Source organism: Sphingobium sp., assembly GCA_023266575.1.
GTDB lineage: Bacteria > Pseudomonadota > Alphaproteobacteria > Sphingomonadales > Sphingomonadaceae > Sphingobium.
Genome location: JAHFPV010000012.1, coordinates 1 through 55,295 on the forward strand (window position 1 = coordinate 1; position 55,295 = coordinate 55,295).

57 protein-coding genes, 1 tRNA gene and 1 pseudogene (1 of these 59 running past the window's edge) are annotated in these 55,295 nt (G+C 64.7%); 31 read left to right on the top strand and 28 right to left on the bottom strand.

Features of this window, described 5'->3' with window-relative positions:
• Positions 1-109 precede the first annotated feature (109 nt).
• A pseudogene (locus Q0D44_RS12470) lies at positions 110-790 on the bottom strand (ArdC-like ssDNA-binding domain-containing protein); the annotation flags it as partial.
• Positions 791-1,406: 616 nt separating this feature from the next.
• The gene (locus Q0D44_RS12475) at positions 1,407-1,652 is read right to left on the bottom strand and encodes a DUF2285 domain-containing protein (protein WP_294136917.1); all 246 of its coding nucleotides are present in this window, start codon (positions 1,650-1,652) and stop codon (positions 1,407-1,409) included.
• A 157-nt stretch (positions 1,653-1,809) separates the two neighbouring features.
• Here Q0D44_RS12475 and Q0D44_RS12480 point away from each other — a divergent pair, with 157 nt between their 5' ends.
• A complete protein-coding gene (locus tag Q0D44_RS12480) occupies positions 1,810-2,046 on the top strand; it encodes a helix-turn-helix transcriptional regulator (protein WP_294136918.1) in 237 nt (78 codons plus the stop codon).
• On the opposite strand, the gene Q0D44_RS12485 is transcribed toward Q0D44_RS12480, so the two are convergent.
• The 5 genes from Q0D44_RS12485 to Q0D44_RS12505 are packed head-to-tail and all read right to left on the bottom strand — an operon-like array spanning position 2,043 to position 5,073.
• A complete protein-coding gene (locus Q0D44_RS12485; protein ID WP_294136919.1) occupies positions 2,043-2,552 on the bottom strand; it encodes a DUF2285 domain-containing protein in 510 nt (169 codons plus the stop codon). The two genes, Q0D44_RS12480 and Q0D44_RS12485, sit on opposite strands and share 4 nt — an antisense overlap.
• Positions 2,553-2,577: 25 nt before the next feature.
• Entirely contained in the window at positions 2,578-2,763 is a 186-nt protein-coding gene (locus Q0D44_RS12490) for a DUF6499 domain-containing protein (RefSeq protein WP_294136920.1), read from the bottom strand.
• Between the two features lie 5 nt (positions 2,764-2,768).
• Positions 2,769-3,626: a phytanoyl-CoA dioxygenase family protein gene (locus Q0D44_RS12495; RefSeq protein ID WP_294136921.1), complete on the bottom strand. Its 858-nt coding sequence runs from the start codon at positions 3,624-3,626 to the stop codon at positions 2,769-2,771.
• Positions 3,623-4,225, bottom strand: a complete 603-nt coding sequence (locus Q0D44_RS12500; RefSeq protein WP_294136922.1) for an acyl-homoserine-lactone synthase — start codon at positions 4,223-4,225, stop codon at positions 3,623-3,625. Before Q0D44_RS12500 ends, Q0D44_RS12495 begins: the two co-directional genes overlap by 4 nt.
• Positions 4,226-4,281: 56 nt before the next feature.
• Entirely contained in the window at positions 4,282-5,073 is a 792-nt protein-coding gene (locus Q0D44_RS12505; RefSeq protein ID WP_294136923.1) for a LuxR family transcriptional regulator, read from the bottom strand.
• A gap of 332 nt (positions 5,074-5,405) precedes the next feature.
• Here Q0D44_RS12505 and Q0D44_RS12510 point away from each other — a divergent pair, with 332 nt between their 5' ends.
• Entirely contained in the window at positions 5,406-5,978 is a 573-nt protein-coding gene (locus tag Q0D44_RS12510) for an RNA polymerase sigma factor (protein WP_294136924.1), read from the top strand.
• Entirely contained in the window at positions 5,975-6,949 is a 975-nt protein-coding gene (locus tag Q0D44_RS12515) for a FecR domain-containing protein (RefSeq protein ID WP_294136925.1), read from the top strand. The genes Q0D44_RS12510 and Q0D44_RS12515 overlap by 4 nt, the downstream gene beginning before the upstream one ends.
• Positions 6,950-7,080: 131 nt before the next feature.
• Here Q0D44_RS12515 and Q0D44_RS12520 read toward each other — a convergent pair whose 3' ends face one another.
• Positions 7,081-9,216: an Atxe2 family lasso peptide isopeptidase gene (locus Q0D44_RS12520; protein WP_294136926.1), complete on the bottom strand. Its 2,136-nt coding sequence runs from the start codon at positions 9,214-9,216 to the stop codon at positions 7,081-7,083.
• Positions 9,217-9,222: 6 nt separating this feature from the next.
• The gene (locus Q0D44_RS12525) at positions 9,223-11,820 is read right to left on the bottom strand and encodes a TonB-dependent receptor (RefSeq protein ID WP_294136927.1); all 2,598 of its coding nucleotides are present in this window, start codon (positions 11,818-11,820) and stop codon (positions 9,223-9,225) included.
• A gap of 284 nt (positions 11,821-12,104) precedes the next feature.
• Here Q0D44_RS12525 and Q0D44_RS12530 point away from each other — a divergent pair, with 284 nt between their 5' ends.
• The 13 genes from Q0D44_RS12530 to Q0D44_RS12590 all read left to right on the top strand — a co-directional run bounded on the left by Q0D44_RS12530 (position 12,105) and on the right by Q0D44_RS12590 (position 24,131).
• Positions 12,105-14,147, top strand: a complete 2,043-nt coding sequence (locus Q0D44_RS12530; RefSeq protein ID WP_294136928.1) for a conjugal transfer protein TraG — start codon at positions 12,105-12,107, stop codon at positions 14,145-14,147.
• 2 nt (positions 14,148-14,149) lie between these two features.
• Positions 14,150-14,548 carry a CopG family transcriptional regulator gene (locus tag Q0D44_RS12535; RefSeq protein WP_294136929.1) on the top strand — a complete coding sequence of 133 codons (399 nt, stop codon included), beginning with the start codon at positions 14,150-14,152 and terminating at the stop codon, positions 14,546-14,548.
• Entirely contained in the window at positions 14,545-15,531 is a 987-nt protein-coding gene (gene trbB / locus Q0D44_RS12540) for a P-type conjugative transfer ATPase TrbB (protein WP_294136930.1), read from the top strand. The genes Q0D44_RS12535 and trbB overlap by 4 nt, the downstream gene beginning before the upstream one ends.
• 3 nt (positions 15,532-15,534) lie before the next feature.
• A complete protein-coding gene (locus Q0D44_RS12545; protein ID WP_294136931.1) occupies positions 15,535-15,876 on the top strand; it encodes a TrbC/VirB2 family protein in 342 nt (113 codons plus the stop codon).
• Positions 15,873-16,157 carry a VirB3 family type IV secretion system protein gene (locus Q0D44_RS12550; protein WP_294136932.1) on the top strand — a complete coding sequence of 95 codons (285 nt, stop codon included), beginning with the start codon at positions 15,873-15,875 and terminating at the stop codon, positions 16,155-16,157. Before Q0D44_RS12545 ends, Q0D44_RS12550 begins: the two co-directional genes overlap by 4 nt.
• Positions 16,151-18,616 carry a conjugal transfer protein TrbE gene (gene trbE / locus Q0D44_RS12555; protein WP_294136933.1) on the top strand — a complete coding sequence of 822 codons (2,466 nt, stop codon included), beginning with the start codon at positions 16,151-16,153 and terminating at the stop codon, positions 18,614-18,616. The genes Q0D44_RS12550 and trbE overlap by 7 nt, the downstream gene beginning before the upstream one ends.
• On the top strand, positions 18,616-19,368 hold the full coding sequence (gene trbJ / locus Q0D44_RS12560) for a P-type conjugative transfer protein TrbJ (RefSeq protein ID WP_294136934.1): 753 nt from the start codon (positions 18,616-18,618) through the stop codon (positions 19,366-19,368). Before trbE ends, trbJ begins: the two co-directional genes overlap by 1 nt.
• 140 nt (positions 19,369-19,508) lie before the next feature.
• The gene (gene trbL / locus Q0D44_RS12565; protein ID WP_294136935.1) at positions 19,509-20,831 is read left to right on the top strand and encodes a P-type conjugative transfer protein TrbL; all 1,323 of its coding nucleotides are present in this window, start codon (positions 19,509-19,511) and stop codon (positions 20,829-20,831) included.
• A gap of 3 nt (positions 20,832-20,834) precedes the next feature.
• Positions 20,835-21,656, top strand: coding sequence for a conjugal transfer protein TrbF (gene trbF, locus Q0D44_RS12570; protein WP_294136936.1), 822 nt, complete (start codon positions 20,835-20,837; stop codon positions 21,654-21,656).
• Complete coding sequence (trbG, locus tag Q0D44_RS12575; RefSeq protein WP_294136937.1) at positions 21,653-22,492, top strand: P-type conjugative transfer protein TrbG; 840 nt, start codon at positions 21,653-21,655, stop codon at positions 22,490-22,492. Before trbF ends, trbG begins: the two co-directional genes overlap by 4 nt.
• Positions 22,489-23,694: a TrbI/VirB10 family protein gene (locus Q0D44_RS12580; RefSeq protein ID WP_294136938.1), complete on the top strand. Its 1,206-nt coding sequence runs from the start codon at positions 22,489-22,491 to the stop codon at positions 23,692-23,694. The genes trbG and Q0D44_RS12580 overlap by 4 nt, the downstream gene beginning before the upstream one ends.
• Positions 23,695-23,697: 3 nt before the next feature.
• A complete protein-coding gene (locus Q0D44_RS12585) occupies positions 23,698-23,928 on the top strand; it encodes a DUF2274 domain-containing protein (RefSeq protein ID WP_294136939.1) in 231 nt (76 codons plus the stop codon).
• Positions 23,925-24,131 carry a helix-turn-helix domain-containing protein gene (locus Q0D44_RS12590; protein WP_294136940.1) on the top strand — a complete coding sequence of 69 codons (207 nt, stop codon included), beginning with the start codon at positions 23,925-23,927 and terminating at the stop codon, positions 24,129-24,131. Before Q0D44_RS12585 ends, Q0D44_RS12590 begins: the two co-directional genes overlap by 4 nt.
• Positions 24,132-24,209: 78 nt before the next feature.
• Here the strand turns inward: Q0D44_RS12590 and Q0D44_RS12595 are convergent, their stop codons facing one another.
• The 3 genes from Q0D44_RS12595 to Q0D44_RS12605 form a co-directional block, all read right to left on the bottom strand.
• The gene (locus Q0D44_RS12595; protein ID WP_294136941.1) at positions 24,210-24,815 is read right to left on the bottom strand and encodes a hypothetical protein; all 606 of its coding nucleotides are present in this window, start codon (positions 24,813-24,815) and stop codon (positions 24,210-24,212) included.
• Positions 24,816-24,920: 105 nt separating this feature from the next.
• On the bottom strand, positions 24,921-26,147 hold the full coding sequence (locus Q0D44_RS12600; protein WP_294136942.1) for an integrase arm-type DNA-binding domain-containing protein: 1,227 nt from the start codon (positions 26,145-26,147) through the stop codon (positions 24,921-24,923).
• Between the two features lie 177 nt (positions 26,148-26,324).
• A tRNA-Leu gene (locus tag Q0D44_RS12605) sits at positions 26,325-26,411 on the bottom strand.
• Positions 26,412-26,541: 130 nt separating this feature from the next.
• Between Q0D44_RS12605 and Q0D44_RS12610 the strand changes: the two genes are divergently transcribed.
• The gene (locus Q0D44_RS12610) at positions 26,542-27,297 is read left to right on the top strand and encodes an alpha/beta hydrolase (RefSeq protein WP_294136943.1); all 756 of its coding nucleotides are present in this window, start codon (positions 26,542-26,544) and stop codon (positions 27,295-27,297) included.
• A complete protein-coding gene (locus tag Q0D44_RS12615) occupies positions 27,297-28,175 on the top strand; it encodes a tetratricopeptide repeat protein (protein WP_294136944.1) in 879 nt (292 codons plus the stop codon). Before Q0D44_RS12610 ends, Q0D44_RS12615 begins: the two co-directional genes overlap by 1 nt.
• A gap of 41 nt (positions 28,176-28,216) precedes the next feature.
• Here Q0D44_RS12615 and Q0D44_RS12620 read toward each other — a convergent pair whose 3' ends face one another.
• Complete coding sequence (locus Q0D44_RS12620; protein ID WP_294136945.1) at positions 28,217-28,924, bottom strand: SIMPL domain-containing protein; 708 nt, start codon at positions 28,922-28,924, stop codon at positions 28,217-28,219.
• Positions 28,925-29,026: 102 nt separating this feature from the next.
• Here Q0D44_RS12620 and Q0D44_RS12625 point away from each other — a divergent pair, with 102 nt between their 5' ends.
• The 3 genes from Q0D44_RS12625 to Q0D44_RS12635 are packed head-to-tail and all read left to right on the top strand — an operon-like array spanning position 29,027 to position 30,643.
• On the top strand, positions 29,027-29,461 hold the full coding sequence (locus Q0D44_RS12625; protein ID WP_294136946.1) for a VOC family protein: 435 nt from the start codon (positions 29,027-29,029) through the stop codon (positions 29,459-29,461).
• A 5-nt stretch (positions 29,462-29,466) separates the two neighbouring features.
• A complete protein-coding gene (gene gloB / locus Q0D44_RS12630; RefSeq protein WP_294136947.1) occupies positions 29,467-30,189 on the top strand; it encodes a hydroxyacylglutathione hydrolase in 723 nt (240 codons plus the stop codon).
• A 52-nt stretch (positions 30,190-30,241) separates the two neighbouring features.
• Positions 30,242-30,643 carry a hypothetical protein gene (locus Q0D44_RS12635; protein WP_294136948.1) on the top strand — a complete coding sequence of 134 codons (402 nt, stop codon included), beginning with the start codon at positions 30,242-30,244 and terminating at the stop codon, positions 30,641-30,643.
• A gap of 91 nt (positions 30,644-30,734) precedes the next feature.
• Here Q0D44_RS12635 and bla read toward each other — a convergent pair whose 3' ends face one another.
• The 4 genes from bla to ruvA form a co-directional block, all read right to left on the bottom strand.
• Positions 30,735-31,631, bottom strand: coding sequence for a subclass B3 metallo-beta-lactamase (bla, locus tag Q0D44_RS12640; protein WP_294136949.1), 897 nt, complete (start codon positions 31,629-31,631; stop codon positions 30,735-30,737).
• Between the two features lie 8 nt (positions 31,632-31,639).
• Complete coding sequence (locus tag Q0D44_RS12645) at positions 31,640-33,382, bottom strand: AMP-dependent synthetase/ligase (RefSeq protein ID WP_294137031.1); 1,743 nt, start codon at positions 33,380-33,382, stop codon at positions 31,640-31,642.
• 125 nt (positions 33,383-33,507) lie between these two features.
• Positions 33,508-34,527, bottom strand: coding sequence for a Holliday junction branch migration DNA helicase RuvB (ruvB, locus tag Q0D44_RS12650; protein ID WP_294136950.1), 1,020 nt, complete (start codon positions 34,525-34,527; stop codon positions 33,508-33,510).
• On the bottom strand, positions 34,524-35,132 hold the full coding sequence (gene ruvA, locus Q0D44_RS12655) for a Holliday junction branch migration protein RuvA (RefSeq protein WP_294136951.1): 609 nt from the start codon (positions 35,130-35,132) through the stop codon (positions 34,524-34,526). Before ruvA ends, ruvB begins: the two co-directional genes overlap by 4 nt.
• 127 nt (positions 35,133-35,259) lie before the next feature.
• Here ruvA and Q0D44_RS12660 point away from each other — a divergent pair, with 127 nt between their 5' ends.
• Positions 35,260-35,835, top strand: a complete 576-nt coding sequence (locus Q0D44_RS12660; RefSeq protein ID WP_294137032.1) for a peptidase S14 — start codon at positions 35,260-35,262, stop codon at positions 35,833-35,835.
• Between the two features lie 7 nt (positions 35,836-35,842).
• Positions 35,843-36,478 carry a DUF1345 domain-containing protein gene (locus Q0D44_RS12665; RefSeq protein ID WP_294136952.1) on the top strand — a complete coding sequence of 212 codons (636 nt, stop codon included), beginning with the start codon at positions 35,843-35,845 and terminating at the stop codon, positions 36,476-36,478.
• Between the two features lie 6 nt (positions 36,479-36,484).
• Here Q0D44_RS12665 and Q0D44_RS12670 read toward each other — a convergent pair whose 3' ends face one another.
• Entirely contained in the window at positions 36,485-36,802 is a 318-nt protein-coding gene (locus tag Q0D44_RS12670; protein WP_294136953.1) for a hypothetical protein, read from the bottom strand.
• A 151-nt stretch (positions 36,803-36,953) separates the two neighbouring features.
• Here Q0D44_RS12670 and Q0D44_RS12675 point away from each other — a divergent pair, with 151 nt between their 5' ends.
• Positions 36,954-38,255 carry an isoprenylcysteine carboxylmethyltransferase family protein gene (locus Q0D44_RS12675; RefSeq protein ID WP_294136954.1) on the top strand — a complete coding sequence of 434 codons (1,302 nt, stop codon included), beginning with the start codon at positions 36,954-36,956 and terminating at the stop codon, positions 38,253-38,255.
• Positions 38,256-38,273: 18 nt separating this feature from the next.
• Here the strand turns inward: Q0D44_RS12675 and Q0D44_RS12680 are convergent, their stop codons facing one another.
• Both Q0D44_RS12680 and Q0D44_RS12685 read right to left on the bottom strand, forming a co-directional pair.
• Entirely contained in the window at positions 38,274-39,647 is a 1,374-nt protein-coding gene (locus tag Q0D44_RS12680) for a glutamate--cysteine ligase (protein WP_294136955.1), read from the bottom strand.
• Between the two features lie 100 nt (positions 39,648-39,747).
• A complete protein-coding gene (locus tag Q0D44_RS12685; RefSeq protein WP_294136956.1) occupies positions 39,748-40,494 on the bottom strand; it encodes a 16S rRNA (uracil(1498)-N(3))-methyltransferase in 747 nt (248 codons plus the stop codon).
• A 95-nt stretch (positions 40,495-40,589) separates the two neighbouring features.
• Between Q0D44_RS12685 and ubiA the strand changes: the two genes are divergently transcribed.
• Together ubiA and Q0D44_RS12695 are read left to right on the top strand one after the other, a co-directional pair.
• A complete protein-coding gene (gene ubiA / locus Q0D44_RS12690; RefSeq protein ID WP_294137033.1) occupies positions 40,590-41,492 on the top strand; it encodes a 4-hydroxybenzoate octaprenyltransferase in 903 nt (300 codons plus the stop codon).
• On the top strand, positions 41,489-42,955 hold the full coding sequence (locus Q0D44_RS12695) for a phospholipase D-like domain-containing protein (protein WP_294136957.1): 1,467 nt from the start codon (positions 41,489-41,491) through the stop codon (positions 42,953-42,955). The genes ubiA and Q0D44_RS12695 overlap by 4 nt, the downstream gene beginning before the upstream one ends.
• Here the strand turns inward: Q0D44_RS12695 and Q0D44_RS12700 are convergent.
• From Q0D44_RS12700 to Q0D44_RS12725, 6 genes are all read right to left on the bottom strand, one after another.
• A complete protein-coding gene (locus tag Q0D44_RS12700; protein ID WP_294137034.1) occupies positions 42,952-43,209 on the bottom strand; it encodes a BrnA antitoxin family protein in 258 nt (85 codons plus the stop codon). The two genes, Q0D44_RS12695 and Q0D44_RS12700, sit on opposite strands and share 4 nt — an antisense overlap.
• On the bottom strand, positions 43,190-43,462 hold the full coding sequence (locus Q0D44_RS12705; RefSeq protein WP_294136958.1) for a BrnT family toxin: 273 nt from the start codon (positions 43,460-43,462) through the stop codon (positions 43,190-43,192). Before Q0D44_RS12705 ends, Q0D44_RS12700 begins: the two co-directional genes overlap by 20 nt.
• 117 nt (positions 43,463-43,579) lie before the next feature.
• Positions 43,580-47,023, bottom strand: a complete 3,444-nt coding sequence (smc, locus tag Q0D44_RS12710; RefSeq protein ID WP_294136959.1) for a chromosome segregation protein SMC — start codon at positions 47,021-47,023, stop codon at positions 43,580-43,582.
• Positions 47,024-47,097: 74 nt separating this feature from the next.
• The gene (locus Q0D44_RS12715) at positions 47,098-47,832 is read right to left on the bottom strand and encodes a thioredoxin domain-containing protein (RefSeq protein ID WP_294136960.1); all 735 of its coding nucleotides are present in this window, start codon (positions 47,830-47,832) and stop codon (positions 47,098-47,100) included.
• A 45-nt stretch (positions 47,833-47,877) separates the two neighbouring features.
• Complete coding sequence (locus tag Q0D44_RS12720; RefSeq protein ID WP_294136961.1) at positions 47,878-48,543, bottom strand: thioredoxin domain-containing protein; 666 nt, start codon at positions 48,541-48,543, stop codon at positions 47,878-47,880.
• Positions 48,544-48,588: 45 nt separating this feature from the next.
• Entirely contained in the window at positions 48,589-49,131 is a 543-nt protein-coding gene (locus tag Q0D44_RS12725; RefSeq protein ID WP_294136962.1) for a DUF721 domain-containing protein, read from the bottom strand.
• 26 nt (positions 49,132-49,157) lie between these two features.
• Between Q0D44_RS12725 and Q0D44_RS12730 the strand changes: the two genes are divergently transcribed.
• From Q0D44_RS12730 to Q0D44_RS12745, 4 genes are read left to right on the top strand one after another with little or no spacing between them, the layout of a single operon-like run.
• Complete coding sequence (locus Q0D44_RS12730; RefSeq protein ID WP_294136963.1) at positions 49,158-50,240, top strand: A/G-specific adenine glycosylase; 1,083 nt, start codon at positions 49,158-49,160, stop codon at positions 50,238-50,240.
• On the top strand, positions 50,227-51,144 hold the full coding sequence (gene nudC, locus Q0D44_RS12735; protein ID WP_294136964.1) for an NAD(+) diphosphatase: 918 nt from the start codon (positions 50,227-50,229) through the stop codon (positions 51,142-51,144). The genes Q0D44_RS12730 and nudC overlap by 14 nt, the downstream gene beginning before the upstream one ends.
• Before the next feature lie 42 nt (positions 51,145-51,186).
• Positions 51,187-52,533: a TldD/PmbA family protein gene (locus Q0D44_RS12740; protein ID WP_294136965.1), complete on the top strand. Its 1,347-nt coding sequence runs from the start codon at positions 51,187-51,189 to the stop codon at positions 52,531-52,533.
• Positions 52,520-53,317: a 3'(2'),5'-bisphosphate nucleotidase CysQ gene (locus tag Q0D44_RS12745; RefSeq protein ID WP_294136966.1), complete on the top strand. Its 798-nt coding sequence runs from the start codon at positions 52,520-52,522 to the stop codon at positions 53,315-53,317. The genes Q0D44_RS12740 and Q0D44_RS12745 overlap by 14 nt, the downstream gene beginning before the upstream one ends.
• On the opposite strand, the gene Q0D44_RS12750 is transcribed toward Q0D44_RS12745, so the two are convergent.
• Positions 53,314-54,030, bottom strand: a complete 717-nt coding sequence (locus tag Q0D44_RS12750; protein ID WP_294136967.1) for a GDSL-type esterase/lipase family protein — start codon at positions 54,028-54,030, stop codon at positions 53,314-53,316. The genes Q0D44_RS12745 and Q0D44_RS12750 overlap by 4 nt on opposite strands.
• A 137-nt stretch (positions 54,031-54,167) precedes the next feature.
• On the opposite strand from Q0D44_RS12750, the gene Q0D44_RS12755 reads away from it, so the two are divergent.
• Positions 54,168-55,130 (top strand): acyltransferase, encoded by a 963-nt coding sequence (locus tag Q0D44_RS12755; RefSeq protein WP_294136968.1) that lies wholly within the window; start codon positions 54,168-54,170, stop codon positions 55,128-55,130.
• 4 nt (positions 55,131-55,134) lie between these two features.
• Here Q0D44_RS12755 and Q0D44_RS12760 read toward each other — a convergent pair whose 3' ends face one another.
• Positions 55,135-55,295, bottom strand: partial view of a hypothetical protein gene (locus Q0D44_RS12760; protein WP_294136969.1) — the 3' end only. The gene runs 379 nt beyond the window's last position; only the last 161 of its 540 coding nucleotides appear in the window; the start codon falls outside the window, past its right edge; the stop codon is at positions 55,135-55,137.

Sequence of the window (55,295 nt, forward strand, 5' to 3'; positions counted from 1 at the left end):
ATCAGGACTCCCGTCCTGAAATCGCACAGCAGGCCGTACGATGGTTGGGAAACAGCAGCGCGCAAAGGCCATCGACTGTCCTCGAAATGAGGACACTTGCGATGTTACATACTTCGTGCAGGCAGGTCCGGTAGTAGTTGATCTGCTCGAAGAAGGCTGGCTGCGGCGGCACCGACACGAAATCGGCGGACGGCACATAGAAAGCCTTGCTCCCCCCGATCCGGAAATCGACGCCGGATGCGGCGATCACCTCCTCGGCGACCGGCACGATCTCACGCTCGGGCAGCGGCGCGGGGTCGAGCGCGAGGCCGGGGCGCAGGCCTTCGCATTGCGCGATGTTGAAGACGGTGAAGCGCTTGAGGAACGGCACGGCCTTGGCCTCGCCGCCCTCGCGCGCGGCGCGGGCCTTCTCTGCCTCGGGGGTGAAGCGGTCGGCATAGACCACGGTCTGGCCGCGCTCGCCCTTGATGACGCAACCACCCGCCTCGCGCGCCTGCCGGAAGGTCAGCCAGCTTTGCGAGGGATAGCCATTGGCGATGACCGCGCCCCACAGCAGCAAGACATTGACGCCCGAATAGCTGCGCCCGGTCAGCGCATTGCGCGGCAGCGACGGGCCAGCACAGGCGGCACCGCTCCACGGCTGAACCCACGGGATGCGCCCCGCCTCAAGCTCGGCGATGATACGGGCGGTCACCTCATCATAGAGGTTCGCGCGCGGTTCCTGCTGATCGCCAGCAGCGTTCTCCCCTGCATTGCGGCTTGCACGACGGTTCGATGGTCTGGACACCATAGCCTCCTCATCCGCCCAAAAAGCTCCATGGCCTCCCCCGAGAGGCGGGGGTGGGCGGCGAGACGCGACCAGAGGAGGCCCGGCTCCAGCGGCGCGCGCACCCGGAGGGGCGCAATGCAATGAAGCACTCCGCGCAGCGGAGTTGCGCGCACCGCGACGGGCCTCAGGCGGAAGCGCCGGCCACACCCGCCGACGAGGGAAGGCCCACCACAGAACGCCGCCGCGTCCGCGCTTCAGTCGCGCGATTTGGCAAGCAAATCGCTGGGGCGCGGCGACATCAGATGCGCCATGTGATCGTCACCGCAGGCCGAGACCCGCAAGGGGCTCGGGGTCGCGGCAGCGACCTAGAGCATGGTCGTGGGCGGCGAACCGCGATGCCCTGCGCCGCAAAGGCGCGAACAGAAACGCACCCTTGTACGCGGCCGGCCAGTGCGGCGGCGTGCGCGCGGGCCTGTGGGCCAGCCGCCGCCGTGCTCCACGACCGCGCAAGCGTGCAGACGCGGGCTACTCAAACGCGCGACCCCTGGCGGCAGCGCAGCGGCGCCAGAGTGCGCACCGCAGATCCCGCGTTCGACCAGGCATCGCCGCCATCCCGCGAGGCGCCCCATTTGTCGCGTCATGGCCGCCGATGGGAAGCTGCGCGTGCCTGCTCGCCGAATGCGGCGATTGCACTGCGCAGTCCGGCGCCGGTGATCCACCGCGCCCGCGCGAGATGACTGTCCCAGCAGGTCCGGGCGCGCGTTGCATCCGTCACCGGGTCGATGCCGAGGATATCGAGTGCACCGTCCTGCCAGGCGATGCCGTCTTTCTCGGCGTCTAGCAGCTCGGCATAGGTGAGCAGATGCCGCCGGTCATAGTCCAAGACAATTTCGCCAGTTGGCGCGAGGGTATCGAGAGGATCTGACGACATTGGCCCTCGGCGTGCGTGATGACCGACCAACGGCCACACGCGTTATACATCAAGTTGGTGTAAGAAACAGCTGAAGTCACGGTCCCACATCAATTTGATGTGAGGGACTGTGGCGCGAGGCATCCACGATAGTCGTTATCGCTGGGTGATCGAGCAATTGATCGAGGCCCGCAAGCGACAGGCACTGACGCAGCAGGCTGTGGCGGCGAAGCTCGGCAAGCCGCAGCAGTATGTCTCTCGCTACGAGACTGGCGAGCGCCGGCTCGACATCTTCGAGTTCATGGATGTCGCGGCCGCATTAGCGATCGACGCGCTCGCGTTGGTGGGCAACGCGCCAAAATCCTAGAATCGCTCCGCCAATACGCCGCGCGGACCTGCCCGGACCAAGGCGGCGGCCAGCGGGATCATCCGCCGCACGCGCGATTTCAGGTGCTCGCCATCTCCAGGCCAATCCCCACGGTAGATGCCAAGGCCGATCGCACGTTGGCTGGCGCCTGCGGCGATCGCGTCGCCGACGCGGAGCGCTTCCACCAGTCTGCCGAACCGCGTTCCTAAATCGGTTGGCGGCTCCCGACCTGACAGAAAGGCATCGAGGCGGCGGACCGACTCGAGCTGGGGCTCGAGGTTGCGACCAAAATCGATCAACGCCGAGATCCGGCGCGGCCCGTCATCGAGGGCGCCATCAAGACCGTCCAGCTGCAAGGTTTGCCGTGACAGGTGCAGGAGGACATGGCGCCGATCGCCGGTGCGCGCCGCGCGATGCCCTATTCGTGCGAGATCGAGCGCCGGACCCGATCGCGCCGGGACCACCGTCAGCAGGCGCGGGTTCGCGGCCGCCGTCCAGATCGGCACGGCGTGGGCGCAGTCGAGCGAGGGATCAACCGGGAAAGTGAAGCCCCCACACAGCAGCGAAATGCGCAGCCACGTCGTTGCCGCGCACGGTGCTGAAATCCGAGCGGTAGGCGGGATCGCGCCGCAGTAGTTCCCAGGCGAGCGCCAGCCGCCCGCCGGCGAGCACGGCGGCGTAGGCGGCCGTTTCTCGCCAGTCGGGAAGCCCGGACATCGTCATCAGTCCTGCCGATCCGCGAGGAAGGCGGCGGCCTGCGCCTCCTGGTCGGCTCGCAGCGCGTCGATCGCGCCGAGATACTCGGGGACCGATTCTCCAAGCAGGATTGACGGGCATCGTCCTTCCACATTGCCGAGATTGGGCCGGTGCTGCGCATAGCCGACCAGCGCCGCCAATTCGGGCGAGAAATGCCGTGCTACCGCCGGCGGATAAACCAGCCATTGCAGTTCGAAGGGTTTCAGCCAGCCGAGGCAATAGCTGACGATCACACCACGGCGCGGCGCGCCCGATATGTTGCCGCCACCGCCATGCAGGGTGGAGCCGAGAAACAACAGCGCATCGCCGGGCGCAAGCTTGGGGACGACCGCATCCTCCTCGGGCATTTCGCCGACATCCGGGTCGACATGGCTGCCGGGCCACAGCCGCGTCCCGCCATTGTCACGTGTAAACGGGTCGATCGGCCACATCACGTTGACGAGATATTCCATGCTGCCTTTGGGACCGGCCCACATATCCTGGTCGCGATGGGGCAGCTGCGCCGGTGCGCCGGGATGGATTTCGACGGCCTGCGTCAGGTTGAGCGCGATCCGCTCGCACCAGGGCAGCAGCATTCGTTCAACGATCGCCAGCACGGCGGGGTGGCGGACCAGCGCCTCGGCATGCGGCGAACGGCGAAGCAACGCGCCGAAACGCCGGGTGCGCTGCCCGTAGAAGACGCCTTGGCACATCGGCGTCAGGGCAAAGGCAGGAGCAAGGTCGGCGGCCAGCACACCGATCACGGCGGGGTCGAGTGCCCCGCGCAGCACGCACATCCCATCTCGCGAGAGATCGCCAGCGGCGATATCGATACCCACGGTCATGCCGCCAGCTCCAGCGCGCCGACATAGGTGCCGGTCCAAGCCAGCCGTTCGCAAATGTCGGAGGTGACCTCGATCCGGAACGCGCCGATCGGACCGCCGGCGATGCGGACGGCGGGGCCGAGCGGTTCGGCGCGCCAGCCCATGGCCAGCACCTCGCGCCGGAAGCCCTCGGGGATGACGCCGGTGATGTGCTCGATCCCGCGCGCCAGCGCGAAGTCGGCCATCGCGGAGATCAGGGCGCTTCGCAGTTCCCTCCTGCGGGCCGCACCGTGCCGGCTCGGCAGGCAGAGCCGCGTGCTCTCCCATGTCGTCGCTCCAACCGGTACGCCCGTGACGCAAAGATGGGGAAAGATCTCGCCCAGCAGGTGCGGCAGCCAGCTCGGTAGCATGCGCAATGATGCCTCATGCCGCCCGCTATCATCGATCGCGACGATATAGATGGCCTCGGCGGTGTCGAACTGGTCGATCTCGAAGCGACCGTCGACGACAGGGACGTCCCAGTCGAAGAAGTCCACGAACTGCGCCTTGCGGTCCGTGAACATGGTTTCCAGCGCCGTTTGGTGCGCGCTCTTGGGGTAGTTCTCGATGGTAAGGATCATGTGGTGCTCCCGTGGCTTGATGCGCCACGAGAGGAAGCAGCTTTGGATCGTCAGCTTTAGCGCCCGGAATCCACGGTCCTTGACGGCCGCAATTCATCCGTCCCGATTTCTCCAGCGAGGATCGCCGCGGCCAGCAATTCGGTGCGATCGCTCGCCCCGAACAGGCGACGTGCATCGCGCATGTAACTCTCTACGGTGCGAACGGTCAGGCCGAGGCGATGGGCGATGAGCTTGTCCTTCAGGCCCTGTCCGGCGAGCAGTACACAGTCGCGGTGGCGCGGTTCGAGCCGCGACAACGGACCGAGTTGCGCCGGGCCGGCGAAGCGTCGGGCCTGCTGGAAGGCGAAGGTGCCGAACGTCTGTGCGGGTCCGAGAAGCATCTCGGCGCTACGGACACTCTTCAGGCCGGCGAAGGTGCAGGATCCGAAACAAGCGCCGAGCCTGGCACAAGGGACCGTGATCCCTTCGTTCAGTCCCTCGCGGCGACCAAGTTCAAGGGCAAGCCGGTCATGGCCATCCAGCTCGATGATGGCGGGCAGGTCCGACCACAGGAACGCGGCCTCGGCGAACAGGCAGCCACGCATGACCGGATCGCGGCGATAGCGGCCCTCGGAAACAATGCGGCGGGTGGCTCCTTCCGCATAGTCGCGCAGATCGACGGTGCCAGGCTTCGGCGCACGCAGATCCTCGTGCGTCAGGATCGCGAAGTAACGGCATCCCAGATCGTCGGCGAAGGCGCGCGTCACCGCCCGAAGCTGGGCGCGATCCTCGGTGTCGCGGATCGCGCGCACGATGTCGTCCAGCAGATTGAACGCGCACTCGTTCCATAGCCGGGCTCTTCTAACCATGTGCAGACCTCCTGCCGCGCGGCGTTGCCGCTAGCCCGGGTCCCCCTTCGCCGGTCGGTTGAACATCCTGCCCCGTTCGCGACCATGACAAGGCGAGGCCGGCAAATGGGTAACGTGCCGATCGATCCGTTCAGGCGCCAAACCGCCCCGATGGGGCGTTACCCATATCGATGCGCGGCTGGTCTAACCGGGCATTCGCCGAACCCCAGCCACAAGGATCAAACAGGGTCGGCGAAAAAAATGCGTGGGTAGCCATTTTCGCGTTACCAATTGTGCCGGTGCGGACTGTCATGCCCACTTCGGACAATTGCAGCGAGGTTCACCCCGCCTGAATGATCGAGGATGACGAACTCAATGCATGGTTCGTGCGGGAGGTGCTTCCTCTCGAACGGGCGTTGACGTCCTACATCCGTCGCAACTGGAGGGTGCCCGAAGACGTGCTGGAACTGCGGCAGGACATATATGAGCATTCGCTGATCGGCGCGAGGCGTGCGCTGCCGCTCAATGCGCGTGCCTATGTCTTTACGGTCGCCCGCAATCACCTGATCAACAATGCCAAGCGAGCCCGGATCGTCCCGATCGACACGATGGCCGATCTCGATGCGATGCACCGTGACATCGACATGTTCGAGGCCGAGCGGGCGCTTACCGCGCGGGACGAGTTGCGCCATGCGAAAGAAGGAATCGATAAACTGCCGCCCAAGTGCCGTGAAATCATCCTGCTGCAGAAGGTCGATGGGATGACCGACCGCGAAGCAGCGGCATCGCTGGGCGTCTCGGTGGAGACGGTTCGACGCCAGATCAAGCTCGGTATGAAGGCGCTGTTCGACCATATGGCAGGCGGCTCGGGCAGGATCGTGCGCAAGAGCTATCGGCGGAGCGCGGACCATGAGGTGCTGCCATGAGGCGACAGGAAGCGATCGAGGACCAGGCGCTCGACTGGCTGATCCGCCGCAATGCGCCGGACTGGACCCAGGAGGAGCAGGTCGATCTCGATGCTTGGCTTGACGAGGCCATGGCACACAAGGCAGCGTTCTGGCGCGCGGACCATCTCTGGCAACAGGCGGATCGTATCCGCTCGCTCGGGATCGAGCACGAGGATCGGGCCGACGATCAGGAACCGCGTCGCAAATGGTGGCCGGCCGCGATCGCCGCCAGCCTGATCGCTGCGGTCGGCATCGGCGGATTAGCGGTCGCGCCACGATTTTCGGATCAGCCCGCGCCGCAGGTGCAACAGGCCCGCTTCGACACGCCTATCGGCGGGCGTCGCGTGGTACCGCTGGTTGATGGGAGCAAGGTCGAACTGAACACGCGGACGGTGCTGCGGACGGCTGTCGGCCAGAGGAAGCGCGACGTCTGGCTGGACTCCGGCGAAGCTTTCTTCGACGTCGCCCATCGTGATGGCGAGCCGTTCGTGGTCCACGCCGGCCGGCAAACGATCACTGTTCTGGGCACGAAATTCTCGGTGCGCCGGGACAAGGATCGCGTCACGGTCAACGTGCTGGAAGGGCGTGTGCGGGTCGAAGACGGCGAAGGCACTATGGGGCATGCCGCGATAATCACCGCAGGCGACACCGCGATCTCACACGGAGCGTCCACGCTGATTGCGGCCAAGTCCGAGGAACGCGTCGAGAGTGCGCTCGCCTGGCGGGACGGCATGCTGAGCTTCGATCAGGCACCGCTCACCAAAGTTGTGGCCGAATTCAACCGCTACAATCGCGTGCAGCTAAGCGTTACTGATACGGCGACCGGCCGGATCCCGATCGGCGGCTCATTCCAGGCTTCCAGCGTGGACTCGTTCACCCGCTTGTTGCATGATGCATACGGGCTCAAGGTCGAACGCAGCGAAACCACAATTAAAATCTCCAGGCCGTAGTGATCCCAAAAGCTGTAAAGGCTTTTTCGCCGATATCTGCGGCAGATAGTCTTCCTAGGTGATAGGGCCTCTTTATCTGGACCCTCATAGCGCGTTTGCAAAACTGCATGTCGCACCCGTCTGCAAAGTCCTCAATTCGCAGTTAAGGGCATTTTTGTCCTCATCGGCTTCCAGTGCTCATATTGGCGAATATCGACCGGGTCTGTGTCGTTCCGACCGTTGAACCAGAAATCGAACCATTGCAGGTTTCGATTATAAATTGTGTATCGGTGCTCCGGTTGTCTCTTAATGTGATCTTCGTCTGGAAATATATACATGGCCGATGGGCGATTATATGCCTTTAATACTCCATAACTTTCTAAGGCCATCAAATATTCATTGTCAGAAATCTGCATCAATATCGGTATATTGATTTTTTCAATGTTACTTTCGATCGATACATTAGCCCAAAACTTGGACTGATCCTTGTCTAGAGACGGGTAGCCCATGTCTAGGAGTTGCTTTGCCCAAGCCGAACCGCCGTAAATTTGAGTTGATTTCGGCTCTTGAAAACCCGTTGAAATTGACGCAGCCGCAAATAATCTGGGGGAATTCACCAACGCGAATTGCACCGTCGATACGCCATCACTCAGGCCGGTGATGCCTATGCGATTTGCGTCGATGTTAGCCCGAGTTGTAGCCAACTCGATGCCTTTTACCAAGGCAGACTGAACACTGCGTCGATCATTCCAATCATTTTGGTTCGAGACGCGGGCATCGAGTGCCGTCCGCACCGTTCCATCTTTAACCGTCGTATAATAGTCAGCAGGCCTTTGCAGGCTGAGAACGGCAAAGCCTTTCTCAGCAAATGGGAATATGGGAAATTCATCTCCCACACCACCACGGAGAAAGCCTCTGGTGAGGTACTGAACGACGATCAGCGGTATTTTGCCCGTGCGAGGCTGATCGCGGGGCAGAACTAGATCCCCGAAGGATTCTATACCGACGTCATTGGTCCAGCGCAGGCGCTCGACGCTTCCTTTCCTCAACTCGCCGAAGGATGGGTTGGGATCGAATAGCGTCGTCAAGGCGCCGGTGTCTGTGTTGATGCGAACGATGCGCCTCGGATGGCTGGACGCTTCGTGTAGGCAGATGAGCGTGGCGGATTCCAACTGGCAACCTGTTACCAGATCATTCGTCTTCAAGATGATGGCTGGGGCAGACCGCGTGTCCCAACTGTAGAGTTGCAGTTCGCTTTTCCCCCATCCGGCCCGCCGAAGAAAAAGGATCCTCTGTCCGTTCGCGGTCCACCACATATTGAGGATGCCGTCTGTACAGGCCGGATCGTCGCACCTTCGCCTTCGTCCATCAGCATATTGCAACCACAGGTCACTGGGCGATAAGATGCTAGCGGCGTCTCGCTGCACGATCTGAGCGGTGACGCTTTGGCTTGTCGCCGTGGAGCGGACGAGTTTTCTTGGTGATGCGTCTACGGGCACCTTCATATCTGCGGGCAGTTCCTCACTGCTCGCTGGACGAATGTTGGTTCCACTCGCCGTGGAAGAAAAGAATTCGATCGGAACGGGACCAGGAATGGATGGGCGGGCCTCTCGATTGGGTACGAAGCTGTCATCGTATAAAAAGCCAACTCGGCCTCGCCGGTCGATCTCAGTTTTATGCCGTGCGGCTTCAGGTTCATTCCCAAACAGCAGCCTACCGCCCGGCGTCCATGCAACTTGGCGAACCGCTGTCTCGGAAGTTGTTGTGAACAGCACGGATGCATTCTCAACTGACACAACGCGGGCCTGGGGGGTGCCTTGGATCGATACCAAATAGGCGAGATATCGGCTGTCTGGTGACCATCGCGGACTGTTTATGATTGGCGAGCCGTTGATCATCCGAAAGCCACGAATAGTCGGCGCGCCGATGATCAGTCCATTGCTCATATCGACAATCTGGGCCGGGGCTTGGCTTTCGGCATCGATTGTGACGAGCGCTTGGCAATAATCGTTCATCACCGGATCTGCCCGGCTTATAACGAAGGCCAGACGTGTGCCGTCAGGTGATAGCGCGAGAGGGCTTTCAGGCAGATCGGTCCCGAAGTTCGGGCCGATGTCGCGTAGGCCGATCAGATCGTTCGTGGTGACGCCGCGCTTATCCGCATGCCCATTTGCACCTTCATCAATGAGGTTCCGGCAAACTGGCGGGGTTTCAGTGGCGGCTGCCTCTGCATGAGAAGCAGCACCGATTATGCCGGCGCATGTCGCCAGCAGGACAACAGACTTCATGTCCGTTCACCAGGATTTCGAGATCGAAAAGCTGATGTAACGACCCCATGGTGAGTAATTGGCCGAATCGTATGGCGACTGGCTGACTTGGGTTGTCGCGATTACGGATGGTTTGTTGTTGAAGACATTTTGCGCGGAAAGGGAGAAGTCCATGCCGCGAAAAATCGGCGTTTCACTGTCTATTTTCAGCCTGGCGGTCAGATCGAACGTGGTCATCGAACCGACGTCATATGTCACCGTCGCGCGTCGATCTTTCACTCCCCCGATATAATTCACGATGGGGGTAAGCTTGAAAGGCCCTTGCTCCCATGTGAAGCCGGCGACGCCCCGCAAATGCGGTGGGAAGAATAGGCTACCCGCCAGTTCGGTTTCCGGCTGTAAAGCACTCAGGCGCTGTTGACTTTCGATATAGCTCGCATTCGCCCAAAAAGAGATATCACCCATGGCACCCAGATCGGCGTGATGGCTCAGATTGACATCGACGCCATCTATTTTCTGACGGGCCGCATTGGCATATTGACTGTAGATGATTGCTCCTACTTTCGCGGGATCCCAAGGGCCGCTAGAGTTGTTGAAGAGCAAAGCTCCGTCGAGTGCCGCATTTATCTCATCTGCGGTCGGGTTCACGCTCACTAGATCAGCATAGATTGGATTGCTGAGCGCTTGGGTGATGTAGGTGACTGGCGTTACGATCCGATCCCGATAACGGATCGAATAGTAGGTCACCTCGATCTTCGAATTGGGTGAGAATGCAGGCTTAAGTATCACGGACGCCGTCCAGTTCGTGGATCGCTCCGGTTTCAAATCAGGATTTCCGCCACCGCTGTACAAGCCTACAGTTCCTGCGGGGAAGCCAATTCCGCCAAAGACTCCAATGTTGTAGACGCTTGCGCCTCGTACGCTATGCAACTGGTAAAGCGTGGGCGCTTTGAAGGATTTGCCCCATGAGAGTTTGAAGGTCACGCCATAGCCAGTCGCCAGAACGGCACCAAGCTTAGGTGTCGCCACATCTCCTATACCCGGATAATCTTCATATCGAACCGCGCCGTTCAGAATTAGGGACTGGACGAGCGCACCGTCCTCTTCCGACCGGACAATAGGAGCATTAATCTCCAAGAAACCGTAACGGTTGTCCTGGCTTGCTTCAACGCTCTGACCATTATCTACAAGCCGATTATATGAATGCAGATAATTTTTTCGATAACCCCCGCCAAGCGCGGCCTTAACTGGCCCAGCCCCGAGATCGAGCAGCGTGCCTTTGGCGGTGCCTTCAATACTAAATGCCCTGTTGCAATAGCAAAGTTCGGTTCTCGACAAAACGCTGCTGGTATAGCTATCGGACTTTGAGAGAGTTCGATCTTCAGCGTAAACGCCGGAAAATGCAATATTCCAAGTGTCACTGGCTTGTATATCGATGTTTGGGGCCACGCTGACTGTTCTGGTATTAGTTAACCGGCGGAGGCCTTGTATCCGGTAATCCCCCGCTGCTGAAGACGCAAAAGCTCGATCCGTCTTGCGCTCGCCGTAAAGGCCATCGATGCTGAACTCTACGCCTGGCATGATGTTTTGGTGGCCGCTTAGCAACACGTTGTGGCGATCAAAGCCCGGATAAAGGGTCAGACCTGGCGAACGAGTCGCTGCATAATCGCGTTGACTTGCTAGAATGGGCGTCGAGTGCGCGAAATCGTAGGCAAGGATGAAGCCGCCGGAATTCCATGTCGTTCCGCCGGTGACGCTATAATTCTGCTGTGCGTTCCCTCCATCGGTGGAGGCTCCCCAATATGCGCGCGCTGTTAGGCCGCGATAGTCCTTACGCAGGATGATGTTCGCGACACCCGCTATGGCGTCGGAACCATAAAGGGCGGACGCTCCATCGGTTACGATTTCCATCCGGTCGACAGCAGCAAGAGGAATAGCCGAAATATCGATTGACTGAACCGCCGTGTTGAAAGCCAGCCTGTGGCCATTGAGCAGGGTGACGGTCGCATCGGACCCCAGACCACGAAGATTGATTGAGGTGGCTCCTCCCAGATTGCTGCCGACGCTTTCTGGGACGTTCTGACCGATTCCCGGATTTTGGCCCGCACCTGAAGCAACAGGCAACGCCCTGACAGCTTCGGCGAGACTGTTGTGACCATTATCAAGCATTCGCTCCCGGCTGATGATTTGCGTAGGGGAAGGGGAAACAACCCCTGCGATCAGCGAACCTGTAACAACGATTTCAGCGCTCTCGTCTTTGGACGATGCACCTCCAGATGCCGATTTTCGTAATGATGCAATGCTCTCATCGGCGTTTTGGCCGTTTCCCGCTTTCACAATTGCGACGAGATTACCATCGACTTGGGTTGTGAACCCACTGCCCGCCAATAGATTGGCGAGCGCAGCATCGGCTGAAAGTGGCCCGCGTGCGCCCGGTGAGCGCGCTGAGCGTACTTGATCGGCGCGATAGACCACTTGCCGTCCAGATTGTTGGACATAGGCATCAAGCGCGACCTTTAGCGAACCCGCAGGTATCCTATATTCGCGGGTCTGCGCTGCCGCAGGTGCCGCAAGTGCCACGATACAGGTGCTGGTTGCAAATACCGCTGCGAGTGTCCGAATCATGATGCCCCCAATCTCTAGGCAGATTATCCGCCCACGGGAAAGTGAGACAGTCGAGCCCGAGCTTTGGGTAACGACAAACCGCACCCAGCGAATTCTCTGATCTATCGAACTTGAAACGCTCCGTATTTCGGGCGCCACAACTGCCGTTCAGGGGGCGCCACTAGGCCGGTGTCCCCAACAAGGCAGGCTGGGTCCCCAGCGGGTATCTGCCGCCAATGACGAACCTCTGCGAATTCTCTGCAAGCCCTCGGACACTAATGTCGGCACGCGGGCGAAAGGCTCGCATGACCCCGACCAAACTGCTCATCGGTCAAATTCTCGTGGTACTTGCGATCGTCATCGCGGGTATCTGGATCGCAACGCAATGGGCGGCGGCACAGCTTGCGTATCAGCCAGAACTCGGCCCGCCGTGGTTCATCGCCTTCGATCAGCCAATCTACCATCCGTGGTCGGTCTTCCCGTGGTGGTATCACTTCGATGCGTATGCGCCGGTCATTTTCGACGAGGCGGGGGCAATCGCGGCAACTGGCGGATTTGTCGGCTGCGGCGCTGCGATCTTCGGGTCGCTCTGGCGCGCGCGCCAGTCGAGCAATCTCACCACCTATGGCTCTGCGCGTTGGGCAAACCATCGTGACATCAAGGCCGCTAGGCTGCTCGGCAACCAAGGTGTCGCGCTAGGCCGGATCGGCGGAGACGATCTCCGCCATGACGGTCCGGAGCACGTCATGGCGTTCGCGCCGACCCGATCGGGCAAGGGTGTGGGCCTCGTAGTACCCACGCTGCTCAACTGGACCGGTTCGACCGTCGTACACGACATCAAGGGCGAGAACTGGCAACTGACCGCCGGCTGGCGTGCGCGCTTCTCGCACTGCCTGTTGTTCAACCCGACCGATGCGCGCTCGGCGCGCTACAATCCGCTGCTCGAAGTGCGGCGTGGCGTGAACGAAGTCCGCGACGTTCAGAACATCGCCGACATCCTTGTCGATCCCGAAGGCGCACTCGAACGTCGCAATCACTGGGAGAAGACCAGCCATTCGCTGCTGGTCGGTGCGATCCTCCACGTCCTCTACGCCGAGGAAGAGAAGACGCTCGCCCGCGTCGCAACCTTCCTGTCGGACCCGCAGAGGAGCTTCGCCGCGACCTTGCGCCGGATGATGGCGACCAACCACCTCGGCTCGGCGGACGCGCCGATGGTCCATCCGGTCGTCGCCTCGGCGGCGCGCGAACTGCTCAACAAGAGCGAGAACGAACGCTCGGGCGTGCTGTCGACGGCGATGTCGTTCCTAGGTCTTTATCGCGATCCGACTGTGGCTGCGGTCACGGCCGCGTCGGATTGGCGGATCACTGATCTCGTCGAAGCAGCGCATCCGGTTTCGCTCTACCTCGTAGTGCCGCCATCGGATATCAGCCGCACCAAGCCGTTGGTCCGCCTGATCCTCAACCAGATCGGCCGTCGGCTGACCGAGGAACTGCGCGGCACCGGCAAGGACGGCGAAGCCGCCCCCGGTCGCCACCGGCTGCTGATGATGCTCGACGAGTTTCCGGCACTGGGGCGGCTCGACTTCTTTGAAACGAGCCTCGCCTTCCTCGCCGGCTATGGCGTGCGTGCCTTCCTCATCGCGCAGAGCCTCAACCAGATCGAGAAGGCCTATGGCGAGCACAACGCCATCCTCGACAATTGCCATGTCCGCATCGCCTTCGCGACCAATGACGAGCGCACCGCCAAGCGAATTTCGGACGCGCTCGGCACCGCGACCGAGCAGCGCGCAATGCGCAACTATGCCGGCCACCGGCTGGCGCCCTGGCTCGCGCACGTCATGGTCAGCCGGCAGGAGACCGCGCGTGCGCTGTTGACTCCGGGCGAAGTGATGCAACTTGCGCCGACCGACGAGCTTGTCCTGATCTCGGGTCAGCCCCCGATCCGCGCGAAGAAGCTGCGCTACTACGAGGATCGCCGATTCACCACGCGCGTCCTGCCCGCACCGTCGCTCGATAGCGATGGGTACCGTGACCTTCCCGCCGCACGGCCCGACGATTGGGCCGGACAGATACGCGGTGCCGACATGCGCCTTGCCGCCGGCAATGATACCGAAGAAGGCGCCGATGCCGGCGGTCTCGAACATGCTCGCCATCCTGCGCACGAAATCGAACCGGCCGTCGCGGTCGAGCCTGAGATCGCCGATCCGCTAGGGCTCGGCGAGGACGATGGCGACCAGGCCGCTGAGCGCCGGGCCATGGACCGAGTGCAGCAGCTCGGCACCGCTCGCACGGTCTATGGTCTCGATGCCGCGTCTGGTCGTCCCGACGACCTGCAGCTGGGGTTCTGACCATGGAAAAGGTCCGCCACCAGTTGTTTCTGCCCAAGCCGCTCTCCGACCGGCTGGAAGTGCTCGCCGCCAAGCCCGGCGCCAGCAAGTCGGCGATCCTCGTCGATGCGGTCACCGCCTGGCTCAACCGCCGCGGGGCCTCCGAACTGGAGGATCGGTTCGCGATCCGGCTCGATCGGCTGACGCAATCGATCGGCCGCGTCGATCGTGACGCTTATGTGATCCTCGAGACGCTCGCGCTATTCATTCGCTTCGAACTCGCGATCCAGACGCCGCTTGCCGAGAACGACCAGGCAGGGCGTGCCCTCGGAGCAAAAAGGTTCGAGGCCTTCATTACCCAGGTCGGGCGGCAAGTCTCGACGGGGCGTCGCACGCTCGGTGCGTCGGAGGACGGCGAATGAGCGCTGGTCTTTCCGCGGAGCGTCGCCGACGCATGCTGATCACTGCGCTCGGTGCTGACATCGCATCGGCCATGCGCGATCCGCTGGTGATCGAGATCATGGTCAATCCCGATGGCGCATTACGGCTCGACCGGCTCGGCGAGGGCCGCACCGATACCGAAGTCCGGATCGAACCCGACCAGGTCGAGCGGATCATCCGGCTGGTAGCGAGTCACGCGCGCGCCGAGGTCCATGCCGAGCATCCGATCATTTCGGCCGAGCTGCCGCCGCATATCGAAGGCCGGGCCGGAGAGCGGTTCGAAGGCGTGCTTCCGCCAGTGTCGTCGGCGCCGTGCTTCTCGATCCGCAAGCCCGCGCAAAAGCTGCACACGCTCGACGACTATATCGCTGACGGGCTGATGACGGAAAAACAGGCCGACGCGCTGCGCGCCGCGGTTACGCAGCGCTACAATATCCTCGTTGCCGGCGGCACCAGCTCGGGCAAGACCACGCTCGCCAATGCGCTGCTCGCCGAGATGGCCTGGGTCGATGCCCGCGTTATCCTGATCGAGGACACGCGCGAGCTGCAATGCCCGCTGCCCGACACGGTCGCGCTGCGCACCCGACCACCGCATGTCTCGATGACCGAACTGGTGCGCTCGACCATGCGCCTGCGGCCCGACCGCATCGTGGTCGGCGAGGTGCGCGGCCCCGAAGCGCTCGACATGCTCAAGGCCTGGAACACCGGCCATCCCGGCGGGATCGCGACCGTCCACGCCAACAGTGCGCTGGCCGCGCTCTACCGGATCGAACAACTGGTGCAGGAGACGGTCATCACCGTGCCGCGCCAGCTGATCGCGGAAGCCATCGACATCGTCGTGTTCATTTCCGGGCGCGGCATCGATCGCCGCGTCTCGACCATCGCGCGCGTCGCCGGGCTCGATCCCGACACCGGCACCTACGCGCTCGCCGACTTTCCCACCGCCAGACCCAAGGAGATCTGACCCATGACGCGTGCCCAACTGATCCGACTTCCCGGAAATCGCCCGCTGCTGATCGGCGCGGCCCTCGGCCTCGCACTGACGCTCGCCACCCAGGTCCAGGCTGCCGGCTCCGGCATGCCGTGGGAAGAGCCGCTACAACAGGTCCTGGAATCGGTGCAGGGACCGGTCGCCAAGATCGTGGCGGTGATCATCATCATCGTCACCGGCCTGACGCTCGCGTTCGGCGAGACCGCAGGCGGATTCCGGCGGCTCATCCAGATCGTATTCGGCCTCTCGATCGCGTTCGCCGCCTCGTCCTTCTTCCTGTCCTTCTTCAGCTTCGGCGGCGGAGCGCTGATCTCGTGATCGCCCAAACCGCCTTTGCCGGCCAGCATATCGAAGGCTTCGAGGTGCCGATCCACGGCTCGCTCGGCAGTCCGCTGCTGCTCGGCGGCGCGCCGCGCGGCCTTGCAATCGTCAATGGCACGCTGGCCGCCGCCGTCGGCCTCGGCCTCCAGCAATGGCTGGCCGGTGTCCTGCTTTGGGCAGTCGGGCACAGCGTCGCGGTGATGGCCGCCCGCCGCGACCCGAGTTTCGCGCCGGTCCTGCTTCGCCACATCCGCCAGAAGGGGTATTTCGCATGCTGAGCCTGCGCGAATATCGCGACCGCGCCGAGCGGCTCGCCGACCATCTCCCCTGGGCAGCGTTGGTCGCCCCAGGTGTCGTGCTCAACAAGGACGGCAGCTTCCTTCGGGTGCTGACGTTCCGTGGTCCCGATCTCGAATCCGCCACCGAGGCCGAACTGGTCGGCGCCTGCGCACGGGCGAACAACGCGCTCAAGCGGTTCGGCAGCGGCTGGGCGCTGTTCTTCGACGCCGAACGACGGGAGGCACTGGCCTATCCCGACAGCGCCTTTCCCGATGCGGCAAGCTGGCTGGTCGATGGCGAGCGGCAGGCTGCATTCGAGGCCGAGGGCACGCATTTCGAGAGCCGCTACCACCTGACGCTGACCTGGCTGCCGCCGGCCGATGCGACCGATCGCGCCGGGCGCTCGCTGGTCGAGCGGCCTGATGGCGACAAGGAACGCGACTGGCGCGGCACATTGGAGAGCTTCGTCGCCGACACCGACCGGGTACTCGACCTGCTGGCCGGATTCATGCCCGAGGTGCGAGCGCTCGACGATGGCGCGACGCTGACCTTTCTTCACGGCACGATCTCGGACCGCCGGCACGCTGTCGCCGCGCCGGAAACGCCGATGTATCTCGACGCGGTGCTCGCCGACACGCCGCTGGTCGGCGGGCTGGAGCCGCGACTCGGCGACCTGCACGTCCGCACGCTGACCATCCTCGGCTTCCCGAGCCTGAGCCGACCGGGCATCCTTGATGCGCTCAACCATCAGGATTTCGGCTACCGCTGGGTCACGCGCTTCATCGCGCTCGACAAGACGCTCGCGACCAAGACGCTGACCTCGCTCCGGCGGCAATGGTTCAACAAGCGCAAGTCGGTCACGGCGATGTTGCGCGAGGTGCTCTACAATAGCCCTGCGCAACTGCTCGACAGCGATGCCGACAACAAGGTGGTCGATGCCGATCTCGCCCTGCAGGCGCTCGGCGGCGACCATGTCGCATTCGGCTATCTGACCACGACAATTACGGTCACCGATCGCAGCCGCACTGCAGTCGAGGACAAGGTCCGCGCGGTCGAGCGGATCGTCAACGGCTTGGGCTGCACCTGTGTGCGCGAAGGCGTGAACGCGGTCGAGGCCTGGCTCTCGTCCTTGCCCGGTCATGTCTACGCCAATGTCCGGCAGCCGCTGGTCCATACCCTCAACCTCGCGCATTTGATGCCGCTCTCGTCGGTGTGGGCCGGGCCGGTGCGCAACACGCATCTCGACGGACCGCCGCTGCTGGTAGCGAAGACGGCCGGCTCGACGCCATTCCGGCTGTCCACCCATGTCGGCGATGTTGGCCATATGATGGTGGTCGGGCCGACCGGTGCGGGCAAGTCGGTGCTGCTCAGCCTGATCGCGCTCCAGTTTCGCCGCTACGCCGACGCGCAAGTCTATATTTTCGACAAGGGCAATTCGGCCCGCGCCGCGGTGCTGGCGATGGGCGGCGCGCATCATGCGCTCGGCTCCGCCGAAGCTGATGGCGATGCGCTCGCCTTCCAGCCGCTGGTCGGCATCGACGATGCGACCGAGCGTAGCTGGGCCGCGGACTGGATCGCGGCGCTGCTCGCCGCCGAAAATGTGCCGGTCACGCCGGAGGCCAAGGACGCGGTCTGGACCGCGCTCGGCAGCCTCGCCTCGGCACCGCGCGAAGAGCGGACCATGACCGGCCTCGCGCTGCTGCTCCAGTCGAATGCGCTGCGGATCGCGCTCCAGCCCTACACGCTCGAAGGCCCGCACGGCCGGTTGCTCGACGCGGCCGAACAGCAACTCGCACTCGCCGACGTCCAGTGTTTCGAGACCGAGGCGCTGATGGGCCAAGCAGGCGCGGTCGCGCCGGTGCTAACCTATCTGTTCCACCGGCTGGAGGAGCGGTTCGACGGCCGACCGACCCTACTGATCCTCGACGAAGCCTGGATCTTCCTCGACCATCCGCTGTTCGCCGCCCGAATTCGCGAATGGCTAAAAGTGCTGCGCAAGAAGAATGTCGCGGTGCTGTTCGCGACCCAGAGCCTTGCCGACATCGCCGGATCGGCGATCGCGCCCGCCATTATCGAGAGTTGTCCGCAGCGCATCCTGCTGCCCAACGACCGCGCGATCGAGCCGCAGGGCCACGACATCTATGCGCGCTTCGGGCTCAACGACCGCCAGATCGAGCTGATCGCCCGGGCCACGCCCAAGCGGCATTATTACCTCCAATCCGCGCGCGGCAACCGGCTGTTCGAACTCGGCCTCGGCCCGGTCACGCTGGCGCTGTGCGGCTCGTCCGACCCGGTCGCGCAGGCGCGCATCGACGCTGTCCTCGCCGAGCACGGCCGCTCCGGCTTTGCCGCCGGCTTCCTCCGCGACGCCGGCCTCGACTGGGCGGCCGATCTCGCCGCCGACTTTCCAGCTTCAGAACCGTCCACGTCCCAAGCCCCCCAAGAAGGAGAAGAGTAATGCGTATCCCCACTCGAAAGCACGTCATTGCGGTGGCCCTCGGCCTCGGGACCGTTGGTTCGCTCGGCATGGGCTTGGTGATGTCGGCCACACCGGCGCACGCCCAATTCGGCGGCGTCGTGTTCGATCCCAGCAATTACGCGCAGAACATCCTGACCGCCGCGCGCACGCTGCAGACCGTCAACCAGCAAATCCAGCAGCTCCAGAATGAAGCGCAGATGCTGGTCAACATGGGGAAGAACCTGACCCGCATCGACTTCCCGCAGCTCGATGCGCTCAAGCAGAAGCTCGCCGAGATCGACCGGCTGATGGGACGGGCCCAGGCGATCGACTTCCGCGTCGACCAGCTCGACGACAAGTTCCAGTCGCTGTTTCCGCAGGATTTCTCGTCGGCGCTGCGGACCGATGCCCGCGTCCGTGACGCACGAGCCCGTCTCGATGCGAGCATGGGCGCCTTCCGCCAGACGATGACTGTGCAGGCGCAAGTGGTCGAGAACATCCAGAGCGATACCGAGGCGCTCGCTGACATCGTCGCGCGCAGCCAGGGCGCCGAAGGATCGCTGCAAGCCCAGCAGGCCACCAACCAGCTACTCGCGCTTACGGCCAAGCAGCAGTTCCAGCTCCAGCACATGTTGGCCGCGCAGTTCCGCAGCGAAGCTGTCGAACAGGCGCGGCGCGCCACCCAGGCTGCCGAAGCGCGCGCGGCGACCAAGAAGTTCCTCGGATCCGGATCGGCCTACACGCCCCGATAGCCCCCCCGGGGCCGACAGGCTCGATCCGGACTCGCGACCGGCGGCGTTCCCTCCCGTCCCGGTCGCCGTCGCGGGGCGCGGTCCAGCTCCCCCACCGCGTCCCGCGACACCTCTTCAATCGCCAGCAGGAAGGCAGCCACTTGAACGACCTCAACGTCATCGACCGCTTCCTGCAGGCGTTCATCACCTACATCGACAGCGGTTTCGGGTTGCTGGGTCCCGATGTCGGGTTCCTGACCGCGACGCTGATCGGCATCGACATCACGCTCGCTGGGCTGTTCTGGGCAATGGGCGGCGAGGACAATGTCATCGGCCGCTTTCTCAAGAAGATCCTCTACATTGGCGCGTTCGCGTTCATCCTGAACAGCTTCTCGACGCTCGCCGACATCATCTTCCGCTCGTTCGCGCAGGCGGGACTGACCGCAGGCGGTGGGACGCTTTCGGCTGACGACCTGCTCAAGCCCGGACGGCTTGCAGGCACCGGCTTCTCGGCGGCCTGGCCGCTGCTCGAACAGGCCAGCGAAATGGTCGGGTTCACGACCTTCTTCGACAATTTCCTGACGATCATGGTGCTGCTGTTCGCCTGGGCGCTGGTGATCGTCGCCTTCTTCATCCTAGCCGTGCAAATGTTCGTCTGTATCCTCGAGTTCAAGCTGACCAGCCTCGCCGGGTTTATCCTCGTGCCGTTTGCGCTGTGGAACCGGACCAGCTTTCTCGCCGAGCGCGTGCTCGGCAATGTCGTAAGCTCGGGCATCAAGGTTATGGTGCTCGCCGTCATCGTCGGCATCGGCTCCAATTTCTTCACCGAGTTCACCGAAGCGCTGCAGGGCCAGGAGCCCGACATCGGGCAAGCCATGAGCCTCGTGCTCGCCAGTCTGTCGCTATTTGGCCTCGGGATCTTCGGTCCGTCGATCGCCTCGGGTCTCGTCGCCGGCGCGCCGCAGCTGGGTGCCGGCGCGGCGCTGGGCACCGCCGTCGGCGCGGCCGGCGTGACCATGCTGGCCGGTGGCGCAGCCGCTGGTGGCGCGCGGGCGCTTGGCGGGGCGGCATTGGGCGCAGTGCGATCGGGCACGGCAATGGGGTCGGCCGCATCGACCGCCTACCAGCTCGGCCGCGAGACGGCCGCCACGCCATCGGTCGGCGCGGGCCTCGGCGGTGTCGCGCGTGCTGCCGGCAATGCCGCCAGGTCGCGCGCCGGCAGTGCGCTCGGTCTGGGCGAGGCCACTGCCAGCGGACGCCAGGCGGCATGGAACGCGCTTAACCAGAACTCGACCCAGAACTCTCCGTCGTCGTCTCAGGGTGGACCGGGCGGCGGCGGGGAGACCGGCACGCCCGCCTGGGCGCGCGCGATGCGCGACCAGCAGACCAGCCGGCATCGGCGTCAGGTCGCAATCCATACGCTCCAGCAGGGCGACCGCGGCGGCGCGTCCGCCACCCCCGACATCAAGGAAAGGAACGACTGAGCCATGTTCTTCAAGCGAAGTGCGCAGCGCTACGGGCGCACGCCCCCTCCCGAGACGCCGTACCAGCGTGCGGGCCAGCTCTGGGACGACCGGATCGGATCTGCTCGTGTGCAGGCGCGCAACTGGCGACTGATGGCGTTCGGTTGCCTCGCCCTAACCGCTGGCACGTCGGCGGGCCTTGCCTGGCAGTCGCTGCAGAGCCGCGTCACGCCCTATGTCGTCGAGGTCGACGGGCTGGGTGAGGCTCGGGCCGTACAGGCCGCTGATGTCGATTACCGGCCGACCGATCCGCAGGTCGCATGGCACCTGTCGCACTTCATCACCAATGTCCGCTCGGTGTCGCTCGACCCGGTGCTGATGCGCCGCGACTGGCTTGAAGCCTACGACTTCGCCACCAGGCGCGGCGCGCAGTTCCTCGGCGAGTATGCGCGATCAGCCGCGCCATTCGCCAATGTCGGCGAGCGGACCGTGTCGGTGCAGGTCACCAGCGTCGTCCGGGCATCGGACAAGTCGTTCCAGGTGAAGTGGACCGAGACCGCCTTCGAGCGCGGCTCGCAATCCGGCACCAGCCGCTGGACTGCGATCCTGACGACCGTCACCCGCCCGCCGGCATCCGCCGATGTGCTGCGCAAGAACCCGCTCGGCATTTACGTGGACGCCGTCGACTGGAGCCGCGAACTGGACGGCGAGGCTCCCGTGCGCCCTGCGCCGACTGCGTTACCCGCGGACATACCCTCGACTGTCGCAAGCTCGATCCCCGCCGGATCGCCCCTCGATCCCGCGACCGGCACCCCGGCCATCAACGCCCAGGAGACGCAACCATGAAATCGGCCATCCTTCCAGCGCTCGTCGGCATTCTCACCGCCGCGCCGGCACTAGCCCAGCCTGAAACAACGGCGGGATCGATCCGTCATGTCGCGACCGCCAACCGCGAAGCGACGTTCCGGCCGGCGCCGTCCGGGTTCATCGGCGGCGCGCAGGTCTATCCCTGGAGCGAGGGTACGATCTATATCGCCTACACGGCGCCCGGACTGGTGACCGACATCGTCCTCCAGTCCGGTGAATCGCTGATCGCGGTGGCGAGCGGGGATACCGCGCGTTGGGTGATCGGCGACACTACCAGCGGCTCCGGCGAGACGAAGCAAACGCATTTGCTCGTGAAGCCCTTCTCGGGCGGTCTCGTCACCAATCTTGTCGTTACGACAGACCGTCGCACCTATCATGTCCGGCTGGTCAGCACTTCGGCGACCGCGCTGTCGTCGATGCGCTGGACCTATCCGCAGGATGAGTTGCTGGCGCTCCGACGCAAGGCGGAAGGCGAGCGAGCCGCCGCGCCAGTCGCTACGGGACTGTCGGTCGAGACGCTTCACTTCAACTACGCGATCAGCGGCGACAAGCCTGTATGGCGTCCGTTGCGCGCTTTCGACGACGGCCAGCGGACCTATGTGGAGTTCCCCGCATCGTTGGCGAGTAGCGAGGCACCGCCGCTGTTTCTCGTCGACCGCGAGGGCAAGGCTGAGCTGGTCAACTACCGGCTGAGCGGCCGCTTCTACATCGTCGACCGGATCTTCGACGCCGCGGAGCTTCGTCTCGGCCTGAAGAAGCAGCAGATTGTGCGCATCGACCGCACAGCGCCATCAGCCAAGCGGAGGGGCGCATGACGGAGGCCGCTGCACCTGCGCCAGCCGCATCGGGCTTGCCGCCCCAGTCCCCGCAGCCAAAGCTCGATCCAGAGACCTTGGCCATCCGTTCGCGCCCGGCGCGGGCGATCCGCTTCCGCAAGGGTGCGATCATCGGCATCGCGGCGCTTGGATCAGTCAGCCTGATGGGAATCGCCTGGATGGCGCTTAAGCCGCAGGTGTTCCGACAGGTGGCCCAGGAAAGCGAGCTTTCGCAGCCGATGTCGAAGCCGGCGTCCGACGCGCTATCCGGCTTGCCGTCCAGCTACGGCAACGCGCCGAAGCTCGGGCCGCCGCTTCCCGGCGACCTCGGTCGGCCGATCCTGCGGGCGCAGCAACAGGCGGAGGGCGTCGCCCCACCCACGCGGGTCGATACCGCCGAGGCCGAACGCCAGCAACGCCTCGCCGACCTCAAGGCCGCGCGGGAATCGGGATTGATGACGCAGGTGCAATCCAGCCGTGCTGCTCCCGTTTCGCTAGAAGTCGATCCGGCCTCAGGCGTGTCAGGCGCACTGCCAGCGCCAGCTGCCACCGGCACGCGCAAGGAGCAATTCGCTTCGGCACGCGAAAAGGACGGTGACCTCAACTCAGGCAGCTTGGTCTCGCCGCTCTCGCCGAACAGCCTGCTCGCGGGCAGCGTCATCGCAGCCAGCCTCATCACCGGGCTGAACTCCGACCTGCCCGGCATGGTCACGGCGCAGGTGACCCAGAACGTCTTCGACACGGTGAGGGGCAACATCCTGCTGGTGCCGCAGGGTGCACGGTTGATCGGCAAATACGATTCGGTCGTGGCGTTCGGCCAGCGTCGCGCGCTGGTCGTGTGGCAGCGCCTCATCCTGCCCGATGGCGGCTCGATCCGGCTCGACAACATGCCCGCGACCGATCCGGCAGGCTATTCGGGTCTCGCCGACAAGGTCGACTTTCACACTTGGGCGCTTCTGAAGGGCGTGGCTATCGCCACGTTGCTCGGCGTCGGCTCGGAATTGTCGATCTCGGGTGAAACCGATCTCGTTCAGGCCATCCGCGAGTCCGCCCAATCGAACACGGCACGGGCGGGCGACCAGGTCACGCAGCGTAACCTCGACATCCAGCCAACACTCACGATCCGGCCGGGCGCGCCGGTCCGAGTGCTCGTGACCCGCGATCTTGTCCTGGTGCCGTGGCGCGGCATAACGGGGAGTTGACCAATGGTTGATCTGAAACTCGCCAAGTTGCCGGATCGCACGCCGGTCAAGCTCGCCATCACCATCACGCCCGACTTGCAGAGCGCCCTCAACGATTACGCCGCGGTCTATGCGCAGGCCTATGGCCGCGAGGAGCCGGTCGCCGAACTGATCCCCGCGATGCTGGCGTCGTTCCTCGACAGCGACCGCAACTTCGCCAGGGCGCGCGACGACGCGCGCAGGGGGCGGACATGATCGAGCGGGCCTGGGAGCAGAAGATCGAGCCGCTTACGGTGCGTATCTCGACGGCCGTCCGCATCACCGGTCTCAGCCGGTCGAGGATCTACGAGCTGATCCAATCCGGCGACATCGACACGGTGAAGGTCGGCCGCTGCACACTGGTTCAGTTCGAGAGCCTGAAGGCATTGACCCGCAGTCGAGCGGCGTCAGACGGCTGAGGTTGGCTACCGGCCATTCGCTTGAACCCGACAGCTTATTGCAACCTCCGCGGAAGTCGCCCCGAACTGGATGGCCGCCTACCGATCGATGCCATCGTGGGCGCGGGCGTAGAGTTCGGGACGCGTTCGGGCGAAGTGCAGGCGTGTCGCGCGAGCCTCGGCAAGACCCGGTGCGAACGCCTCCCACGCCGCCACCGCCGAGACGAGACTGCCTGATCGCTCGAGCAGCCGGTCGGCGAGCGCTACCACGACCAGGTTCGGCGTGACTTCGGGCCGGACCACCAGCAATCGTTCCAGCGCCTGCGCCTCATTTCCGGGACCAAGTCGGTCGGCGAGGATCGCCAGCGCTATCCCGGCAGAGCGTCCCACGCCGTGGAAGCAATGCACCAGCAGCGAGCGATCGATCCTAGCCCGCGCGAAGACGACTGCCCGCTCCACGTCTCCCAGCGTCGCCACGCGGATGCCGAGGCTGTCGGTGTCGACGTCCTCGAACTGGAGCACGAGATGCGCCCTTCCGGGATCGGGCGCGAACCGTAGTCGCAGGTTTGGCCGGGCGCCCGGCTGCTCGATCGTGATCACCGCGTCGAACTTGCGCTTGTGGCGCTTCGCCTGCGGCAGGCTTCCGACGGACACGCCGCCGGGCTTGGGCAATGCTAGCGGGGCTGGTTTCGTATATCCCGACATGTTTCGTGCTCACGGAATTGCAGTGAGACCGTTAGGACAATGCCTGCGTCATTTTGGGGAACGTGCCGGTGCCTGTCTGAACACCGGCACGCCCACGGCCGGCGATCAGGCGCGCCGCGCCGCCGGAAAGGCTGGCCGTAGGATCTTCCCACCGCCGCGCAGCTGGTCGAGATAGTCCGACCAGCGCTGCATCATGACGACGCGCTCGTCCCAATATTCGCCGCGAGCATAGGCTCGCCGGACCTGGTTGGTGTCGACATGGGCGAGCTGGCGCTCGATCGCGTCGGGGTTCCATTCGCCCATCTCGTTGAGCAGCGTCGCGGCCATCGCCCGGAAGCCGTGCGCGGTCATCTGGTCGGTCGTGTAGCCGAGCTTGCGCAGGCCCTGGTTGACGGCATTCTCCGACATCGCCTTGCGCGGCTTGCCGAGGCACGGGAACAGGTATTTCCACCAGTGCGTGTGCTCGTGAAGCTCCTTGAGCATCGCGATCACCTGCCGTGACAGCGGCACCCGGTGCGGCCGTCGCATCTTCATGCGCTCCGCAGGGATAAACCAGATCGCCTCGTCGAAATCGATATCGGTCCATTCGGCCTGCCTCAGCTCGCCGGGCCGAAGCAGCACATGGGGGGAGAGCCGCATTGCCATGACGGTGACCTTGTGGCCGCTGTAGCCGTCAATGGCCCGGAGCAAAGCGCCGACCTCGGACGGCCGCGTGATGGCCGCGAAATGCTTGACCTTCGGCACGGCGATAGCACCGCGAAGGTCGGCGGCAACATCCTTGTCGCACCGAACCGTCGCCACGCCATAGCGGAACACGCGGCTCAGGACGCTGCGCATGCGCCGTGCGCTCTCGTATGCGCCGGTCGCCTCGACCTTGCGAAGGACGGCGAGCGCCTCATGCGGTGTGATCTGCGCGATCGGGATCGTGCCGATCAATGGATAGGCCTTGGCGAGAAGCCAGCGGATCTTGTCGACGGTCACCGGCGCGAGACCGTCCCGCTCGCATTTGACGAGCCATTCCTCGGCGACCGCCTCGAAGGTGTTGGCAGCAGCGTATTTGGCGGCGATCCGGGCGCGCTTTTTCTCCAGCGCCGGATCGATCCCCTCGGCAATCTTCTTCTTGGCCTCGTCGCGCCGCACACGCGCCTCCGCGAGGCTTACCGTTGGCCATCCACCGAGATGAAGCTTCTTCTGTTTGTCCAGAAAACGGTAGTTGAAGCGCCACAGCTTCGAGCCGTTGGGCTGGATGACGAGATAGAGATTCTGAGAATCGGTAAGGTTCCAGGCCTTCGCTCTCGGCTTGGCGGCATTGATCTGGATGTAGGTCAGCATGGTCGTTTTCCCAGCAAGGCCGGGTCGATCCGAGGGCACCAAAAAGAGCAGCATTTTGTGGTCGCTGCTGGTGCCCTTAGCCGGATTTCGCCGGACGGTGTCTGGCGATTCTCGGCCTAAAAATGCTGTGAAACCAGCCGCTTACTGGATGCTGCTGGACGTCTCCAGAGCCAGTATTGGTGCCCAGAAGAGGACTCGAACCTCCACGACCTTGCGATCGCCAGCACCTGAAGCTGGTGCGTCTACCAATTCCGCCATCTGGGCACGGGGTAGGAGCGCGCAACTAGCCGCTGCCCTTGGGGCTGTCAACGCAGGAAAGCGGATAATTTTTGTGGTTCGGGCAAAAAGGCGGGTTATGGGCGATCACGCCCTTTGCCCAACAGGATGCCCTGCCATGACCCATGCCGACTTTGTGCCGCCCGCCCTGTTTGTCCGGCCTGACGGGTTGCGTCTGGCCTATCGGCAGTGGAGCGGGATGTGGCCGACGATCGTCTTTCTGCCGGGCTATATGTCCGACATGGAGGGGGGTAAGGCGGTCGCGCTGGATGCCTGGGCGGTGCGTAACGGGCGGGCGATGCTGCGGCTGGACTATGCGGGGTGTGGGGCGAGCGAGGGGCGCTTTGTGGATGGGACGCTGGCCAGCTGGCGGGACGATGTGCTGCTGCTGATCGACGCACTGGTCGAGGGTCCGGTAGTGCTGGTGGGATCATCCATGGGCGGCTGGCTGGCGCTGCTGGTGGCGCTGGCGCGGCCGGATCGGGTGGCGGGGCTGGTCGGGATCGCGGCGGCGCCGGATTTCACCGACTGGGGCTTTACCGACGCGGACAAGGCATTGCTGATGACCGAGGGGCGGATCGAAGAGCCGACCCCCTATGGCGACCAGCCCTATGTGACGACGCTTGGTTTCTGGGAATCGGGGCAGGCGCTGCGGTTGCTCGATGGGCCGATCGCGATCGACTGCCCGGTGCGGCTGCTTCAGGGGCAGCGGGACGATGATGTGCCGTGGGAGACGGCGCTGCGGACTGCGGGGCTGGTGCGTTCATCCGATGTGCAGACGCTGCTGGTTAAGGACGGCGACCACCGCCTTTCCCGCGACTGCGACATCGCCCTGCTGATCCGCACCGTCGCCAGCCTGTTGGATAGTCTCTGATGCCCCTTTTTCTGCCGATCCTGTTGCTGGCTCAGGCCTATGACCCGGAGATTGAGGCGGTGATGAACCGCAGCCGCAAGGAGAAGCAGGAGGCTGCTGCTGCGGCGGTTGCGGCACCCAAGGCGACGGCGGCGCGGGAGGATGGGCGGATTCCGGTCCCGGCCAAATTTGCGGCACCCTTTCAGGCCTGTCTGGATCAGGCGGTCGAATCGCCCGATGCGGCGGTCGCCTTTGCGCAGAAGTGGCGGATCGACGGCGGCAGTTTCTATGCGCGGCACTGTATGGGCTTTGCCTATGCGCGGGCGGAGCGCTGGGCGCCGGCGATCGTCGCGTTCGAGCAGGCCGCCGAGGAGGCCGAGCGCAGCGCCGAGATGGCACAGAGCGCAAGGCTGTGGGCGCAGGCGGGCAATGCGGCGCTGGCCAGCGGAGACGCGGCCAAGGCGCGGCAGGATTTCGACGCGGCGCTGGCGCGGGGACTGCCCGACGGCATGGAGAAGGGCGAGGTGCATCTCGATCGGGCGCGGGCGCTGGTGGCGCTGGGCGACGGGGCGGCGGCGCGGGACTCGCTGGATGTAGCACTGGCACAGGCGCCCAAGGACCCGCTGGGCTGGCTGCTATCGGCGACGCTGGCGCGGCGGTCGGGCGAGATGGCGCTGGCGCAGGCGCATATTGCCCGTGCGGTGCAGCTGTCGCCCGATGATGCGTCAGTGGCGCTGGAGGAGGGCAATATCGCCGTTCTGACCGATCATGCAGATGTGGCGCGGTCGGCCTGGCAGCGGGCGGTCAGGCTGGCACCGACGACAGCGGCAGGGAAGGCGGCGGCGGACAATCTGTCGCGATTGCCCGCCGCTGGCACGGTTAAGCCGACACCGAGTTAGACATATAAAATGGTTTTTATCGCCATATAGCTAAACCATTGTTATTTAAGGTAAAAATCTACAGTTGTAACGACACGGACCTTTTTATAGGGGGTGTCGCTCGATCCGTCACCGCCTTCGCCGTCGCGGGCCTCGATCGAGAAATAGCCCTGGGTCGCGCTCTTGATGCTGCCGACGCTGATGCCGCTGTCCTGCGCGAATTGTTCGGCGGCGTTGCGCGCGTCCTTGGTGGCGGCGGCGACCATGGGCGGCTTGAGGTCATTCAGCTTGGTAAAGCTGTAGCGCATCCCCGACCCTTCCTGGAGCGTCACGCCGCGGCGGACGAGGTCGAATTGTTGCGCCACGGCGCGCTGGGCGCGGGCGATGTCGGTGGTGCGCAGCAACATCCGCTGGGTGATGGTGATATTGTTGACACCATTGTTGAGATATTGGTTCACCCCCGCGCCGACCGGGGTGAGCGCTTCGGGCTTGAAGCCCAGGCTGGCGAAATAGGCCTTGAGTTCGCGGGTGTTATTGTCGATTTCGGCGCGTACCGAGGGCAGGTCGAAGCCGGTTGCCGAGTAGCTGATCGACCAGGTGGCGAGGTCCGCCGTCACATCCTTTTCAGCCAGGCCGCGGACGGTGACCGATCGGTCCGCCGCCTTGGCCCGCTTCAGCCCGTCGCCCAGCAGATAACCGCCGCTCATGACGCCCAACGCCAGCAGCGCGGCGCTGCCCAACAATATCTTGTCCCGCAATTCCAATGCCATAATGCTTTCCTCTTCCTTCGGGGGATGCGCGGCCTTATCTATGGGGCTGTCCTGCCAGTCCTGAGATGAACCGTTGCTTTATAGCGACGAATGGAGTGACCCTTGCCCAAATATCTGCATAGCATGGTCCGTGTGACCGACGTGGACAAAAGCATCGCCTTTTTCGACCTGCTGGGCCTGAAAGAGGTCAAAAGGTTCGACAGCGAACAGGGGCGTTTCACGTTGGTTTATCTCGCCGCGCCGGGGGATGAGGAGGCGCAGGTCGAGCTGACCTATAACTGGCCGCCGACCGATGGCAGTCCGGCGGAAAGCTATGATGGCGGGCGCAATTTCGGCCATCTCGCCTATCGGGTCGAGAATATCTACGAGACCTGCCAGCGTTTCCTGGACGCGGGCGTGACGATCAACCGGCCACCGCGCGACGGGCATATGGCGTTCGTGCGCACGCCGGACGGCATTTCGATCGAACTGTTGCAGGACGGGCGGCTGGACCCGGCCGAACCCTGGCTGTCGATGCCCAATATCGGCGCGTGGTAAGCGCGATGCTGGAGGTGGTCCGCATCCCCGTGCTCAGCGACAATTATGTCTGGCTGATGCATGACGCGGCGAGCGGCGAGACGGTGGTGATCGACCCGGCGGTGGCCGATCCTGTGCTGGCGGCAGCGGCAGAGCGCGGCTGGACCATCGGCCAGATCTGGAACACGCACTGGCATGGCGATCATGTCGGCGGCAATGCGGCGATCAAGGCGGCAACCGGCTGCACGATTACCGGTCCGGCGGCGGAGGCGGCAAAGATCGGCACGCTCGACCGGACGGTGGGCGAGGGCGACAGGGTGCAGATCGGGACGCATGTGGCGACCGTGATGGAAGTCCCGGCGCATACTGCCGGGCATATTGCCTATCATCTGGCCGATGACGCCATCGTCTTTGTCGGCGATACGCTGTTTGCGATGGGCTGCGGGCGATTGTTCGAGGGGACGGCGGCGCAGATGTTCGCCAATATGGCGCGGCTGAGCGCGTTGCCGGAGGATACGGCGGTCTATTGCGCGCATGAATATACGCTCTCCAACGGCCGCTTCGCGCTGGGGGTGGAGCCGGACAACATGGCGCTGGCCGTGCGGATGGCAGAGGTCGAGGCGGCGCGGGCGCGCGGCGAGGCGACGGTGCCGACGACGATCGGGCTGGAGCGGGCGACCAATATCTTCATGCGGGCGCGCGACGTGGAAGAGCTGGCGCAGCGCCGCGCCGCGAAGGATGCGGCCTGACGGAACCTGCGCTATGCTGTCGTCCTGTGGGCAGAGAATGAGGAGAGCCGTGATGCGTGCCTGGATATGCCTGACGCCCCTGATGCTGGCTGCCTGCACCGGCAGCTATACGCCCACGCCGCTGACCGACAAGCAGGCCGCAACGCTGGACAAGGCGCTGGCGGGTAAGGTTGCGGGCGAGAAGGTCAGCTGCATCAACCGCGAGCCGCAGACCAACCTGACCGTAATCAGCAATAATGTGCTGCTCTACCGGGTCAGCAGGCGGCTGATTTACAAGAATGAGCTGATCGGTAGCTGCAACGGCCTGACCTATGGCGATACGATGATTACCCGCAGTTTCGGGTCGCAGCTTTGTCGCGGCGACATCGCGACCAGCGCCAATCTGATGACGGGGATGACCACGGGCAGCTGCGCGCTGGGGGATTTCATACCCTATCGCGCGCCGGGGAAGTGAGGGTGCTGGCGGGAACCCATGTCTCGTCACGCGATTGGATTGTCGGAGCCGAGATGGGTCCCCGCCTGCGCAGGGACGACGGGGGGTAGCGTTATCGCCCTTTGGCGGCAGCGGCTTCGCGAGTGAGCCGCTGGTCAAGATTGCTGCGCGCGGTGGCGGCGTAGGTGGCGCAGGCTTTGCTGTCGATCAGCGGGGCTTTTCCGGCGAGGCGATCGTAGAGATTGCTGGAGGCGGGATGCGGGGTGATGAGCAGGTCGCAGCGCAGGGCCGCGACCTTGGCGATGGTGGCGCGCAGGCGTGCGACATAGGCGGGGTGATCGGCAAAGCGATAATGGTTCGCCGATACCGCGCTGAGGCTGTCGGCATAGACGATCCTGCGGCAGCTTTTGCCAGCGCAGGCGGTCCAGGACCAGCTGGTGCCGCCCGGCGAATGGCCCGGCGTCAGATGGACGGTCAGGCGCAGCGACCCCAGCGCGATGGTCTCGCCATCCTTGACGATGCGCCCGACGCGCGCGCCGGCGAAATCGGGGATGCTGCCGCGTTGCGGATCATCGCTGGCCGGGGTGCCGCTTTCCAGCATCGGTCGGGCCGCCGCCGACGCGATCAGGGTTGCGCCGGTGCGTTGCTGGATGGCGTGCAGGCCGCCGACATGATCGACATGTTCATGGGTGGTGAGCAGATATTTGACGTCTGTGGGGCGGAGACCCAGCCGCTCGATATTCGCGATGATCGACGGGACGGCCTGCGCGGTGGCCGCGTCGATCAGGATGTGGCCCTTCGATCCGGTGATCAGCAGCACGGTGATGCCGCAACTGCCGACATCATAGACATTGGCGAAGATGCGGACGGGCGGGGCGGGGTCGCTCCAGCCATCCTTGCCCGCGCATTGGCGCTGATGCTCGGCGATGCTGGCCGGGCCTGATGGCGCGGCGGAGAGTGGCGCGCTGGCGATGATCGCCGCCGCTATGGCCATGGGACGCAGTGCCATCAAGCCCTTCATCCCTTGTAGAGCGCGTCCATCCGATCGGCATAGCGTTTGCGGATGATGTGGCGGCGGATTTTCATCGACGGGGTCATTTCCTCATTGTCGATGGTGAAAGGTTCGTCGGCCAGGATGAAGCGGCGGACCCGTTCGATCACCGACAGGTCGGCATTGACCCGGTCCACCGCCGCGCGCAGCGCCGCGATATAGGCGGGGTTTGCCGGGGCATCGGCGGGCGCGACGCCATTGGCCTGCGCCCATTCGCGGGTCCATTCCGCGTCGGGGACGATCAGGCCGACCAGATAGGGCCGCCGGTCGCCATGGACCATGGCCTGGCCGATCTCATTCTGAAGCGTCAGCATCCCCTCGACCTTTTGCGGGGAGACATTGTCGCCCTTGTCATTGACGATCAGGTCTTTTTTGCGGTCGGTGATGCGGATGCGGCCCTGGCCATCAAATTCGCCAATGTCGCCGGTGTGGAGCCAGCCATCCTTCAGCACTTTTTCGGTTTCGGCCGGGTTGCGCCAATAGCCGTGCATGACCAGTTCGCCACGCACGAGGATTTCGCCATCGTCGGCGATCTTGACCTCCACCCCTTTGAGCGGCGGGCCGACCGTATCCATGGCGATCCCGGCGCGGGGGCGGTTGCAGCTGACCACCGGTCCCGCCTCGGTCTGGCCATAGCCCTGGAGCAGGGTGAGGCCCATCGCGTCGAAGAACAGGCCGACATCGGGGTTGAGCGGCGCGCCGCCGGACACGAGCGCCTTGAGCCGGCCGCCGAAGCGGGCGCGGATCTTGGGGATAAGCGTGCGGGCGAGAACGGCCTTCAGGGGCCGGTCGAGGATCGAGGCTTTGCCCTGCTGCTCCTTCGCGCCGATGCGCAGCGCCTGTGCCATCAGCCAGGTGGGGAATTTGCCCTGCTTCTCGATCGATTTGATGATGCGGGCGCGCAATACTTCGAACAGGCGGGGGACGACGACCATGATGGTCGGGCGGGTTTCCTCGATATTGCTCGCGAGTTTTTCCAACCCTTCGGCATAATAGATTTGCCCGCCCAGCAGCATGGGCAGGAACTGGCCGCCGCTATGTTCATAGGCGTGGGAGAGGGGGAGGAAGGAGAGGAAGCTTTCCTCGCCCCAGCCGAAATCTTCCGCGACGATCGTGCCTGCGCCCTCGGCATTGAGCAGGATCGCGCCATGATGCTGCATCACCCCGCGCGGCGCGCCGCCGGTGCCGCTGGTGTAGATGATGCAGGCCTGGTCGTTGCGGGTCGCGGTCTGGGCGGCGGCGCAGCTGGCGATGTCGGTAGGATGGGCGGCGATCAGATCGTCCCACAAATGGCAGGTCGCCTGTCCCTGCGCGCCGCGCAATGGCTCCATGCCGATGACGAAACTGGCCTGCGACCGGACGACGGCGGGCATCAGCGCCTGGGCCAGCTTGGCGGTCGAAACGATGACGGCGCGGGCGCCGCTGTCGGTCAGGATGTGTTGGTGATCGCGGGTGGTGTTGGTGGTGTAGGTCGGCACGGTGATGCAGCCCGCCGCCATGATGGCAAGGTCGGCGATGCAGAATTCCGGGCGATTCTCGCTGACCAGCATGACCGGGTCGCCGGGTTTGAGGCCGAGGGACCGGAGCGCGGTGGAGAGGGCGGCGACCTGCGCGGCGACCTCATTCCAGCTCAAGGGATGCCATATGCCCTCGCTCTTGCGCCACAGGAAGGGCTTGTCGCCCTGCTCTGCGGTGCGGGTGAAGAACATGGTGACGAGGTTGGGAAATGTCTCGATGGCCCGCAAGGCTCGACTCCTGGGTGTTTGGCGCATCTGGCGCGCGCCTGGCTCATGGCAAAGCTATAGCCACGCCATGCCGTAGGGGCCAAGGCTTTCTAGTCGAAAAGCGTGTTTTGAACATCCTGCGGCGGGTTGAGGCCCAGATGCTTCCAGCCCGGCCCGTTGAGGCAGCGGCCGCGCGCGGTGCGGGCGATGAGGCCGAGCTGGATGAGGTAAGGTTCGATGACTTCCTCGATCGTGTCGCGCGCTTCGGAGAGACCGGCGGCGAGGGTTTCGACCCCGACCGGGCCGCCGCGATAAATGTCGGCGATCATCATCAGATAGCGGCGATCCATCAGGTCAAGGCCCAGCTCATCGACCTCCAGCCGGCGGAGCGAGGCGTCGGCTACCTTGGCATCTACGGCGGCGACGCCCGCGACATTGGCGAAATCGCGCACCCGGCGCAGCAGCCGCCCGGCGATGCGCGGGGTGCCGCGCGACCGGCGGGCAATCTCCATCGCGCCGTCGGGGGTGATGGCAAGGTCCAGCAGGCGGGCGGCGCGGCGCACGACCAGTTCCAACTCGGCGACGGTGTAGAATTGCAGGCGCACCGGGATGCCGAAGCGATCGCGCAACGGTGTGGTGAGCAGCCCCTGCCGTGTGGTTGCGCCGACCAGGGTGAAGGGCGGCAGGTCGATACGGACCGATCGGGCGGACGGGCCTTCGCCGATCATCAGGTCGAGCGCGCGGTCTTCCATTGCCGGGTAGAGGACTTCCTCGACCGCCGGGTTCAGGCGATGGATTTCGTCCACGAACAGGACGTCGCCCTCATCCAGATTGGTGAGCAGGGCAGCAAGATCGCCCGATTTGGCGATCACCGGGCCGGACGTGGCGCGGAAACCCACGCCCATTTCCTTGGCGACGATCTGCGCCAGCGTGGTCTTGCCCAGGCCTGGCGGGCCAAAGAAGAGGACATGGTCGAGCGCTTCGCCGCGCGCCTTCGCGGCCTCGATAAAGACGCGCAGATTGCCGCGCGCGGCCTCCTGCCCGATAAATTCGTCGAGCGACTTTGGGCGTAGCGCGGCGTCGACATCCTCGACGCGGCGGGCGGGGGTGAGGAGGCGGTCGTCGGTCACTTCGCCGCCTTCCGCAGCGCCAGCCGGACCAGTGCGTCGAGGCTGGCGTCGTCGCCCAGTTCCGCTTCGGCGGCGGCGACGGCGGTGCTGGCTTCATGGGGTTTGAAGCCGAGATTTTGGAGCGCAGAGAGGGCGTCGGCGGCGAAGCTGCCGGTGGGGAGGATGGCGATGCCGCCTGCGCCGACCGGGCCGCCAGCCGGGGCCGCGCCGATCTTGTCCTTCAATTCATTGACGATGCGCTGGGCAAGTTTGGGGCCGACGCCGTTGGCGCGGGCGATCATCGCCTTGTCCCCCATGGCGACGGCACGGTGGAGTTCGAGCGGTTCGAGCGCGGACAATATCGCCAGCGCGACCCGCGATCCCACGCCCTGCACATGGGTGAGCAGCCGATACCAGTCGCGTTCCTCCGCGCGGGCGAAGCCGACGAGGCGGATCGAGTCCGCCGCGACCAGCATTTCGGTGTGGATCGTCACGGCTTCGCCGATCGTCCCCAATGCCGCGAGCGTGCGCGAGGAGGCACCGACGAGATAGCCCACGCCCCCCACATCGATGATGGCATGGTCCAGCCCCGTGCTGTCGAGCCGTCCTTTTAGTTTTGCGATCATGTCCGCTGCCCCATGGTCATGATCTGTTCTTTACAGCGTCCGACGCACTACGCCAGCGCAAAAGCGCGGCACCTTTTGCGCGCCCGTGCGTAGTGCAGCGCGAAACCGCAATTTTAAGGAAGTGATGATGTTGATGACTGCGCCGATGCTTGGCCCCAGAGATTTTGAATATCCGTCGATCATGCTGTCGGGCGTGGTCGATCATGGCATGTATCTGCATTTCAAGAATTGCCTGTCGAACGCGCCGCAGCAGGGGCTGGTGGTGGTGGAGATTTCCACGCTGGGCGGCGACCCGGAGATCGCCCGGCTGATGGGCGAGGATATCCGTTTCCATTCGGACCTTTATCCTGAGCGGCGGCTGGTGTTTCTGGGGCGCACGGCTGTCTATTCGGCGGGTGCGACCTTCATGAGCTTTTTCGCGACCGAAAATCGCTATGTGACGCGCGGCACGCGGCTGATGATCCATGAGCGGCTGATCACGAAGAATATCCAGCTGGCCGGGCCATTATCGACCTGCATCGCGACATTGAAGGCGACGCTGAACGAAATTCAGTCGTCGATCGCGATCCAGAATGAGGGGTTCCAGAATCTGATCCTGGGATCGGATATCACGATGGAGGAGCTGCTCGAAAAAGCGCCTGAAAACTGGTATCTGGAGGCCAATGAGGCGCAGGCGCGCGGATTGATCGCCGCCGTGCTATGATCGGGGCATGAGCCGCACCCGTCCCCGCCAACCGATCTTTCCCTGGCGCTATGGCATGTTTCTGGCGCTGCTGGCGACGGCAGCGCCGCTGGCGCTGTGGCTGCGCTGGCATGAGGCGGTGATGGCGGGGTTCGACATCGCCGCACTGGCCTTCATGGCGTCGGTCGTGCCGCTGATACGGTCCGATCCCGATGCGATGCGGGCGAAGGCGAAGGCGAATGACGCCAATCGCGAACTGATGTTGCTGCTGACCGCGATCGTCAGCCTGGTCATATTGGTCGCAGTCGGCGTGGCGGTGAGCCAGCATGGCGGGCCTAAGACGGCGGTGGTCGCCTTACTGCTGGTGACGCTGCTGATCGCCTGGCTATTCTCCAACCTCGTCTATGCCATGCATTATGCCCATATCTTTTATCGCGCCGATAAGGGCGGCGGCGATTGCGGCGGGCTGGATTTCCCGGAGACAAAAGAGCCGGGCTATTGGGATTTCCTCTATTTCGCCTTCACGCTAGGGATGACATTCCAGACGTCGGACATATCGGTCACGGCCAGCGGGGTGCGGCGCACCGTGTTGTTTCAATGTCTCGCGGCGTTCCTGTTCAACCTTGGCATATTGGCCTTCACCATCAACGTGCTGGGCGGCTGATCGGCCCTAGGCGGCGGTGTCGATGGGGCCGCGACCTTGCGACTGGCGCTGTTTGCGGGCGCGGGGTGCGGCATCGTCCATGTTCATGTGGCGGACGGTCCGCCACCATTCGGGCAATATGGGCTTGAGCATTGAGAGGCTGCCGCTGCGGGGCGTGGCGTACCAGTCGTCGCCGACGCGCTGAAAGCGCCAGACCGGATCGCAGTTGAGCGGGACGCGCTCAAAGCCGGGCTGGCTATCGGGGCTGGCAGGGTTCGGGATTTCCTTCAGCTGGGCAGGGATGTTGCGGACGCTGCCATCGGGAAATCGCACCGCAATCGTCATCTCCTGTCTCCATTGTCGAAGGTTATGGAGGAGGTAACGCACTGAGATAAAAAGGGTTCATGGGCTTGCTGTAGGTTAAGATGATTCCTGTCGGCGCGGCTTGGCGACGTCTTTCACCGCTTGCTTACCCTTTTGCGCTAGAGCGAGGATCATGCACGATTCTGCCGATCCCTGCCCCAAATCCGCCGTCAGCCATGGCGTGGGCATCGCTGGCCTTGTCGGCCTTGGCCTGTGGACGCTGGTGTCGCGCCATTATGGCATGGACGGACCCAATGCCGGGTTGGCCGCCGTCGTCGCCTGCGGCCTGCCGATGATATTATGGTCGCTGGTGGTGGACAAGGTGCATCGCAACGCATCGACCGGGATCGACTGGCGCGGGCCGGCAAGGCCGGTGCGTGCGGTGCTGGACATCAGCATCGTCAAGATCGCCGGGCTATGGGCGACCTGGCTGGCTATCGCCATCTTCTATTGCATCGCCCGCTGGTACTGGAGCGGTAATTATCGATTTTCGATGGACCTGTTCACCGCGGCTGCACCATGGCTGCTGGCGCTGTCCATCCCCTATATCCTCTGGATCGACCGGCGGCTGGTGCAGCCCAAGGATGCCAGTTACAGTTTCGGCCAGTGGGTGATCGGCGGCGCGGCGGGCGCGCCCGATATGGCTCAGGTCGCGCACCACGCCCGCGCCTGGACCGTGAAGGGCTTTTTCCTGGCCTTCATGGTTTCGATCGTGCCGGGCAATTTCGCCAGCGTGGTCAATTGGCGGATCGAGGAGGCCTTTGCCAATCCGGTGGCGCTGGCCGGTTTCCTGATCGCGGTCATGTTCATGATCGACGTATGCCTCGCCACGGTCGGTTATATTTTGACCTTCAAGCCGCTCGATTCGCATATTCGCACCGCCAACCCCTATCTGGCGGGCTGGGTCGCGGCGCTGATCTGCTATCCGCCCTTCGTGCTGATGGGTGGTGGCGGGCCGCTCGATTATCATGCGGGCGGGGCGGAATGGGACTATTGGACGCAGGGGTCCGGGGTGTTGCAATGGGTGCTGGGTGGCTGGCTGGTACTGCTGACCGGCCTCTACGCCTGGGCGACGGTGGCGTTCGGCCTGCGCTTTTCCAACCTGACCCATCGCGGCATATTGACCCACGGTCCCTATCGCTGGACCCGGCATCCGGCCTATCTGGCGAAAAATCTGTTCTGGTGGTTTTCGGCGCTGCCTTTCCTGAGCGTGTCCGGTTCGATGGCCGACATGGTGCGCAATTGCGCGATGCTGGCGCTGACCAACGCAGTCTATTATTGGCGGGCGCGGACCGAGGAGCAGCATCTGTCCGCCGACCCGGACTATCGCGCCTATAGCGACTGGATGGAGCGCAACGGCCCGGTGCCACGCTTTTTTGCGTGGGTGACGGGGCGGAAGCGTCCGGCTGCCGCGGTGATTCAGGCGGCGGAGTGAGCCGCCCGAATGATCCGATCAGAAGCTCTCTTCCGCATAGACTTTGCTGACGTCGCCGCCCCATTCGCCATGATAGCGCTCCAGCAGCCGTTCGGCATGGGTCTTGCCGGAGGAGACGACCTCTTCCAGATCGGACAGATAGCCGGTTTCATTGTCGCCTGCCGCATTGAGGCGAGCGCGGGCGGCGAGGCCTGAACGGGCGATGTCGAGCGCGGGGCGGGCGATGTCGCGCAGGGTGCGGCCCTTGCCGATCGGCGCGTCGAGGCCGAGACGCGGCACGGAATCGCGCAAGATCTGCCGATCCTCCATGCTCCAGTCCTTGACCAGATCCCAGGCCGCATCGAGAGCGCCCTGATCGTAGAGCAGACCGACCCACAAAGCGGGAAGGGCGCAGATGCGGCCCCATGGCCCGCCGTCCGACCCACGCATTTCCAGAAAGCTCTTCAATCGCACTTCGGGGAAGGCGGTGGAGAGATGATCCTCCCAATCCTTCTCGGTCGGCTTTTCGCCCGGCAGGACGGACAGTTTGCCGTTCAGGAAATCGCGGAAGGACAGGCCGGAGGCGTCGATATATTTGCCGTCGCGATAGACGAAATACATCGGCACATCGAGCGCATAGTCGGCGTAACGCTCATACCCAAAGCCGTCCTCGAACACGAAGGGCAGCATCCCCGTGCGACCCGGATCAGTGTCCGACCAGATATGGCTGCGGTAGGAGAGGAAGCCGTTGGGCTTGCCTTCGGTGAAAGGCGAATTGGCGAACAATGCGGTGCCGAGCGGTTGCAGGGCGAGGGAGACGCGGAATTTCTTGGCCATGTCCGCTTCGCTGCCATAGTCCAGATTGGTCTGGATGGTGCAGGTGCGCAGCATCATGTCCAGCCCCATGGACCCGACGCGCGGCATGTGCCGTAGCATGATCTCGTACCGGCCCTTGGGCATGATCGGCAGCTCGGCACGGCTTTTGTCGGGCCACATGCCCAGGCCGAGGAAGCCCAGGCCCAGCATGTCGCCGACATATTTCACCTGTTCCAGATGGCGGCCGGTTTCGGCGCAGGTCTGGTGAATGTTGTCGAGCGGCGCGCCAGACAGTTCCAGCTGGCCCGCCGGTTCGAGGCTGATCGTGCCGTCGGTGCCGGACAGGGCGATGATATTCTCGCCCTCAAACACCGGGTTCCAGCCATAGCGGGTCAGGCCGATCAGCAGCGTGTGGATGCCGCCCTTTTCCTCATAGGAGGGGGCGTGATGATCCTTGCGGCTATAGACGAATTTTTCATGTTCCGTGCCGATGCGCCAGCGATCCTTGGGCTTTTCGCCCTTGGCAAAGGCCGCGATCAGCTGGTCGCGGCTTTCGATGACGGGATCTTCACCCGCTGAGTCGGTTCTGGTGCTCATGCCCCGCCCTTAATGCTTCCCCTCGGCCCGTCAAACAGTGACCGGCAATGATCAGATAGGCTCTGCCTATAAACGGTTCAATCCAATAGCGAAATGAAACTTAGTGCCAGTCGCCGTTCAGGGTCATCCATGCCGCCGTCGCGGCGATCGCGGCGGTTTCCGCGCGCAGGATGCGGGGGCCAAGCGAGACCGGCACGGCGCGTGGATGGGCGCGGATCGTTTCGCGTTCGATGGACTCGAATCCGCCCTCCGGCCCGATCAGGAAAGCGGCGGCGCCGGGATGGGCGGCGAAGGCCGTGGTCAGCGGCGCGCCGCCGGTTTCATCGGCGAAAAACAGGTGGCGATCCTGCGGCCAGTCTTTGAGTAGCGCGTCGAGTTTCATCATCGCCGCCAGTTCCGGCAGGGTAGTGCGGCCGCATTGTTCGGCGGCTTCGACCAGATGGGCGTGCAACCGGTCCAGGTTGAGCTTGTCCACTACCGCGCGGCGGGTGAGGACCGGCTGGAGCTTTGCGACCCCCAGTTCGCACGCTTTTTCCGCGATCAGGTCGATGCGGCCTTTCTTGATCGGCGCGCAGCAGAGCCAGAAATCGGGGACGGATTCGGGCGACTTGGTCTGGCTGACACATTCTAGGATCAGGTCGCGTTTGCGGATGTCGCGGGCGCGGGCGGCCCATTCGCCGGACCGGCCATCGAACAGCAGGACGATATCGTCAGGCTTTACCCGCATGACGCTGATCAGATAATGGGCGGGATTGCCATCGACCGGCACTGACACGCCGTCCCCCAACTGGGTTTCGACATGGAGGCGCGGCGCGCTTTGCGGCGGCCAGGCGGGGGTTGCGGTCATGATGCGCTTTCCGTTCGACGAAACTTGCCCGGAGGCTATGGGAGTCTTTAGAGAAGAATGGCCCTTCGACAAGCGCAGGGCGAATGGAGTTGCGTGTGAGCCAGACGATCGTCCCCGACAGCCAGGCGCGTGGGCTGCTGGCGCGGCTGCCGGACACGCCGCGCGCGCTGGTGCAGATGGCGCGCTTCGACCGGCCGATCGGCTGGTGGCTGCTCTTCTGGCCCGGTGCCTGGGCCGTGGCGCTCGCGGGGGGCGGCTTTGCGCGCTGGTCGTTGATTGTCTGGCTGCTGCTCGGCAGTATTGCGATGCGCGGCGCGGGCTGCGTGTTCAACGATATTGTCGATCGCGATCTGGATCGCAAAGTAGCGCGCACGGCCGCGCGGCCGCTGGCGAGCGGGGCGATGAGGGTGCGCACGGCGTGGCTCTGGCTGGTGGCGCTGTCTCTGGTCGGACTGATCGTGCTGCTGCAATTGCGCCTCTATGCGCAGATCGTCGCGCTGGGGTCGCTGGCGCTGGTGGCGGCTTACCCCTTCATGAAGCGGATCACCGGCTGGCCGCAAATCTGGCTCGGCCTTGTCTTTTCCTGGGCGGCTTTGGTGGGGTGGAGCGAGGCGACGGGGGCGCTGACCCCGGCGGGAATTTCGCTCTACGTCGGAACCATTTTCTGGGTTGTGGGCTATGACACCATCTACGCGCTGCAGGATCGGGAGGACGACGCGCTGATCGGCATTGGTTCCAGCGCGCTCTCCATGGGGCGGCACGTCCGGGCGGGCGTGGCGCTGTGTTATCTGTGCGCGCTTGGCCTGTGGGCCGGGGCGATCTGGCAGGTGCGACCGCAAGCGCTGGCGCTGGCCGCGCTGCTCCCAGTGGCGGTGCATCTGCTATGGCAGATTGCGACGCTGCGCGAGGATGGCGTCGATCCGCTGGCCAAATTCCGCTCCAACCGTTTTGCCGGATTGCTGATGTTCCTGGGATGCCTAGTGGTCGGCAGCGCATGAGCGCGGGACCAAAACCGGGCGAGGATTGCTGGCGGATCGCGCGGGCGACGCGGGCCAGCACGATCATCGACGCGGACGCCTATTTCCGCCATGCCCGCGCTGCGATGCTCAAGGCGACGCGGCGGATCATGCTGATCGGCTGGGATTTCGATGCCGCGATCACCCTGGTCCGCGAGGATGAGGCCGATGATGGCGCGCCGGTGGTGATCGGCGATTTCATCAGCTGGCTGGTGGAGCGGACGCCGGAACTGGAGATATTCCTGCTGCGCTGGGACATTGGCGCGATGAAGTCGATGGTGCGGCCGACCAACCTGTTCACGACGCTCAAATGGATGGCGCATCCGCGGGTAACGGTGAAGCTCGACAGCCATCATCCGCCTGCCGCCTCCCATCATCAGAAGATCGTGGTGATTGACGATTGCTTCGCCTTTTGCGGCGGCATCGACATGACGGGCGACCGGTGGGATACGCGCCATCATCGCGATGAGGAGCCGGGGCGGCTGCATCCCGACGGATCACCTTATGGGCCATGGCATGATGCGACCACCGCGCTGATGGGGCCGGTCGCGGCGGCGCTGGGCGACCATGCCCGCAATCGCTGGGTCGGGGCGGGTGGCGACGCGCTGGAGCCGATCGAGGGGGTGCAGGATTGCTGGCCGGACAGTCTGCCGGTGCAGTTTACCGATGTCGACGTGGCCATTGCCCGCACTGCGCCCAAGATGGACGATCAGGACGAACTGACCGAGATTGAGCGGCTCTATTGCCACCAGATCGCGGCGGCGAAGCGCTGCATCTACGCCGAAAGCCAATATTTCGCGTCCCGCCGGATTGCCGAGGCGATCGCCAAACGGCTGGTCGAGCCGGACGGGCCGGACATCGTCATCATCAATCCGACCCAGGCCGATGGCTGGCTGGAGCAGCAGGCGATGGACACGGCGCGCGCGCGCCTGTTCGAGGCATTGAAGGCACGCGACACCCATGGCCGCCTGCGCATCTATCACCCCTTCACGATGCGCGGCGTGCCGATTTATGTCCATGCCAAAATATTGATCGTCGATGATCGGCTGATCCGGGTCGGGTCGTCCAACATGAACAACCGGTCGATGCGGCTGGACACCGAATGCGACGTGACGATCGACACCGCGCTGCCCGCCAATGCCGGGTGGCAGGACAAGATAAGGGCGATCCGCGATGACCTGATCGCCGAGCATCTCGACCTGCCGGTGGCGCGGGTGGCGGCGGTGATCGCGCAGCGCGGGCTGGTCGCGGGGATCGAGGAGATGCGCCAGAAGCCGGGCCGGACGCTGCGCCCCTATGAGACGCCGGACCTGAACGATGTGCAGGCCTGGCTGGCCGACCATGAGGTGCTGGACCCCGAAGGCCCGGACGAAATGTTCGAGGCCGTGAGCGAACGCGGCCTGTTTCGCCGGATGAAGGGCTGGTTCGGGCGGGTTAAGGATTAAAGGCCGAGCGCCTTGCGCAGTTCGGCATTGATCCGGCTTTGCCAGCCCGGCCCGGTGGCGCGGAAACCGTCCAGCACGGCAGCGTCGAGGCGAAGGGTTACCTGCTGCTTGGGATCGTCCGATTTGGGGCGGCCGGGCCTTGCAATAGGGCCGATGCCGGGGCGAATGACCGTGTCGCCAATCCGAAATTCAGCCTGATCGAACATTTCCTCCGTCCATTCCGGGATGTCATCGTCATCCCAGTCTGCGGGCATAGGCTTTCTGTTCTCGGTCATTGCATTTCCTCATGGAGATGACACGCATCCCCTTTTCCGTCGGCGTCCAGACCACCATCATGAGGCGGTCGTTGATCAGGCCAAATGTCTGGAATCGAGGTTCGGGATAATCGAACCTGCCATCTTCTCTGGTAAAGATCGGCCCATCAAAAATCTGCGCGGCATCGGCGAAATCCAGTCCCCGTTCTTCCAGACTTTTCAATCGCTTTACCGGGTCGAAACTGATCTCCATACCTATATCCCCTGCGTGCGTTTGAAGCGCACCGGGGCAATCATGCGCCTGTCTCCGATTTGCAAATTACTTTATTGTAACTACGCAAAGTGTCAAGCATTTTCGTAACTACAAAAGTCACTCGGCCGCTAGCAGCGCTTCAGCGCTTTGGAGGTTGACGGAGACGAGGCGGCTGACGCCGCGTTCGACCATGGTGACGCCGAACAGGCGGTGCATCCGGGCCATGCTGACGGCATTGTGGGTGACGATGAGGTAGCGGGTTTGGGTCTGCGCGACCATGGCGTCGAGCAGGTCGCAGAACCGCTCGACATTGGCGTCGTCGAGCGGCGCGTCGACCTCGTCCAGCACGCAGATCGGCGCGGGGTTGGTCAGGAACAGGCCGAAGATCAGCGCCACCGCGGTCAGCGCCTGTTCACCGCCCGACAATAAGGTGAGCGCGGCGAGTTTCTTGCCCGGCGGCTGGGCCATGATCTCCAGCCCCGCCTCCAGCGGGTCGTCGCTGTCGATCAGCTCCAGATGCGCCTGCCCGCCGTTGAACAAGGTGGTGAAGAGGCGGCGGAAATGGCCGTCGACCGCCTCGAACGCGGCGAGGAGGCGTTGGCGCCCTTCGCGGTTCAGGCTGCCGATCGATCCGCGCAGGCGGTGGATCGCCTGGGTCAGTTCCTCGCTTTCGGCGCGGCTGGTCGCCTGCACCTGTTCCAGTTCCTCCAACTCCTGCGCCGCGACGAGATTGACCGGGCCGATCCGCTCACGATCGACACTGAAACGGTCATGATCGGCCTGTTCGGTCTGGGCGAGCCGGATGTCGGCGCTGGCGAAGCCCAGTTTTTCGGGCAGCAAGGGCGGCGGACATTCAAAGCGTTCGCCCGACAGCCGGTTGGTTTCGATCCGCCGTTCGTCGGCGGATTCGGCGCGGGCGATGGCGGTGGCGCGGGCTTCACGGGCGGCGGCGAAAGTTTCGCCACTATGTGCGGCTCGCTGTTCGGCCTGGCGCAAGGCGGCTTCGGCGTCCTGCTCCGCGTGGCGGGCGGCATCGGCGGCGGCGATGAGGGTTGCTCCCTGATCGTCCAGCGCGGCGATGGCCTGCGCCAGCGCGTCGGGCTGGCCTTCGATCGTGGCGCGTTCGGTGACGATCTCTTCGCCGCGCGCGACCATGGCGGCGATGCGCTTGGCCGCTTCGCCCGCGCGCGCGCGCCAGCCCTTGATTTCCGCGTCGGCGGCACCCTGTCGTTCGCGGTCGCTCGACAAGGCGCGGTCGGCCAAGGCCTGATCGGCCTGCAACTGGCTGACCGCGGCGCGGGCCTTCTCGCTCGCCTGCGCCAGCGCGGTGACCTGCGCGCGTGTCTCGGCCCCGTCGGGCATGGCGGCGCGGGCCGATTGGGCGCTGTCATGATCGGCACGGGCGGCGTCGGCATCGCGCCGCGCCTCGACCAGCCGTTCCTCTATTCCGTCGCGTCGCCCGGCCAGCCGTTCGAGCGCAGTGGTCGCCTCGTCAGCAGTGCGCAGCGCGGTGCGCAGGCTCTGGTCTGCCTGGGCGAACTGGGTACGGCCACTGGCGAGGGCTTCGCTGGCCGCCTGTTCGCGCGCCTTGGCGTCCTGCTGCGCGGCGGTGGCGGCATCGACTTGCGATTGGACGGCTGGGCGGGCGGCGGCGATGGCCTCCAGCCGGTTTAGCCGGATCAGCCGTTCGGCTGCCGCGGCACCGCCTTCGATCGCGATATAGCCGTCCCAGCGGCGCAGATGGCCATCGCGGGTGACGAGGCGCTGGCCGACGGCAAGGGGCTGACCCTCGTCTGTGTCGGCGACCGCGATCTGGGCCAGACGGCGGGCGAGTTCGGGCGGGGCGGTGACATGGGCGGCGAGTGGTGCGCAGCCATCGGGCAAGGCGGGATCGTTGGCCAGCGAGGCTGCGCCGGCCCAGCGACGCTTACCATCCGGGGCGATGGGCGCTTCCAGATCGTCGCCCAGCGCCGCAGCCAGCGCGCGTTCATAGCCGGGCGCGGCCTTGAGCATGTCGAGCGCGCGGGTGCGACCGCCGGGGCCGCTATCGACCGCGCGTTGGAGCGCGGCGGCTTCGCTGTCGAGTGCGGCCAGTGCGGCGCGGGCGGCAGAGAGCGCGCCTTCGGCGGCGGCGCGTTGCTCGCTGGCGGACTGGCGCGCGGCTTCGGCGGCGTTGATAGTGGCTTCGGCAGCGTCGCGGGCGGTGCTGGCCTCTTCCTGCGCGGCGATCGCGGCGGCGCGTTGGGTTTCTAGCGGAGCAGGGTCCGGCAGGGCGGCGGCTTCGCTGGTAAGGCGTTGGACCTCGCGTTCTGCGCGTTCCAGACGGCTGCGGGCGGCGACCAGCGCGGCTTCGGCGACGCGCAGTTCGGCCTGTTCGCCCGCCTGTTTCGCCATCGCCTTGGCCAGATCCAGCTCGGCGTCGCGCGCGCTATCCTCGGCGCTGGCGATGCGGCTGGCAAAATCGGGGCGCAGCTTTTCGGTCTCGGCGATCCGGGCTTTCAATGTCGCGATTTCGGCAGTGAGGCGCGCGATGGCGTCGGCGGCGTCATTGGCGAGCGTGCCTTCGCGGGCGCGATCCTCCTCCAGCCGGGCGGTCTGTTGGGCGAGGTCATGCAGCCGCCGGACCACGCCGTCGCGCTCGGTGCGCAGCGTGGACAGACGGTGGCCCGCCTCGCTGGCGTCGTCGCGCGCGCGCTGGGCGGCGGCGCGGCAGTCGGCCAGCGTGGCGAGGGCGGCCTGGGCATGGGCGGCGGCGGCCAATTGCGCCTCCTGCGCCTGGGCGACGGCAGTGTCGGCTTCTTTCGCCTGCGCGCGGGCGGCTTCGGCGCTGGCATGAGCTTCGCGCCAGCGGGCAAAGAGGGTGCGCGCTTCGGCGACGCGAATCTGGTCGGACAGGCGGATATAGCGTTCGGCGGCGCGCGCCTGACGACGCAGCGCATTGGCGCGGGCGTCCATGTCGAGCAAGATTTCGGCGAGGCGCGCGAGATTGGCTTCGGCGGCGCGGAGCTTCTGTTCCGCGTCCTTGCGCCGGACGTGCAGCCCGGCGATGCCCGCTGCTTCCTCCAGCATGGCGCGCCGTTCCTGCGGCCGGGCGGCGATGACGGCGGCGATGCGGCCCTGACTGACCAGCGCCGGGCTATGCGGGCCGGTGGCGGCGTCAGCGAAGATCAGCGACACGTCCTTGGCGCGCACGTCGCGGCCATTGGCACGATAGGCGCTGCCGGCGCCGCGCTCGATCCGGCGGGTGACCTCCAGTTCGCCGTCCGCGCCGACATCTACCGCGCTGAACAACTCGCCCTGTTCCTGCACGGTGAGCAGCGAGACTTCGGCAAAATCGCGCTGGGGCCGGGTGGCGGTGCCTGCAAAGATCACATCTTCCATGCCGCCGCCGCGCATGGATTTGGCGCTGGATTCGCCCATGACCCAACGGATCGCTTCAAGCAGGTTGGACTTGCCGCAGCCATTGGGGCCGACGATGCCGGTCAGGCCGGGTTCGATGCGCAATTCGGTTGCATCGACGAAGCTTTTGAAGCCCGAAAGCTTGAGTCGCTTTATTTGCATGGGGACGCGCAGGGGCAGTGTGCCGCCCCGGCCTTTATACGCTTAAGCGCTGATGTCCGCCCCCCGACGCGCAATCAGATGCCTGCTTCCTTGAGCTTGGGCTGGAGTGTCGCCCAGTTGGCGACATTGTCGACCAAGACGCCGTTGATGAGGAAGCTGGGGGTGCCGGTGATCTGATACTGGCTGTTGGCCGCTTCGACGCCCTTGGCCAGCTTCTCCGCCGATGCGGTGTCGGCAAGGCATTGTTTCGCCTGATCTTCGGCAATGCCGCGCTGCTTGGCGAAATCGACGAGGCCCAGCGCCGTGGCAAGCTTGCCGAAACGTTCTGCCGGAGGGGCGCTCATCAGCGCCTGATAGGGCTGGTCGCCCAAGGCCTGCGCTTTCTCGAACATGGCATTCTGGTTGGCGAAAAACTGTTCGGACAGGGGATAGAAAATATCCTTGCCGCCGCAACGGGCCAGCAGCGCGGTCGAAATGTCGATCGGGTCGCGGACATAGGTGCGGAACTCAAAGCTCATCTTGCCGGTATCGACCAGCTTTTTGATCTCTTCCGAGGCTTCGGCGGAGAAATCCTTGCAATGGCTGCAGGTGTAGGAACCGAACTCGACCAGCTTCAGCTTGGCCGCCGGATTGCCCATCAGATAATAGCCGTCGGGGGTTTCCGCGACGGTTTCCGACCAAGTGGCTCCCGCTGGCGGGGCGACGGCGGCGATGGCTTCGCCCTTGGGCGTGGCACCCTCTTCGCTCTTGCCACAGGCAGCGAGGGTCAGGGACAGGGCGATAAGGGCAACACCGGACAAGGCTTTCACGACGGGCAAGGCTCCGATTATGGGCGGGTTGGCAGTTTTATTAGATCAGCGGGCGGCGGGGGGCAATGCGGCCTGGAGCTTGCCCCAGTCCGATCCGGCGACCAGCGTGCCGTTGACAGTGAAGCCGGGGGTGCCGCTGATCTTCACCTTGTTCCAAGCCTCGTCGGTCATCGCCATGATCTGCTTCATCGCCATGGGGCTGGCGATGCAGGCGTTGAGCTGGGCGGGGGTATAGCCGCGCTTGGCCATCAGCGTGTAGAGACCGGTTTTCTGGCCGATGTCGCGCAGCGCGGCGATCTGGTCGGTCGGCTTGGTGGCGTCGCGGTCATAGGCCTGGAGCTGTTCCATCCAGGCATCCTGATTGGCGAACAGCGCCTCATGATTGCCCATGAAGCGCGCCGGGCCGCCGCAGCGGGCGAGCAGCGCGGCGGTCAGGTCATATTTGTCGCGCACGGCGTTGCGTATTTCGACGCTGATCTTGCCGCCCTTGACGTAGTTGGCCTTGAGCGGGGCGCTCGCCTCGCCAACGAAATGGGCGCAGTGGCTACAGGTGTAGCTGACATATTCGATCAGCTTGGTGGGCGCGGCGGGATTGCCCATGGCGTGGCCCCCGATCGCCGAGATCGTGACGCGGCTGACCCAGTTGGCGGCGGGCGCGGCCGGGACGGCGACGGGAAGGGCGAAGAGGGCGAGGGGAAGCAGCTTTTTCATGAGACAGGTCCATTGAACGACTGGCCATGAACGCCAGCCGAATATTCAGCCGATTTTGGGCAGGCCGCTGCTGTTGGCAAGCCCCTGCGCCAGCGATTCCAGCACGGTGCGCAATTCCGGGTCGCCAATGTCACGCAGCGAATCGCCCAGTTCAACCGGAATGGGTTTGAGGTTGCGCGGCGGCGGGCGGCGTTCAGCGGGGGTGGGCATGATGTCCCCCTGCCGCATCGCGACTTTCGCCACGGCGGCATAGCCGAAAAAGCGGTTCACCCTTTCGATGAGGTCGGGCAGCATATGCTGCACCATCGGCGCATGGCCGCTCATGACCGTCAGTTGCAGCGTGCCGCCAGCCTTTTGCCCCACGGGGAAACGGATCGATTCGGGGGCGGAGATGCTGGCATAATGGCTGCCGACGATTTCCGACCAGCGGGTGACGATGCTGGACTGGACGAAGCCGAATTTGCGGAAGGCTGCGCGGCCAATGTCGGGCATCAGGTCGGCGATTCGCCGCGATCCGCCGATGCGCGGGCGCTCTGCCGCAGTTATGGCGCGGCTTTTCACTTTAGGCGTCGGGGGGCGTTCCGTCATGGGTCGCACCATGGCATAGCGCCGCCATGCGCGTCGAGGGTGACATGGTAAAAGACCGGGTAAAAATAGCAGCCGACCTGCTTGCCCATTATGATGTCCATGCCCGGCGTCTGGCCTGGCGCGCGCTGCCCGGTGCGAACGCAGCCGATCCCTACCGGGTCTGGCTGTCCGAAGTCATGCTGCAACAGACGACGGTGGCGGCGGTCGGACCCTATTTCGCTAAGTTCACAGCGCGCTGGCCGACCGTGGACGCGCTGGCGGCGGCGGATGATGCCGATCTGATGGCGGCGTGGGCGGGGCTTGGCTATTATGCCCGCGCCCGCAACCTGCTCGCCTGCGCGCGGGCGGTGGTGCGCGACCATGGCGGGGTGTTCCCCGATACGGAAAAAGCGCTGCGCGCGCTGCCTGGGGTGGGTGCCTATACCGCTGCTGCGGTGGCGGCGATCGCCTTTGGGCGGCGCGCGGTGGTGGTGGACGCCAATGTCGAGCGGGTGGTGGCGCGGCTGTTTGCCATCGATACCCCGCTGCCTGCCGCCCGCCCGGCGATCCGTGCGGCGGCGGATGCGATCACGCCCGATGCCCGGGCTGGGGATTTTGCCCAGGCGATGATGGATCTGGGCGCGACCATCTGCACGTCGCGCAATCTGGCCTGCGGCATCTGCCCGTTGCGGGCCGATTGCGCGGCGGTGCGGACGGCTGATCCTGCGGCCTATCCGGTCAAGGCGGCCAAGAAGGTGCGGCCCCACCGGACTGGTCATGGCTGGTGGATCGAGCGGGCGGACGGCCATGTCTGGCTGGTGCGTCGCCCGGACAAGGGGCTGCTGGGCGGGATGCGGGCGCTGCCCAGTTCCGACTGGAGCGCCGACCCCGATGCGACGCCACCCTTTGCCGCCGACTGGCGGACGCTGGCCGAGCCGGTCGATCATGTTTTCACCCATTTCTCACTGGCGCTGGCCGTCCACACGACCCATGTGGGGCAGGATCATGCCCCGTCCGGTGCGGGGGAATGGTGGTCGGTTGCGCGCATTGCCGATGCGGGGCTGCCCACTTTATTTGCCCGCGCGGCGCTGGCGGTGTTGAAGGAGAAGGATGCGGATGCACGGCACTGACCCCCGGCTCGATGACCCACCCGGTTTCGTGGGCGGCACGCTCGATCGCGTCGATCATATCCGCACCAACCCGGCGCTGCTGGCGCAGACCTTCGCCGATCCGGCGGCGCGCAGGCTGGTGCTGGACGGGCTGGAGCCGGTCGAGGTTGATGGCGCACTGGTGCTGGAGCCGATCAGGCCTGGCGCTTGGGTCGAAGATCATGTGTTGCTGGGGCTTGATCCGGCCGGGCGGCCGATATTTGCGGAACTGCTGGTCGAGTTGACGAGCGGTTCCGGTGCGACACCGCGTAGCCGGGGTTTGGCGGGTCAGGTGTCGGCGCAGGAACTGGCGCTCTATGGCACAGCGCGCAGTCTGCTCCACTGGCATGTGCGCCACCGTTTCTGTGCGGTGTGTGGGGGCAGGACTGGTCCGGTCAAGGCGGGCTGGGCGCGCCAGTGCGGGGTGTGCAAGGCAGAGCATTTCCCGCGGGTGGACCCGGTGTCGATCATGCTGGCGGAATATGAGGGCAAGGTGCTGCTGGGTCGTCAGCACGCCTGGCCGCCGGGGCGCTATTCGGCGCTGGCGGGCTTTATCGAGCCGGGCGAGACGATCGAGGAAGCGGTGGCGCGTGAATTGTTCGAGGAAGCGGGCATCCGCGTCCATGATGTCCGCTATGTCATGAGCCAGCCCTGGCCCTTCCCATCGTCGCTGATGATCGCCTGCATCGCGCAGGCTACAGGCGATGCGCTGACGCTGGACGCGACCGAGATTGAGGATGCTTTCTGGTGCGATGCCGATGGCGTGCGCGCGGCGATGGCGGGGGAACCGGGCGCGCCCTTCATTGCGCCACCGCGCATGGCGGTGGCGTGGCACCTGCTCGACCGCTGGCTGGCGGGCGTTGCTCCGCGCGAACCAAACGCGTAAGGCCGATCACTCCATTTATCGTTTCGGGAATAGCTTGCCTCCATGCTCAGCCTAGAAGAAGCCCAGTCGCGCGCGCAGGATCTGGTGAGCGCCGCGCGCAAGGCGGGAGCGGATGCAGCCGACGCCATTTACGCCTGTAATGCCTCGACCAACGTATCGGTGCGGCTGGGCGCGCTGGAGGATGTCGAACGGTCCGAGGGCGAGGAAATCGGCCTGCGCGTGTTCATCGGCAACCGGTCGGCCAGCATTTCCGCGTCGGACATGAATCCCGCGACGCTCGGCACGCTGGTGGATCGTGCGGTAGCGATGGCGCGCGAGGCACCTGAAGATCCCTATGCGGGTCTGGCCCCGCAGGACCGGCTGATGAAGAAGCGCCCGCCCGCGCTCGACCTGACCGACAGCGAGGAACCCGAACCCGCCGCGCTGCGCGAACGCGCTCTGGTGGCGGAGGAAGCGGCGCGGGCCGTGCCGGGGATCACCAATAGTGAAGGCGGCGGCGCGTCGAGCGGGCGCAGCCAGGTGGCGCTGGCGACCAGCCATGGCTTTGCCGGTGCCTATGGCGCGACCAGCCATTCGACCTGGGCCAGCGTATTGGCGGGCAGCGGCGCGGACATGCAGCGCGACTATGCCAGCCATAATGTGCGCCATCTGGAGGATCTGGACGATGCCGAGGCGATCGGCGTGCGGGCAGGCCAGCGCGCGGTGGCACGGCTGAACCCGGTCAAGGTCGATAGCGGCGTCATGCCGGTCATCTTCGACCCGCGTATCGGATCGAGCCTGCTGGGGCATCTGATCGGTGGCATGGTAGGCCCGGCGATTGCGCGGCGGTCGAGCTTTCTGCTCGAATCGCTGGGCGAGGCGCTGTTTGACGCTGGCGTGACGATCATTGACGATCCGCTGCTGGTACGTGGCCTTAGGTCGCGTCCGTTCGATGGCGAGGGGCTGCCGGTCGAGCGGCGGGCGCTGATCGACAGGGGCGTGCTGACTGGATGGCTGATGGACAGTGCGTCGGCGCGGCAATTGGGGCAGGAGCCGACCGGCCATGCCAGCCGGGGCGGCAGCGGCGCGCCGGGCGTCAGCATCACCAACGTCCATATGGAAGCGGGCAGCATATCGCCGGGCGACCTGATGGCCGATGTGAAGCGCGGCATCTATGTCACCGAACTGATCGGTATGGGCGTCAATGGCGTGACCGGCGATTATAGCCGGGGGGCGGCGGGCTTCCTGATCGAAAATGGCGCGGTGGCCCATGCGGTGTCTGAAATTACCATTGCCAGCAATCTAAAGGCGATGTTCAAATCGCTTGTCCCCGCCAACGACCTGCATTTCCGCTATGCGATGAACGTGCCGACGCTGCGCGTCGACGGGATGACCGTTGCCGGGGGCTGAACTGGATCTGCGCGCGATTGTGGCGGCCGTGTCGGACGCGGCCGATCATGCGCTGACGCTATGGGCAGGTGGCGAGACGCGCGTGCGCCAGTGGGAAAAGGCGCCCGGCCACCCGGTGTGCGAGGCCGATCTGGATGTGGACGGCCTGCTGCGCGCATCGCTGGGCGCGATCGATCCGGGGGCGGGATGGCTGTCGGAGGAGACGGCGGATACCGTGCATCGGCTGGGCATGTCGCGGGTGTGGGTGGTCGATCCGATCGACGGCACGCGCGATTATCTGCGCGGGCGACCCGGATGGGCGGTGTCGGTCGCTCTGGTGGAGGATGGCGCGGTGCGGCTGGGTATCCTCGCCGCGCCTGCCCGCAACGAATATTGGATCGCGCAGGCCGGGCAGGGCGCGACGCGTAATGGGCGGGCTCTGCGTGCGGGGGCACGCGATGCTCTGGCGGGGGCGCGGGTGCCGGCCGAACAATTGCCGCGCATCGACCGTGATCTGGTAACGGTGGCAAAGCCCAACAGCATCGCCCTGCGCATGGCGATGGTGGCGGCGGACGAAGCCGATCTGGTCGCCACGGTGCGTTGGGGCAATGAGTGGGACATCGCCGCCGCCGCGATCATCTGTCAGGAGGCGGGCGCGATGGTGACCGATGCGCTGGGTGATCCGTTGCTGTTCAACCGGCCCCGACCGACCGCCTTTGGCCTGCTCTGCGCCGCGCCTGGCATCCATGCCGCCGCCACCGAGCGACTGGCCCCGCGCGCGCGGGAGATATTGGGCGGGAATTAGGTGCAGGCGCGGAGGGTGTCTGCGGGCAGGATTTGCGCCAGGCGATGGCGCACGACATCGGCCCAGATACGATAGCCCTGCGTGTTCATATGGACACCGTCCGGTTGATAATTGTCGCCAAGCTGGCCGTTCTTGAGCAGTGGTGACGTGATGTCGGCATAGAAACTGGCGGGCATATGCGGGATCAGGTGCTGGACGGCGGCGTTGAACAGGCGCTGGTCGGGCAGGCTGGCGGCGCGACTGGGGCTGGGCTTCATCGACAGGATCAGCACCGGCAGATCGCCGAATTTCTGGCTGCGCAGATCGAGGAAGGCGGCTAGCTGGCGGATGACGGTGCGCACCGGGACGCCGGCGGCGATATCATTTTCCCCGGCATAGAGAATGATCGCGCGGGGATGGCCATCGACCGGGTCGATATGGGCGAAGCGCGGCAGGATGTCTGCAAAAGTCGCGCTGTTGATGCCGCGATTATGGGCGATCCACGGGGCCATGTCGCGATCAAGGCTGGTCCAGCGGTGGACCGAGCTGCTGCCCACGAACCAGAGGGTGCAGTTGCCCTGCCGGTTGGCAGCATCAGGTAAGACCATATTGGCTTCGCGATAGCGTGCGACGAGCATCCAGCTGCCGACAATCAGGCCGAACACAGCCAGCGCCACCGCCAGCTTGGCCAGGGGCGATGCGTTGAGGCTGGTCAAGGGGCGCTTATCCGTCATCCCGTCCAGTCTTAGCGCATTTACCGGCGCGGGAAACCCACCGTAAAGGACGCGGTAGCGCCTTGTTTACCCTGATGGTTAACTGGAAGGCAGCAGTCCATGCGCTACCCCCATGATCGGGGACATGGGGTTATCATGTGACGAAAAATCCGTCGGTGGACCTGCTCAAGGGTGCGCTGATCATATTGGTCATGGCCGGACATGCCATGGAACTGACGCAACAGCATCATCTGGCGCTGTGGGTCGGGGCGGGCTTTCGTATGCCGTTGATGATCGGCATTTCGGGCTATCTGCTCAATGTCATGCGCACCCGGAACGACCCGCCGGAGCGGATGTTCGGCCGTTATGGCAGCCGGATGCTGCTGCCATGGGCTGTGGCGCTTTTGGTCTATATATTGGTCAGCGGCTGGTCGATCAGCTGGACGTTGCCGATTGAGCTGCTGCTGCGCCCGCCCTTCCACCTCTGGTATGTCCCGGTGCTGTTCTTCCTGATCCTGGTGACGCGGCTGGTGCCTTTGTCGCCGCTCCTGTTGCTGGCAATCGGCACGCCGGTCAGTCTGGCGACCATGTATAGTTTCGGGCTGAACCATGGCGTCATCGGCGTCAGCCTGTTGTCGCCCGATAGTCGCTTCCTGCGCTATCCGGTCTATTTCTTCTTCGGGATGCTGATGGCGGAGCGGGGATTGCCGACCCGCTATCTGGGGGTGACGCTGCTGCTGGGCGCGCTGGGCATGGGGTGGTGGAGCGCGCTCTATGGTAGCGAAAACGGTCTGGCCTTCGTGCCAGCCCGGTTGCTGATGTGCCTGGGGCTGATCGCGCTGCTGCCGCAGCTGTCGGCGTTGCGCCTGTCTTTCGCGCCGCTGAACGCGGTCGGGCGGGACAGCCTGTTCTTCTATCTATGGCATCCGCTGGCGATGGCGGCGGTCATGTTGGCGGGGGTGGGTCCGCTTCCCACGTTGGCGCTGTCCATCTTGCTGCTGGCGATCGCCAGCAGGTTGGCGGCGCGCAATGCGCTGGCCCAGCGACTGGTTGGAAGTGCGATGCCGTCGCGTCCGGCATCAGCGCCAATGGGGCAGGCACCGGTTCCGGCCAGCGCCTGACCGGTCAGAGCTTGCCATATTTGGCTTCGAAGCCCGCAATGTCGCCAGCCGCGAGATATTTGGCCTGGTCGATCCACTGGTCGCGGACCGGGCGGCCCTTGAAATTGCCGAGTTTCGCGTCGATCGCGGCGAGGTCCGCGTCGGTCCAGGCGGCGATCTGGGTGA

Coding starts and splice junctions, on each gene's coding strand:
- Q0D44_RS12490 (WP_294136920.1), bottom strand. CDS start 2,763: ATGTCCGGGCTTCCCGACTGGCGAGAAACGGCCGCCTACGCCGCCGTG.
- Q0D44_RS12495 (WP_294136921.1), bottom strand. CDS start 3,626: ATGACCGTGGGTATCGATATCGCCGCTGGCGATCTCTCGCGAGATGGG.
- Q0D44_RS12500 (WP_294136922.1), bottom strand. CDS start 4,225: ATGATCCTTACCATCGAGAACTACCCCAAGAGCGCGCACCAAACGGCG.
- Q0D44_RS12505 (WP_294136923.1), bottom strand. CDS start 5,073: ATGGTTAGAAGAGCCCGGCTATGGAACGAGTGCGCGTTCAATCTGCTG.
- Q0D44_RS12510 (WP_294136924.1), top strand. CDS start 5,406: ATGATCGAGGATGACGAACTCAATGCATGGTTCGTGCGGGAGGTGCTT.
- Q0D44_RS12515 (WP_294136925.1), top strand. CDS start 5,975: ATGAGGCGACAGGAAGCGATCGAGGACCAGGCGCTCGACTGGCTGATC.
- Q0D44_RS12520 (WP_294136926.1), bottom strand. CDS start 9,216: ATGAAGTCTGTTGTCCTGCTGGCGACATGCGCCGGCATAATCGGTGCT.
- Q0D44_RS12525 (WP_294136927.1), bottom strand. CDS start 11,820: ATGATTCGGACACTCGCAGCGGTATTTGCAACCAGCACCTGTATCGTG.
- Q0D44_RS12530 (WP_294136928.1), top strand. CDS start 12,105: ATGACCCCGACCAAACTGCTCATCGGTCAAATTCTCGTGGTACTTGCG.
- Q0D44_RS12535 (WP_294136929.1), top strand. CDS start 14,150: ATGGAAAAGGTCCGCCACCAGTTGTTTCTGCCCAAGCCGCTCTCCGAC.
- trbB (WP_294136930.1), top strand. CDS start 14,545: ATGAGCGCTGGTCTTTCCGCGGAGCGTCGCCGACGCATGCTGATCACT.
- Q0D44_RS12545 (WP_294136931.1), top strand. CDS start 15,535: ATGACGCGTGCCCAACTGATCCGACTTCCCGGAAATCGCCCGCTGCTG.
- trbE (WP_294136933.1), top strand. CDS start 16,151: ATGCTGAGCCTGCGCGAATATCGCGACCGCGCCGAGCGGCTCGCCGAC.
- trbJ (WP_294136934.1), top strand. CDS start 18,616: ATGCGTATCCCCACTCGAAAGCACGTCATTGCGGTGGCCCTCGGCCTC.
- trbF (WP_294136936.1), top strand. CDS start 20,835: ATGTTCTTCAAGCGAAGTGCGCAGCGCTACGGGCGCACGCCCCCTCCC.
- trbG (WP_294136937.1), top strand. CDS start 21,653: ATGAAATCGGCCATCCTTCCAGCGCTCGTCGGCATTCTCACCGCCGCG.
- Q0D44_RS12580 (WP_294136938.1), top strand. CDS start 22,489: ATGACGGAGGCCGCTGCACCTGCGCCAGCCGCATCGGGCTTGCCGCCC.
- Q0D44_RS12585 (WP_294136939.1), top strand. CDS start 23,698: ATGGTTGATCTGAAACTCGCCAAGTTGCCGGATCGCACGCCGGTCAAG.
- Q0D44_RS12590 (WP_294136940.1), top strand. CDS start 23,925: ATGATCGAGCGGGCCTGGGAGCAGAAGATCGAGCCGCTTACGGTGCGT.
- Q0D44_RS12595 (WP_294136941.1), bottom strand. CDS start 24,815: ATGTCGGGATATACGAAACCAGCCCCGCTAGCATTGCCCAAGCCCGGC.
- Q0D44_RS12600 (WP_294136942.1), bottom strand. CDS start 26,147: ATGCTGACCTACATCCAGATCAATGCCGCCAAGCCGAGAGCGAAGGCC.
- Q0D44_RS12610 (WP_294136943.1), top strand. CDS start 26,542: ATGACCCATGCCGACTTTGTGCCGCCCGCCCTGTTTGTCCGGCCTGAC.
- Q0D44_RS12615 (WP_294136944.1), top strand. CDS start 27,297: ATGCCCCTTTTTCTGCCGATCCTGTTGCTGGCTCAGGCCTATGACCCG.
- Q0D44_RS12620 (WP_294136945.1), bottom strand. CDS start 28,924: ATGGCATTGGAATTGCGGGACAAGATATTGTTGGGCAGCGCCGCGCTG.
- gloB (WP_294136947.1), top strand. CDS start 29,467: ATGCTGGAGGTGGTCCGCATCCCCGTGCTCAGCGACAATTATGTCTGG.
- Q0D44_RS12635 (WP_294136948.1), top strand. CDS start 30,242: ATGCGTGCCTGGATATGCCTGACGCCCCTGATGCTGGCTGCCTGCACC.
- bla (WP_294136949.1), bottom strand. CDS start 31,631: ATGGCACTGCGTCCCATGGCCATAGCGGCGGCGATCATCGCCAGCGCG.
- Q0D44_RS12645 (WP_294137031.1), bottom strand. CDS start 33,382: ATGTTCTTCACCCGCACCGCAGAGCAGGGCGACAAGCCCTTCCTGTGG.
- ruvA (WP_294136951.1), bottom strand. CDS start 35,132: ATGATCGCAAAACTAAAAGGACGGCTCGACAGCACGGGGCTGGACCAT.
- Q0D44_RS12660 (WP_294137032.1), top strand. CDS start 35,260: ATGTTGATGACTGCGCCGATGCTTGGCCCCAGAGATTTTGAATATCCG.
- Q0D44_RS12665 (WP_294136952.1), top strand. CDS start 35,843: ATGAGCCGCACCCGTCCCCGCCAACCGATCTTTCCCTGGCGCTATGGC.
- Q0D44_RS12670 (WP_294136953.1), bottom strand. CDS start 36,802: ATGACGATTGCGGTGCGATTTCCCGATGGCAGCGTCCGCAACATCCCT.
- Q0D44_RS12675 (WP_294136954.1), top strand. CDS start 36,954: ATGCACGATTCTGCCGATCCCTGCCCCAAATCCGCCGTCAGCCATGGC.
- Q0D44_RS12680 (WP_294136955.1), bottom strand. CDS start 39,647: ATGAGCACCAGAACCGACTCAGCGGGTGAAGATCCCGTCATCGAAAGC.
- Q0D44_RS12685 (WP_294136956.1), bottom strand. CDS start 40,494: ATGACCGCAACCCCCGCCTGGCCGCCGCAAAGCGCGCCGCGCCTCCAT.
- Q0D44_RS12695 (WP_294136957.1), top strand. CDS start 41,489: ATGAGCGCGGGACCAAAACCGGGCGAGGATTGCTGGCGGATCGCGCGG.
- Q0D44_RS12700 (WP_294137034.1), bottom strand. CDS start 43,209: ATGCCCGCAGACTGGGATGACGATGACATCCCGGAATGGACGGAGGAA.
- Q0D44_RS12705 (WP_294136958.1), bottom strand. CDS start 43,462: ATGGAGATCAGTTTCGACCCGGTAAAGCGATTGAAAAGTCTGGAAGAA.
- smc (WP_294136959.1), bottom strand. CDS start 47,023: ATGCAAATAAAGCGACTCAAGCTTTCGGGCTTCAAAAGCTTCGTCGAT.
- Q0D44_RS12720 (WP_294136961.1), bottom strand. CDS start 48,543: ATGAAAAAGCTGCTTCCCCTCGCCCTCTTCGCCCTTCCCGTCGCCGTC.
- Q0D44_RS12725 (WP_294136962.1), bottom strand. CDS start 49,131: ATGACGGAACGCCCCCCGACGCCTAAAGTGAAAAGCCGCGCCATAACT.
- Q0D44_RS12730 (WP_294136963.1), top strand. CDS start 49,158: ATGCGCGTCGAGGGTGACATGGTAAAAGACCGGGTAAAAATAGCAGCC.
- nudC (WP_294136964.1), top strand. CDS start 50,227: ATGCACGGCACTGACCCCCGGCTCGATGACCCACCCGGTTTCGTGGGC.
- Q0D44_RS12740 (WP_294136965.1), top strand. CDS start 51,187: ATGCTCAGCCTAGAAGAAGCCCAGTCGCGCGCGCAGGATCTGGTGAGC.
- Q0D44_RS12750 (WP_294136967.1), bottom strand. CDS start 54,030: ATGACGGATAAGCGCCCCTTGACCAGCCTCAACGCATCGCCCCTGGCC.